Below are 56994 nucleotides of genomic sequence, written 5' to 3'. Positions count from 1 at the left end.
CGTAGTCGTGCCCCACCGTCTCGGCCGGCAGCTTGCCCTGCTTGCGGATCGGGACGAAACCCACGCCCAGTTGAAAAGCCAGCGCCGCGCCGACGATGAAGCCGCGCGCCTCGATGCCGGCCACGCGGTCGATGCTGGTGCCGGCGTAGCGGTTGACCAGTTCGCCGATGGTGACGCGAAAACCCACCGGGTCCTTCAGCAGCGTGGTGATGTCGCGAAACATCACGCCCTGCTTCGGGTAATGGGGAACGGTACGGATACGTGATTTGATTGGCATCTTGATACAGCCCCGCTAGGCAATTTTGTTGTGGGAGAGGTCGCCAGCCTGCCGACCGTAGTCCTTGAACTTTTCCAGCACTTCGCGCATCTGCTGCGCGGAGAGCAGATGCGGCTCGCCTACCTGCAAGGCACGCCAGTACTGCTCGCACAGCGTTTCCACTTCCACGGCCAGGGCGAAGGCGTCGTCCAGATCGCGCCCCAGGGCGATCATGCCGTGGTTGGCGAGCAGGCAGGCCTTGCGTCCGGTCAGCGCGGCCAGGGCATGCCGCGACAGCTCTTCAGTGCCGAACAGTGCATACGGCGCGCAACGGATGGTATCGCCGCCGGCCATGGCGATCATGTAATGGAACGGCGGGATCTCCCGGTGCAGGCAGGCCAGCGTCGTGGCGAAGGGCGAGTGGCAATGCACCACCGCATTGATTTCGCGCCGGCTGGCGAGGATGTCGCGGTGGAAATGCCATTCGCTGGAGGGTTTGCCGGGCGTACGGGGAGAGCCGTCGAAATCCAGCGCCACCATCTCCGCCGCCTGCATCTCGTCCACCGGCCGGCCCGACGGCGTGACCAGGAAATAATCGCCGCAGCGGCAGCCGACGTTTCCCGATGTCCCTTTGTTCAGGCCCGCCGCGACCATGGCCTGCGCCACGCTCAGCATCCGTTGGCGCAGGCGCTCCTCGGCGGCGTGGGGTTGGCTCATGAACGCAGCAGGCGGCCGGCGACGGCGTCCAGCTTGGCCAGCATCGCCGGGTCGCGGGCCTCGGGCGCGGTGATCAGGGCATGTTCCAGCGCCTTGCGGCACGGGCAATCCGCGCCATGGGCATCCGCCTGCACCCGTGGCGTGACGGCCCGCACCAGGTTGCCGGCCTTGTCCGCATTGCCATGCAGCACGGCGACGATCTGCTCCACCGTGACGTCGTCGTGATCCGGGTGCCAACAGTCGAAGTCTGTGATCATGGCGACGCTGGCGTAGCACAGCTCGGCTTCGCGGGCGAGCTTGGCTTCCGGCATATTGGTCATGCCGATCACGTCGCAGCCCCACTGGCGGTACAACCTCGATTCGGCCAGGCTGGAGAACTGCGGTCCCTCCATGGCCAGATAGGTGCCGCCGCGCACCGCCTCGATCCCGGCCTCGCCGACGGCCTGCTCCAGATGGTCTCCCAACCGCCCGCAGACGGGATGCGCCATGGAGACGTGCGCCACCAGTCCCTTGCCGAAAAAGGATTTCTCGCGGGCGAAGGTGCGGTCGATGAACTGGTCGACGATCACGAACATCCCCGGCTTCAGGTCTTCGCGCAGGGAGCCGACCGCGCTCACCGAAATGACGTCGGTGACGCCAAGGCGTTTCAGGGCGTCGATATTGGCGCGGTAATTGACCTCGGACGGCGGAATCCTGTGGCCGCGCCCGTGGCGGGGCAGGAAGGCCATGGCCTGGCCGTTCAGATCGCCCAGCATGATCTCGTCCGAGGGTTCGCCGAAGGGCGAATCCACCTTGACCCAGCGGATGTCGGAGAGGCCGGCGATCTCGGACACGCCGCTGCCGCCGATGACGCCAAGCACGGGAACTATCTTGTTCTTCATCGATTTTCCTTGGTTGCGCCGCTATTCCACCGTCACACTCTTGGCCAGATTCCGCGGCTTGTCCACATCGGTGCCCTTCACCAGGGCGGCATGGTAGGCCAGCAGTTGCAGAGGCACCACATGGAGCACGGGCGAGAGGACGCCGTAGTGCTCCGGCAGGCGCAGGATGTGGATGCCCTCTGACTCGGGCACTTCCGAATCCGCGTCGGCGAACACGTAGAGTTCGCCGCCACGGGCCTTCACTTCCTGGAGGTTGGACTTCAGCTTTTCCAGCAGGGCGTCGTTGGGCGCCACGGCGATGACCGGCATGTCCGCGTCCACCAGGGCCAGGGGACCGTGCTTGAGTTCACCGGCGGGGTAGGCCTCGGCGTGGATGTAGGAGATTTCCTTGAGTTTGAGGGCGCCTTCGAGGGCGATGGGATAGTGGTGGCCGCGGCCGAGAAAAAGGGCGTGGTGCTTGCCGGCGAAGCGCTGGGCCCAGCGCCCGATCTCGGGCTCCAAGGCCAGCACCTTCTGCACCGCCACCGGGAGATGGCGCAGCGCCGCCAGATGCCGCGCCTCTTCTTCCGCGCTCAGCCAGTCCTGCTGGCTGGCGAGGGTCAGGGCCAGCAGGGCCAGGGCCGCCAACTGGGTGGTGAAGGCCTTGGTCGAGGCGACGCCGATCTCGGGCCCGGCGCGGGTCAGGAACTTCAAGGCCGCCTCGCGGATCAGGGCCGATTCCGCCACGTTGCAGATCGCCAGGGTGCGGTTCATGCCCAGCTGGCGGGCATGCTTCAGTGCGGCCAGGGTGTCGGCGGTCTCGCCGGACTGGGAGATGGCCACCACCAGGGTGTCCGGATCGGGCACCGACTCCCGGTAGCGGTATTCGCTCGCCACCTCCACCGTGCAGGGCAGTTGCGCCAGCGACTCGATCCAGTAGCGCGCCACCTGGCCGGCATGGTGACTGGTGCCGCACGCCAGGATCAGCACGCGGCCGACGCCGTCGAGCAGTTCGGGCGCGGCGCTGCCGAACAGATTGGGCGACAGGCGCTGAGCGGCGCCGATCATCTCCAGCGTGTTGGCCAGGGCCTGGGGCTGCTCGAAGATTTCCTTCTGCATGTAGTGGCGGTACGGCCCCAGCTCCACGGCGTCCGCCGACAGCTGACTCTCCACCACGGCACGTACCGCCGGCGCGCCGTCCGGCCCCAGCACGCGCCAGGCGTCGCGCCCGATCTCGGCCACATCGCCGTCTTCCAGATAGACCATGGAGCGGGTCACCTGCAGCAGCGCCGACGCGTCGGACGCGGCATAGTTGCCGGCGGCGGAAATGCCCAGCAGCAGCGGAGCGCCATGACGGGCGACGACCACGCGCTGCTCGCCCTCGCGCAGCACGGCGATCGCATAGGCGCCGGCCAGGCGCATGGTGGCGCGGCGCACCGCCTGCAGCAGGTCCGGCTCGCTCTTCAGGGTGTGCTCGATCAGATGGGCGACCGCTTCGGTGTCGGTGTCGGAATGGAACACGTAGCCGAGCGCGGACAGTTCCTGCTTGATCTCGGCGAAGTTCTCGATGATGCCGTTATGCACCAGGGCCAGGCCGCCGGAGACATGAGGATGGGCGTTGCGCTCGGAGGGCACGCCGTGCGTGGCCCAGCGGGTATGCGCGATGCCCCGGGTGGCGTTGACGCCTTCGGCCTGGGCCGCCAGTTCGGCCACCCGGCCGACGCTGCGCAGACGCTGCAAACCGGGATTCAAGACCGCCAGGCCGGCCGAGTCATAGCCCCGGTATTCGAGCTTGCGCAGGCCTTCGACCAGGGTGGGAACCACATTGCCTGCGGCCACGGCCGCCACGATGCCGCACATCAGTTCAATCCTTCCGTTAACGTGAAAGTACGCAATACAACGCCCGGTCGAGCTTCGAGCGTAGCGAGCAGACTGCATCCCCCGCCCCGGGGCGGGGGCAGGGGGTGGGGGGCGTGTCAGGGTTTTGGCGTTCTTTCATGGTTTGGGGGTGAGCAATGCGCTCATGAACGCTTGATCGGCCGCTTCCAGGCGGCGATGGAAATCTGTTTCGGGCGCGAGACCGTCAGTTGTTCCGCCGGCGCGTCCCGCGTCAGCGTGGTACCGGCGCCGAGGGTGGCGCCCCGCCCGACGGTGACCGGCGCCACCAGTTGGGTGTCGGAACCGATGAAGGCATCGTCCTCGATCACCGTGCGGTGCTTGTTGGCGCCGTCGTAGTTGCAGGTGATGGTGCCGGCGCCGATATTCACCCGCTGGCCGACGGTGGCGTCGCCCAGGTAGGCCAGGTGGTTGGCCTTGGAATGATCGGCGATGGTGCTGTTCTTCACTTCGACGAAATTGCCGATGTGAACCTCCCGGCCCAGCGCCGCGCCGGGCCGCAGGCGGGCGTAGGGACCGATGGCGTTGTCCGCTCCGACCACGGCGTCTTCCAAGTGGCAGAAGGCCTGGATGCGGGTGCCGGCGCCCACCGTGGTGTTCTTCAGCACGCAGTGGGGGCCGACCGCCACGCCGTCGGCCAGTTCGACCCGGCCTTCGAACACGCAGCCGACGTCGATGCTGACGTCGCGCCCGCACAGCAGTTCGCCGCGCACGTCGATGCGCTCCGGATCGGCCAGGGTGACGCCGGCGTCCAGCAGCCGGACGGCCAGATTGCGCTGATGGATGCGCTCCAGCGCCGCCAGTTGCACCTTGTTGTTGACCCCGCGCACCTCCCATTCCGCGCCGGGCTGCGCGGTGCGCACGGGCATGCCCTCGGCCACGGCCAGTGCCACGATATCGGTCAGGTAGTACTCGCCCTGCGCGTTGCGGTTGCCCAGGCCCGGCAGCCAGCGCGCCAGCGCCGCCGTGGGCGCCACCAGAATGCCGGTATTGGTCTCGCGGATCGCGCGCTCGGCGTCGTCCGCGTCCTTTTCCTCGACGATGCGGCTGACCGCGCCATCCACCCGCACGATGCGGCCGTAGCCATGGGGATCGGCCAGCTCGATGGTCAATAGCGCCAGGGCATCGCTCCCCGCCGCCGCCAGCAACGCGCGCAGGGTTTCGGCGCGGATCAGCGGCACATCGCCATAGAGCACCAGGGTCGGGCAGGACGGGTCGAGTCGGGGCAGCGCCTGGAGGACGGCGTGACCGGTCCCCAGTTGCGGCGACTGCAGCGCCCAGCGCAGGTCCGGTGCCGCCATGGCGGCGGGCACGGCTTCGCCGCCATGGCCATGGACCACGCAGATCGAGGCTGCGCCCAGACTGCGCGCGGTATCCAGCACATGGGCCAGCATCGGGCGGCCGGCGATGGGATGGAGCACCTTGGGCAGGTCGGAGTACATGCGTTTGCCCTGGCCTGCGGCAAGCACCACGACGTTGAAGGAAGGGGGAGTGAGAGAGGACATGTTCGAGGCCGGAAAAGCAAAAGGCGCAGCGGGATTCTAGCCCTGCTGCGCCCTTTGATGCGGACGGAGTAAGCCGGATGCCGGCCTAGCGCGGCAGGGTGCTCGATCCCATGAGGAATTCGTCGACGGCACGCGCGGCCTGGCGGCCTTCGCGGATCGCCCACACGACCAGGGACTGACCGCGCCGCATGTCGCCGGCGGCGAACACCTTGCTCACGTTGGTGGCGTAGGCGTTGCGGCCCTCGGTATCGGCCTTGGCGTTGCCACGGGCATCCTTGTCGACGCCGAAGGCTTCCAGCACGCCGGCCACCGGGCTGACGAAACCCATGGCGAGGAACACCAGGTCGGCCTTGATCTCGAACTCGGAACCGGGCACCTCGCTCATCTTGCCGTCCTGCCAGGCCAGACGCACGGCCTTCACCGCGGTGAGCTTGCCGTTCTCGCCGACGAACGCCTTGGTGGCGATGGCCCAGTCGCGCTCCACACCTTCGTCGTGGGAGGACGAGGTGCGCAGCTTCAGCGGCCAGTAGGGCCAGGTCAGGGGGCCGTTTTCCAGCTCGGGCGGACGCGGCAGCAATTCGATCTGGGTCACGCTGGCGGCGCCGTGGCGGTTGGAGGTGCCGACGCAATCGGAGCCGGTGTCGCCGCCGCCGATCACCAGCACGTGCCTGCCCGCGGCACTGATCGGATTCTTCTTGCCGCGCATGTTGCCGGAATTGACCTCCTTGTTCTGGGGGATCAGGAACTCCAGGGCGAAATGCACGCCGGCCAGGTCGCGGCCGGGGATCGGCAGGTCGCGCGGATGCTCGGCGCCGCCGGTGAGCAGCACCGCGTCGAACTGCTTTTGCAGTTGTTCCGGCGTGACGGTCTTCCTGCTGTCGTCGCAGACGCCCTGCGGCATCTCGGCCCTGGTCACCAGGGTGTTGGTGACGAACTTGACGCCTTCGACCTCCATCTGGGCCATGCGCCAGTCGATCAGGCGCTTGTCCAGCTTAAAATCGGGAATGCCGTAGCGCATCAGGCCGCCGATCCGGCTGTTCTTTTCGAACACCGTGACCTCGTGGCCGGCGCGCGCCAGTTGCTGGGCGGCGGCCATCCCGGCGGGGCCGGAGCCGACGACGGCGACCTTCTTGCCGGTCTTCCGCGCCGCCGGCTGGGGCACCACCCAGCCGTTCTCGCCGGCCTTGTCGATGATCGCCCGCTCGATGGACTTGATGCCCACCGGGTTTTGCGGAATGTTCAGGGTGCAGGCCGCCTCGCAGGGCGCGGGGCAGATGCGGCTGGTGACCTCGGGGAAATTGTTGGTCGAATGCAGCACCGTAATGGCTTCGCGCCAGTTGCCGCGATAGACCAGATCGTTCCAGTCGGGAATGATGTTGTTGACCGGGCAGCCGTTGTTGCAGAAGGGAATGCCGCAGTCCATGCAGCGTGCACCCTGGATCTTGGCCTGCTCGTCATCGAGGTGGAGGACGAACTCGCGGTAGTGCCTCAGCCGCTGGTCGACCGGTTCGTAGGATTCGGACTGGCGTTGGAATTCGAGGAATCCTGTGGGCTTGCCCATTATGCGGCCTCCTTCTGTTGCTGTTCCGCCATTTCCTTCAGGGCGCGACGGTATTCATGGGGCATGACCTTGACGAACTTGGCGCGATACTGGGGCCAATGGGCGAGGATTTCCCTGGCCCGGGCGCTGCCGGTGTATTGCTCGTGCCTGGCGATCAGCGACTTCAGCAGTTCCTCGTCGGCGCGGCCCAGGTGGCGCACGTCGACGCGGCCGTGGGCTTCCAGTTCCCCGGTCTCGGAGGCGGCGATCTCTTCCGGCACCGGTTCCAGCGCGACCATCGACAGGTTGCAGCGCTGCTCGAAGCTGCCGTCCTCGTCCAGCACATAGGCCACGCCGCCGCTCATGCCGGCGGCGAAGTTGCGGCCGGTGCGGCCCAGCACCACGACGGTGCCGCCGGTCATGTATTCGCAGCCGTGATCGCCGGTGCCCTCCACCACCGCGGTGGCGCCGGAATTGCGGACGCAGAAGCGCTCGCCGGCGACGCCGCTGAAGAACACCTCGCCTTCGGTGGCGCCGTAGAGCACGGTGTTGCCGACGATGATGTTCTCGGCCGGATCGCCGCGGAAGCCCTTGGGCGGTTTGACGACGATGCGGCCGCCGGACAGGCCCTTGCCCACATAGTCGTTGCCTTCGCCGGTGAGCTCGAGGGTGATCCCCTTCGCCAGGAAGGCGCCGAAGCTCTGGCCGGCGGTGCCGGCGAGCTTGACGGTGAGGGTGCCATCGGCCAGGCCGGCGTGGCCATGGCGCTTGGCCACCTCATGGGACAGCAGGGTGCCGACCGTGCGGTTCTCGTTCTTCACCGTGGTTTCGATCGTCACCTTCTTGCCGCTCTCCAGGGCGGGCTTGGCCTTGGCGATCAGCGCATGGTCGAGGGCGCGGTCGATGCCGTGGTCCTGCACTTCGCGGTGGTAGCGCGCCACGGCGGCGGGTACCGGCGGCAGGTAGAAGATGCGCGAGAAGTCGAGCCCCTTGGCCTTCCAGTGGTCGACGCCGGCCCGCATGTCGAGCAGGTCGGCGCGGCCGATCAGGTCGTCGAACTTGCGGATGCCGAGCTGGGCCATCAGCTCGCGCACTTCGTCTGCGACGAAGAAGAAGTAATTGACGACGTGCTCGGGCTGGCCGGTGAAGCGCTTGCGCAATTCCGGGTCCTGCGTCGCAACGCCGACCGGACAGGTGTTGAGGTGGCACTTGCGCATCATGATGCAGCCTTCGACCACCAGCGGCGCGGTGGCGAAGCCGAACTCGTCCGCGCCCAGGAGGGCGCCGATCACCACGTCGCGGCCGGTCTTCATCTGGCCGTCGGCCTGGACCCGGATGCGGCCGCGCAGGCGGTTCAGCACCAGGGTCTGCTGGGTCTCGGCCAGGCCCAGTTCCCAGGGGGTGCCGGCATGCTTGACCGAGGACAGCGGCGACGCGCCGGTGCCGCCGTCGTGGCCGGCGATCACCACGTGATCGGCCTTGGCCTTGGCGACGCCGGCGGCGACGGTACCGACGCCGACTTCCGACACCAGCTTGACCGAGATACCGGCCGCCGGGTTGGCGTTCTTCAGGTCATGGATGAGTTGCGCCAGATCCTCGATCGAATAGATGTCGTGATGGGGCGGCGGCGAAATCAGGCCGACGCCGGGCACCGAGTGGCGCAGGAAGCCGATGTACTCGGACACCTTGTGCCCCGGCAGCTGGCCGCCCTCGCCGGGCTTGGCGCCCTGCGCCATCTTGATCTGGATCTGGTCGGCGTTGGCCAGGTACTCGGCGGTGACGCCGAAACGGCCGGAAGCCACCTGCTTGATCGCCGAGCGCAGGCTGTCGCCCTCGCGCAGGGGGATGTCACGCTCGATGCGGGAAGCGCCGATCACGCTGGCCACGGTCTCGCCGGCGCCGACCTTGCTGAAGCGCCGCGCATCCTCGCCGCCCTCGCCGGTGTTCGACTTGCCGCCGATCCGGTTCATGGCGATGGCCAGCGTGCTGTGGGCCTCGGTGGAGATCGACCCCAGGGACATCGCGCCGGTGGCGAAACGCTTGACGATCGCCCTGGCCGGCTCCACTTCGTCGAGCGGCACGGCGGGACCGACCGCCTTGAGCTCGAACAGGCCGCGCAGGGTCATGTGGCGCTTGCTCTGATCGTTGATGAGCTTGGCGTATTCCTTGTAGGTCTCGTACTTGCCGGAGCGCGTCGCGTGTTGCAGCTTGGCGATGGAATCCGGGGTCCACATGTGCTCCTCGCCGCGGACGCGGAAGGCATACTCGCCGCCGCAATCGAGGGCGTCGGCGTACAGGGGATCGTTGCCGAACGCCGTGCCGTGGGTGTTGATCGCTTCCAGCGCCACTTCCTTGAGGCCGATGCCCTCGACCCGCGTCGGCGTGCCGGTGAAGTAGCGGGCGACGAAATCGGAGGCCAGGCCGACCGCCTCGAAGATCTGCGCGCCGCAGTAGGACTGGTAGGTGGAGATGCCCATTTTCGACATCACCTTCATCAGACCCTTGCCGATGGCCTTGATGTAGCGTTTGTTGCAATCGGCGACCGCGGGCTTGCCCGCCAGCGTGGGGGCGATCGCCGCGATGCTCTCGAACGCCAGCCAGGGATGGATGGCTTCGGCGCCGTAGCCGGCCAGCAGCGCGAAGTGATGGTTCTCGCGCGCCGCGCCGGTCTCGACCACCAGGCCGAAGGAAGTGCGCACGCCGGCCTTCACCGTATGCTGATGGACGGCGGAACAGGCGAGCAGCGCGGGGATCGGCGCACGCTCGGCATCGACGCCGCGGTCGGACAGGATGATGACGTTGTAGCCCTCGCCCACGGCGCGCTCGACCCGTGCGCAGACCTGGTACAGGGAGCGGCTCAGGCCCACCGGCCCCTCGGCCACCGGGGTGGTGATGTCGACCACGATGGAGCGGAAGGTGCCCTGCGTCAGCTTGTCGATCTGCTTGAGCTTGGCCATGTCGGCCGGCGAGAGGATCGGCTGATGAACTTCCAGGCGCGGCGTCGGTTCGGCCTCATCCACGCCCAGTAGATTGGGGTTGGGGCTGACCAGCGAGACCAGGGACATGACGATCTCCTCGCGGATCGGATCGATCGGCGGGTTCGTCACCTGGGCGAAAAGCTGCTTGAAATAATTGAACAGGGGCTTGTTGCGATTCGACAGCACCGGCAGGGCGGAATCGTTGCCCATGGAGCCGGTGGCCTCTTCGCCGGCGCTGGCCATCGGTTCGAGCACGAACTTGATGTCCTCCTGGGAGTAGCCGAAGGCCTGCTGCAGCTTCATGAGCGGCACCGTCAGCTTTTCCCGCGCCCTGACTTCGGGCATCTCGTCCACGTAGTAGCGCGACTTTTCGATCCACTGCCGATAAGGCTTGGCGGAGGCGAGCGCATGCTTGATTTCGTCGTCGCCGATGATGCGGCCCTGCTCCAGGTCGATCAGCAGCATCCTGCCCGGCTGCAGACGCCATTTCTTGACGATGCGCTCCTGCGGGATCGGCAGCACGCCGCTTTCCGACGCCATGACGATCAGGTCGTCATCGGTGACCAGATAGCGGGCCGGCCGCAGGCCGTTGCGGTCCAGGGTGGCGCCGATCTGGCGGCCGTCGGTGAAGGCCACCGCGGCCGGGCCGTCCCAGGGCTCCATCAGCGCCATGTGGTATTCGTAGAAGGCGCGCCGTTCCTCGTCCATCAGGGGATTGCCGGCCCAGGCTTCGGGGATCAGCATCATCATGGCGTGGGCAAGGCTGTAGCCGCCCATCACCAGCAGTTCGAGCGCGTTGTCGAAACTGGCGGAGTCGGACTGGCCATCGTAGATCAGGGGCCAGATCTTCTCCAGATCCTCGCCCAGGACCGACGAGGAGATGGCGTGCTCGCGGGCGCGAATCCAGTTCACGTTGCCGCGCAGGGTGTTGATCTCGCCGTTGTGGGCGATCATCCGGAAGGGATGCGCCAGATCCCAGGTGGGAAAGGTGTTGGTGGAAAAGCGCTGATGCACCAGCGCCAGCGCGGTCACGACGCGCTCGTCGCTCAGGTCGCGGAAATACTCGCCGACCTGGTCGGCCAGCAGCATGCCCTTGTAGACCACCGTGCGGACCGACAGGGAGGGCACATAGAACATCTTGACGTCGGGCAGCTTGAGCGCCTGCACGCGGTGGCCGGCCTCCTTGCGGATGACGTAGAGCTTGCGCTCCAGCGCGGCGGCGTCGGCGACGCCGGCGCCACGGCCGATGAACACCTGGCGGATCACCGGCTCGATGTCCTTCGCGGCCTGCGCCAGGCCGGCGTTGTCGCACGGCACGTCGCGCCAGCCGAGCAGTTCCTGGCCCTCGTAGCGCACCGTGCGCTCGATCGCCGCCTCGCAGGCGCGGCGGCTCTCCGCGTTCTGCGGCAGGAAGACCATGCCGACGCCGTATTCACCCACGGGAGGCAGCGTTACGCCCTGGGCGGCCATTTCCTCGCGGAAGAAACCGTCCGGAATCTGCAGCAGAATACCGGCGCCGTCACCCAACAGCGGATCGTAGCCGGTCGCGCCACGATGCTCGAGGTTCTTGAGAATCTGCAAGCCCTGCTGGACGATGGCATGGCTTTTCTGATTCTTGATGTGGGCAACGAAGCCGACGCCACAGGCGTCGTGCTCATTCGCGGGGTCGTACAACCCCTGCCGGCTCGGCAGATCCATCTCGTCTGTCCTTGAAAGAAGCGCTGCTACAGGCGCAGCCGTCAAAAAAAGCTAGGGCGCAAGAGCATCTCCCCGGCTTTGGTTATATTTCGGTGGGCGAAAGAATATACCCTCGTTCGCCCCCGAACTCAAGACGCTGCAGTGCAGCAGAATGGGGTCATATTTCCCCCACGGCGAAGAGCCGCCGATGCTCCTTCATGGCATACCTGTCCGTCATTCCGGCGACGTAGTCGGCGATCGCCCGGGCCGGTCCATCTTCAGCCATTTTCTGGTATTGCGGAGGCAGCAAGCGCCGATCGTCCAGGAAAGCGCCAAACAGATCGACAATGATGCGACGTGCCTTGTTGGTCATCCGCAGCACCTGATAATGACGATACAGGGCATCCCGCAGGAAGGCCTTGAGCTGCCGGTTTTCCTCGGCCATGGCGGCGGAAAAACCGACCAGGGGCGGTGCCCGGTGCACGTCCGCCAGCGTGGAAATCCCCGCATCGGCAATGCGCTGCCGGGTTTCCGCCAGCAGGTCGGTCACCTGGGCGCCGATCATGCGCCGGATGGTCTCGTGGATCAGGCGCCGCCCCTGGATTTCGGGGAACGCCGCCCTTGCCGCCGCCACGTGGTGCGCAAATATCCGGATGCCGTCCAGCTGCTCCAGGGAGATCAGGCCGGAACGCAAGCCGTCGTCGAGATCGTGATTGTTGTAGGCGATCTCGTCGGCCAGATTGCAGATCTGGGCCTCGATCGACGGCCGCCGATCCTCGAGGAAGCGGGCGCCCAAATCGCCCAATCGGCGCGCCTTCGCCGGCGCGCAGTGTTTCAGGATGCCCTCGCGGGTCTCGAACATCAGGTTCAAGCCGTCAAAAGCGCCGTAACGTTCCTCCAGGCGATCGACGATGCGCAGCGACTGGAGGTTGTGTTCGAAGCCGCCGTGGTCCGCCATGCATTCGTTCAAGGCATCCTGTCCGGCGTGGCCGAAAGGCGTATGGCCCAGGTCATGGGACAGGGAGACGGCCTCCGCCAGATCGTCGTTCAGGGACAGGGCCCGCGCGATGGTGCGGGCGATCTGGGCCACCTCGATCGAATGGGTCAGGCGCGTGCGGAACAGGTCCCCTTCGTGATTGACGAACACCTGGGTCTTGTACTCCAGGCGGCGAAAGGCGGTCGAATGGACGATGCGGTCCCGATCGCGCTGGAATTCGCTGCGAAAGTCCGGTGCCGGCTCCCGATGCCGGCGCCCGCGGGAAACGCCGTCGGTCACCGCATAGGAGGCCAGATCAGGCATGACAGCAGGCGTCTATCGCGGCACGGATGTCCGCCGGCGGCGCATCCGCCCAGGTCACGGCCGTGCCGATCTCCCTCAGCAGCACCAGGCGCAGTCTGCCGGCCAGCACTTTCTTGTCGTGCCCCATCAAATCCACATAGCGTTCGGCGCCGAGCAAGGGGCCCGCGATGGGCAGCCCGGCCCGCTGCAGCAGGGTTTTCACTCGATCCAGCGCCGCGCCGTCCAGCCAGCCCAGCCGGTGCGACAGTTCCGCCGCCATCACGGTGCCGGCGGCCACGGCCTCGCCGTGCAGCCACTCGCCATAACCCATGCCGGTTTCGATCGCATGGCCGAAGGTATGCCCCAGGTTGAGCAGGGCACGCCCTCCGTCCCTGGCGGTTTCCCGCTCGTCGCCCGCCACCACTTCCGCCTTGTTGCGGCAGGAACGCTCGATGGCGAAGGCCAGGGCCTCGCCCTCCCGCGCCATCAGGCGGTCCATGTTTAGCTCCAGCCACTGGAAAAACGGCTCGTCCCGAATCAGGCCATACTTGATCACCTCGGCCAGCCCGGCGGAAAACTCCCGCGGCGGCAGGGTGGCCAGCGTGTCGGTATCGGCCAGGACCAGGCGCGGCTGCCAGAAGGCGCCGATCATGTTCTTGCCCAGCGGATGATTGATCCCCGTCTTGCCGCCGACCGAGGAATCCACTTGCGACAGCAAGGTCGTCGGCACCTGGATGAACGGGATGCCGCGCTGATAGGTCGCGGCGGCATAACCCGCCAGATCGCCGATCACGCCGCCGCCAAGCGCGATGATGGTGGTGCCGCGGTCGCACCGCTGCTCCAGCAAGGTGTCGTAGATTTTCCCCAGGGTCGTGGCGTTCTTGTGGGCTTCGCCATCCGGCAGGACGATCCGGGTCAGGGCGATCTCCCGAGCGGCCAGCGGAGCGGCAAGACGCTCGAGATAGAGCGGAGCGATCGTCTCGTTGGTGACGATCACCGCCCGTCGGCTGGACAGGTAATCGACGATGGGGGCGGCATCGTCGATCAGTCCGGCGCCGATCAGGATCGAATAGCTGCGCTCGCCGAGCGCTACTTCAAGTTGTCGCATGAGTTGCCAGTGCTTGTTGAATGCGGCGCACCACCTGGATGGCCTGGGTGGCTCCCACTTCGACGATCACGTGCGCCGTTTCCCGGTAGAGCGGATCGCGTTGGGAGTGCAGTGCCTGTAATTTTGCCAGACGATCCTCCACTTGCAACAGTGGACGGCCGCGGTCATGACGGGTGCGCTCGTAGAGCACTTCCGGAGAGGCGCAGAGATAGACGACCACTCCCCGTTCCCGCAAGCGCTGGCGATTTTCCGGCGCCAGGATCGCGCCGCCTCCCGTCGCCAGCACCAGCCCGGACTCGCGGCTGAGAGCGTCGATGACCTCGGACTCCCGCCGCCGAAAGCACGCCTCGCCTTCGATTTCAAAAATCGTGGGAATCGAGACGCCGGTCCGCGCTTCGATCTCGTGGTCGGTGTCGACAAACCTGGCCCGTAGTTTACGGGCCAGGATGCGACCGACCGTGGATTTGCCGGCCCCCATGAGGCCGACCAGGAATATGGACTTCCCCATCGACGCTTATTGCAGGGTCAGCTCTTCCGTGACGATACGGGGCGTGATGAAGATCAGCAGTTCACTCCTGTTGCGCTGCTTCAGGTTCTGCTTGAACAGATGGCCGACCACCGGAAGATCGCCCAGGAGGGGAACCTTGTCCTCGTTGTTGGTCGTGGCGTCCTCGAACACGCCGCCCAGCATCAAGGTGCCGCCATTCTCCACCACCACGTTGGTCTTGATCTCCCGCTTGTTGGTGGTGACGACCCCGCCCGCGTTGGCCGCCGGCTCGCCCTTGTTGACGTTGATCTTCATCGAAATCTTGCCGTCGGGGTTGATGCGGGGCGTCACTTCGAGCTTGGTTGCCGCGTCGATGCAGCTGGTGGTCGGACCGTTGATGCCGCCGCTCAACTGGAAGCAGATGTTCTGGCCGGCGATGATGCTGGCCAGGCGTCCGTCCTGGGTCAGCACTTTTGGACTGGCCACGCCTTTGAGAGCGTTGTCGGTCTCGCTGGCGGTGATTTCCAGATTCAGCAGACGGGTCTGGTTCTTGTTGAACAGGGAGAACATGAGATCACCGGCCTTCGCCCCCAGGTCCGGATCAAAACCGCCGCTCACGTGCACCTGCTGGCCGGGCCCATAGGCAGGCTTGAGGGTGCTGGGCAGCAAAGCACTGAGCGTGTTTTTCCCTCCTTCGGTATTCACAGCGCCGTTGTTGTTCAAGCGCAGGAAGTTCAGTCGGGCACCCAGGGTCCGACTGTAATCGTCCTTGACGCTGACGATCCGCGCTTCGATCATCACCTGGCGGACCGGACGGTCCAGCAGCGCCACCCGCTCCCGGATCCGCTCCAGTTGCGACTTGGTTTCCTCGACGAAGATGGTGTTGGTCACGCCATCATAGGAGATGGCACCGCGACTGGAGATCAGGGAACGGGTCGCGCCGCTGACGGCCGGTGCCTGGCCGCCACCGCCGATCTGGGGCGGCGGCGCATTCCCCGTACCGGGAGGCACCGCCCCACCCTGCGCAGCATTTCCTCCTTGAGCGCTGTCGCTCCCGCCCATCAGGGCCTGGACGATTTCAGCCGCCGGCCGATAGCGCACCCGAATCGACTCCTGTTCGATCCGCTCGACGCTTTCCAGCGCCGCAGCGCGCTCCCGCTCATCCTTGTCGTACTTGGCCAGATCGTCGGCCTTGCCCACGATCACCACGTCGCCGTAGCGGCGGAAGCCCAGGCCGTACATGCGGGAGATCACGTCGATGGCGACGCTGACCGGGGTGTTGTCCATCTTCAGGCTTTGAATCTCGCCGGTCACGCCCGGCATGATCACGAAATTGAACCCGGTGATGTCCTGGAACAGGCCGATCATCTGGCTCACCGGTACCGGTTGGGAGAAGTTGAAGCTCACCACCTTGCCCTGTACCTGGCGGGCAGCGGCCAGATTGTGCGGATCGACCTTGGAGCGGCTCACCTCCAGCACCACCGAGGTATCCACCTGGCGCACGTTGTAGTCCCACTCGCCCCGATTGGTCAGCACGATCTGACTGCCCTTGCCGGCGCGATTGGCAACCAGGGTCGCGACAGGCGTACCGAAGTCGCGCACATCCAGTTTTTTCTCCAGCCGCTCGGGCAGGTTTGCCGAGAGGAAGGTCAACACCAGGCTGGCGCCCCGCTGTTTCACGTCCAGCAAGGCGCCGGGTTCCGTCAGGTCAATTTTGATGATCGCCAGATCAGTACTCGCCGCCTGGAAATCCAGATTGCTGATCATCGGCTCCGCACTGCCCGCGGCCGCCGGGATATCGGTACCGCGCCGCAGAGAACTCGGTGCGACAGCTGCGGCGACCGTGGCGGCCGCCGACTCGTCGGGCAGGCTGATGTACAGTTGGCGGCCCTCGATCCGCTGTTCATAGCGGGCGGGCCGCGTCAGATTGAGCACCAGCCGCGTCCGCAAAACCGCCTGAACCACGTTGATGCTGCGCAGATTGCCGCTCCCCGTCTCCTGGCGCCCCACGCCCGAAGCATTGACGGTATCGGGAAAATCGAAGGCGATCCGCGAAGGATTGGATACGGTGAAGGACGAAGGCACGTTGGGCAATGGGTTGCGCAGGGTCACCTTGACCAGCGACTGTCCCGCCAATTGCGAATACTCCACCCGTTCGATGGCATTCCCCGCGCCCGACTCCGCCGCGATGGCCGAACCTGCCAGAAGAAGCAGAGCTGCAGTCCACAGACGGCGCAATAGATTGAATTTCATTTTTTGTCCCCTTGCGACGGCGCGGTCACATGATTGTCTCGCTCCACCCACATCCCATTTTCCATCACGGTTTCACGGACCAGCACCTCGGCCTCCACGTCATCCTTCGCCGGATGAATGGCCGTGACCCGCCCATTGCCCTGCCCGATGTAGTCGCCGACCCGCACCTGAAACACGGCGTTGCGGTCAGCCGCCATCACCGCGACCAGATCCTTGCCCACGCGCAGCGTTCCCAGCAAGCGGATGGTTTCGAGGGGCACGCGAACCAGCGGGTGCGCGTCAGGATTGATTCGCCGAGCATCTCCACCTTTTCCGCCGGCAAGGCCGGACAAACCGGAATCGGATACCAGTTTCCCGGGCGAGAACGGCGACACCGCATCTCCCGGCGAGTAGGACGGAACCGCCAGCGGCTTTATTTTGGGCAGTTCCGGAATCCTGGCCTTGAGATCCTTCGAGTTCTCCGCCATCCAGGCCCGGATATCCTCGGGCTCTCCCGCACTGCACCCGACCAAGGCCGCCGCGACGAGCGGCCAGGCCAACTGCCAACGCGATGACTTGGCGCCCGGCATCATTTCTTCTTCGCTCCGCCCGGTGTCTTCTGCTTTTTCTTCTGAGCCGCCATTTCCTCGACATCGAGATAGCGATATGTCATCGCCGTCGCATCCATGCCGATCACGTTGGACCTGGGGTCACGGGGTTTGAGCTTGACATTGTTCAGCGTGACGATGCGGGGAAGCCTCGCGATGTCAGCGGAGAAAAACGCCAGATCGTTGTAGCTGCCATTGAGCAGCAGACTGATCGGCATCTCCGCATAAAATTCTTTCCTGGCCTCGGCCCCCGGTTTGAACAATTCCACCTTCAACCCGCGCGTCAAGGCTGCCTGGCTGATGTCGATGATCATGGCGTCCATTTCGGCCTTGTTGGGCAGTTGTTTCAACAACTCACCGAACGAGCGGTCGATCTCGGCCAACTGTTTTTTATATTCCACCAGATTGACCGCCTGCTTCTTTTTGCTCAGCCAGTCTTCCTTGAGGCTCAGCTCCTTCTGCTGCACCGCACTGAGTTCCTCGAGTTGAGAACTCCAGCCGAGAAACCAGGCCAGGCCCAAGAGAACCAGAAAGAATCCGATCAGGATCAACACCTTCGGCGCCATGGGCCAAAGCCCGGGGTCCTTGGTATCAAGCGTCTTGAAGTCCTCGGCAAGCTGCCGAAAATCGATTGTCGGCAAAGCCACCTGGGGCAGGTTCGGCTTTTTCATCGCTTGCCCCCCTTTGCCTTCTTGCCGGCGTCATCCTTCTCAACGGCCGCGCGCTCGATCGCCATCTTCATCTGGAAACCGAATATCTGGCGCCCGTCCTTGGCCGTGATGGCGCGTATCTCCAGAGGCGTGACGCTCTGAAAGAGCGGTGATTCCTCAAGGTTCCGCATCAACGCCGAAACCCGCGCCTCGGAGGCGGACTCCCCCGTCAGATCGACATTCCCGCCCGACTGGGAATAGGTCAGCAACCGGACCCCATCGGGCACCCGCTTCAGCAACTCATCGAAAATGCTCGCGGTCTCGGCCCGGTTGCCCTGCAGGGATTCGATCACCTGCTTGCGCTTGAGCAGTGCGTCGGTCTGTTCCTTGAGAGAGGATATTTCCGCGATTTCCTTCTTCAGCCCCTCGATTTCCCGGACCAGAAAATCGTTCTTGGCCTGCTGACTGCCGATATAGCCATTGATGATCGAAAACCCGACGAACCAGACCACCGCCGCCAGCCCGGCAAGCAGGCCGAGCATGGCGTAGAACTGCTGCCTGCGTGCCTTGCGCTTTTCCTCCCGGTGGGGAAGCAGATTGATCCGTATCATTGATCGAATCTCCGCAACGCGAGGCCGCAAGCCACCATCAGGGCGGGCGCATCCGCATGCAGGCTCCGGGGCCTGACCTTGGACGAGATGGCCATTCCCTGGAAAGGATTCGCGATGAGGGTATTCACCAGGGTCTGCGCCTGAACCACGTCGCTCAGGCCTTCGATCACGGCGCATCCGCCGGCCAGGACGATGTGATCGACCTGGGTGTAGGGGGTGGAGGTGAAGAAAAACTGCATGGCCCGCGCCACTTCCTGCGCGAGATTCTCGGCAAACGGCGTGAGTATCTCCGCCTCATAATTTTCCGGCAGCGACCCGGTCCGTTTGGCGGCCTCCGCTTCTTCCACGCTCATGCCGTAAGCCCGCATGATGCCCTGGGTCAGCAGTCCGCCGCCGAACGCCTGCTCCCGCGAATAGACCGTCTGATCATTGCGCAGCATGGTGACATTCATGACGTTCGCCCCCACATCCACCAAGGCGATCACCTGGTCCTGCCCGCCGCCCGGCAACCGGGACTCGATCAACTCGAAGGCAGCCTGCGCGGCGTAGGACTCGACATCCATCACGACCGGCCTCAGGTCGGCGGCCTCGGCGCAAGCGACCCGATCCTCGACCATCTCCTTGCGCGACGCGGCAAGCAACACCTCGACCTCTTCCGGACCGGAAGGCGCCGGCCCGATGATTTGAAAATCCAGATTGACTTCTTCCAGGGCAAAGGGGATGTATTGATTGGCCTCCGACTCCACCTGGACTTCCATCTCCTGTTCCCGCAACCCCGCCGGCAGGATGATCTTCTTGGAAATCACCGCCGCCGAGGGCAGCGCCATGGCCACGTACCGAGTGTTCGAACCCAGCCGCTTGTATGCGCTACGGATGGTGTCCGCGACGACCTCGATGTTGACGATCTTGCCATCCACCACGGCTTCGCGCGGCAAGGGCTCGATCGCATAACGCTCGACCTGATACCCCCCCTTCTCCCTCTCGACCAGTTCCACCATCTTGACCGAGGACGAACTGACATCCAGACCAATCAGCGGCCGCTTGGCAGGATTGAAGATCGAGAGGTCGATTTTCAAGTATTTTCCCTTTTAAAGCAATAAGTTAAACGCAATACGAATAATTTACATGAAATCCTAACAACAACTATATCGACTGTAAAGCAAATTTTTTTAGTCGACTCAAGACTTTTGGCACACCTCAAGCACACGGAAACAGCCGGCCATGGGCGACAGGGCGGCCGGGGCGCGCCAGATATAATGAGCCGCTTCCCTCCCCCGGATTCGGATTCCTGCCTTGAACACCTCCCCCGCTCTCCGCTGGCTGCTCTACCCACTGCTGGCCTTGTTCGGCCTGATGATCATCGTGGCGGCCCTGATTGGGATCGTCGCCGTCCTGGCCCTGCCCCAGTTGCCCTCGCTGGACGTCCTGACCGACTACCAGCCCAAGATTCCGCTGCGCATCTACTCCGCCGACGGCTACCTGATCGGGGAATTCGGCGAGGAGCGCCGCAACGTGGTGCGTATCCAGGACGTGCCGGCGGTGATGAAACAGGCCATTCTGGCGGCGGAGGACGAACGCTTCTACCAGCATCCGGGCATCGACACCCTGGGCGTGATCCGGGCGGCCTACTCGAACTTCGCCAGCGGCGGCAAGCGCCAGGGGGCATCCACCATCACCATGCAGGTGGCGCGGAACTTCTTCCTGTCCAGCGAGAAGACCCTGACCCGGAAGATCTATGAAGCCCTGCTGGCATTCAAGATCGAGCACAGCCTGACGAAGGACGAGATCTTCCAGCTCTACGTCAACCAGATCTATCTGGGCCAGCGCGCCTATGGCTTCGCCGCCGCCGCCCAGATCTACTTCGGCAAGTCCCTGAAGGACATCAGCACCGCCGAGGCCGCCATGCTGGCGGGTCTGCCCAAGGCGCCGTCCGCCTACAACCCGGTCGCCAATCCCAAGCGCGCCCGGCTGCGCCAACTCTACGTGCTGCGCCGCATGCACGAATTGAAGTTCATCGACAATGCCGGCTTCAAGCAAGCCGAGGACGAAACCCTGCACGTCAAGCGCGACGTCAACGACTTCGGCACGCATGCCGCCTACGTGGCCGAAATGGCGCGGCAGATCGCCTTTGACCGCTATCGCGACGACGTGTACTCCCGCGGGTTCAAGATCGTCACCACCGTGGTCCGGGACGAGCAGGAAGCCGCCTATCTCTCCCTGCGCAAGACCGTCATGGAGTACGACCGCCGCCATGGCTATCGCGGCGCCGAATCCTATGCCGACATGCGCCAGGTCAAATCCGACCAGGACGAGGAACTGGAAGACCTGCTCTCGGACATCGACGACTCCGACCATCTGCAGGCGGCGATCATATTGGAAGCCACGCCGGCCAAAGTCCGGGCCTATGTGCGGGGCGGCGAGATCGCCACCCTCGCCGGCGACGCCCTCAAATTCGCCGCCCGGATGCTGGAAGACAAGGCGCCGGCCAACAAGCGCCTGCGCCGGGGCGCGGTGATCCGGGTGACCAAGGATGACAAGAACCAGTGGCAGATCACCCAGCTGCCCGACGTCGAGGCCGCCTTCGTCGCCGCCAGCCCCATCGACGGCGCCGTCCGCGCCCTGGTGGGCGGCTTCGATTTCAACCGCAACAAGTTCAACCACGTCACCCAGGCCTGGCGCCAGCCCGGTTCCAGTTTCAAGCCCTTCATCTACTCGGCGGCGCTTGAAAAAGGCTATACCCCGGCCTCGGTGATCGCGGATGAGCCCATCGTCATCCCGGCGTCGGAAACCGGCAGCCAGGCCTGGGAACCGAAGAACTACGACGGCAAGTACGAAGGGCCGATGACCTTGCGCACCGCCCTGACCAAATCCAAGAACATGGTGTCGATCCGGCTGCTGCGATCCATCGGCGCCCACTACGCGCAGGAATACGCCACCCGTTTCGGTTTCGACGCCGACAAGCACCCCCCCTACCTCACCATGGCGCTGGGCGCGGGTTCGGTGACGCCGTGGCAGCAACTGGCCGCCTACTCGGTTTTCGCCAACGGCGGCTACCGTGTCCAGCCCTTCGTGGTGAAGCAGATCCTCGACGGCAAGGACAAGGTCCTGGCCCAGTTCGAGCCCTCGGTGGCGGGCAACGAGGAGTTGCGGGCCATCGATCCCCGCAACGCCTACATCATGGACAGCATGATGCACGAGGTCACCCTGCGCGGCACCGCCGCCCGCGCCGCGGTCCAGTTGAAGCGGCGCGACATCGCCGGCAAGACCGGCACCACCAACGACTACGTGGACGCCTGGTTCTGCGGCTATCACCCCACCGTGGTGGGCATCGCCTGGATCGGTTTCGACCAGCCGCGGCGCATGGGCAGCGGCGAGACCGGCGGCAGCGCCGCGCTGCCGATGTGGATCGGCTACATGGCCAAGGCCCTGCAGAACGCACCCGAGAGCTACATGGAAGCGCCGGAGGGCCTCACCACCATCGCGACCACCGACGCCAGCGGCAATATCGTCGGAAGTGAACTGGCCTACAAGGAAAAACGCGTGGCCGAAACAGCGCCCACCGAGGAAAAACCGTCCGTCGTCCCCCAGCAGGCGCCGGCGCCGGTTCAGGAAGTGAAGCCGCGGCTGATCGAAAGGCCGGCGGCCGAGAGGAAAAACTAGGAAATCGCCAAGGCGACCGTCTCGCCGCTCTGCTCGGACAGGCAGCGACAGAGCGTCGCCACCAGTTCGCTGCCGTCGCGGGCGCTCACCCAGCGCCCGGCGACGGGCGCGAAATGGAAACCGCCGGACTTGGCCGCCACCCAGATTTCCCGCGCCGCGCCGTGACGATTGACGATCACCTTGCTGCCGTCGGCGCAGACGATCTCCAGCACGCCCCCGGCCTTGAGTTCATAGTCGAGATCGGCCCCGCAACCATCCAGGGCCTGTTCGATGGCGGCCAACGTTTGATCGGCTAGTGTGTTGAATTCGCTCTCATTCATCGCGTGATATGATCCGACGCCTTTTCTGGGTTAATCGATTCGATTCCATCATGCACCGGTTCCTGATCTGCCTGGTGGCGCTGCTGGCCCCGCTTCTGATCCTTGCGGCCTGCGGCACCAAGGGCCAGCTCTATCTGCCCAAGCCCGCCGCCTCCGCCACACCCGCCGCCGCGGCCAAACCCTCGCAACCGGCGCCGGATCATAACATCGCTCCTGGCCCCGCCCAAGAAAGCGTCCGATGACCACCGGTCCCCAGTTGATCCAGGGCGAACTGCGCCTGGAAGGCGTCCCGTTGCGGGAAATCGCCGCCCGTTTCGGCACGCCCTGCTACGTCTATTCCCGTGCCGCGCTCACCGCCGCCTATGAAGATTACCGCCAGGCCCTGGCGGGGCGCGACGCCCTGATCTGCTACGCGGTCAAGGCCAACGCCAATCTCGCGATCCTCAATCTCTTCGCCCGCCTCGGCGCCGGCTTCGACATCGTCTCCGGCGGGGAACTGCAGCGGGTGATCGCCGCCGGCGGCGATCCGGCCAAGGTCGTCTTCTCCGGCGTCGGCAAGCGCCGCGACGAAATGCGCGCCGCCCTGGAAGCCGGCATCCACTGCTTCAACGTCGAATCCGCCTCGGAGCTCGACCACCTGAATGCGGTGGCCGCCGACCTGGACAAGGTCGCCCCGGTGTCGTTGCGGGTCAACCCGAACGTCGATCCCAAGACCCACCCCTACATTTCCACCGGTCTCAAGACCGCCAAGTTCGGGGTCGCCTTCGAGGACGCCCTGGCGCTCTACCGCCGGGCGGCCAGCCTGCCCCACCTGCGGGTGCGCGGCATCGACTGCCACATCGGCTCCCAGTTGCTGGACCCGGCGCCGGCCGCCGAAGCCGCCGAGAAGATCCTCGGCCTGGTGGATACCCTGGCCGCCGCCGGCATCGCCATCGAACACATCGACCTGGGCGGCGGCAAGGGCATCCGCTATCAGGATGAAGCCGCGCTCTCCGCCGCCGAATACCTCGCGCCCACGCTACAGGCGCTGGCCGGCCGCAAGGAAAAGCTGCTGCTGGAACCGGGCCGCTCCCTGGTCGGCAACGCCGGTCTGCTGCTGACCCGGGTGGAAATCCTCAAACCCGGCAGCGAGAAGAGCTTCGCCGTGGTCGACGCGGCGATGAACGATCTGATGCGCCCGGCCCTCTACGACGCCTGGCACGACATCCGGCCGGTCATGCCCCGCGACGGCGCCCCCCGGCCCTACGAGATCGTCGGCCCGGTCTGCGAGTCCGGCGACTTCCTCGGCCACGAGCGCGCGCTGGCCCTGGCCGAAGGCGATCTGCTGGCGGTGCTGTCCGCCGGCGCCTACGGCATGGCCATGAGTTCCAACTACAACAGCCGGCCGCGCGCCGCCGAAGTCATGGTGGATGGAGAGCGGATGCATCTGATCCGTCAGCGCGAGGACGTCGCCCAGCTCTTCGCCCAGGAGTCGATGCTGCCTCGATAAGGCGGCCTGCCCCAACCCGCCCCGCGGGTTGGGGCGCCGATTCAGTGGTGGTGGTGCCCCGCCGCCGGCATGGCCGGATCGCGCACCTCGGCCTTGATCTCCAGCGTCTCCGGCTTGCCGCCGGCTTCCAGCTTCAGGGTCATGGGCACCGTCTCGCCCTTGACCAGCGGCCGCTTCAGATCCATCAGCATCACGTGATAGCTGCCCGGACCGAGCACCCGGGGCTTGCCGGCTTCCAGTTCCAGGCGGGGCAGCGGACGCATTTTCATCACCCCGCCCTCCAGGCGCATCTCATGGATCTCGGCAATGCCGGCCACCGGGCTGGCCACGCCGACCAGCGCCGCTCCCCCCTTGCTCACCAGGGTCATGAAGGCGCCGGTCGCCTGCTGGCCCTGGACCGTGGGCCGCGCCCAGGCCTCCTTCACCTCGACGTCGGCGGCCCATGCAGCGGATGCGGCAAACGAACAAGCGGCGGTCAGCAGAAAAAATGTCATGCGTTTCATCTCGATCTCCAGAGGCGGGAATGAATGAGGAAAATGAAGAAAGTCTACGAGGCCCGGCGCCAGCGGCCGTTGCGGCAGATTGTCGCAGATTTGCCCATGCCGCTCGGCTAGAATCGATCAACCGATTTTCCTCGACCACGATGGCCGCACCGCTTTCCTCCGACAACCTGCGCCGCCTGACCCTGCTGCGGGTCGCCGCCCTCGCCGCGGCACTGACCTTCACCGGCCTGGCGGTGCCCGTGCTGGGCATCCTGCCCTCGCTGCCGGTGCTGTTCGGCCTGTGCGGCCTGTGGGCGCTGTTCGCCCTGGGCGTCTGGCTGCGGCAGCGGCGCCATGCCGTCGGCGAGCGCGAAGCCTGCATTCACCTGAGCATCGACGGCCTCCTGCTGACGGCCTGGCTGGCCTTCAGCGGCGGTGTCGCCAACCCGCTGACCGCCCTCTATCTGCTGCCGGTGGCCGCCGCCGCCGCCCTCCTGCCGCCCACCTTCGCCTGGGCCATGGCCGGCCTTTCCAGCATTGCCTACGGCCTGCTGTGGCTGGTGGCGATGCCCATCACCGTGGAGGACGCGAACCGGGTGGCGGAACTGCACCTGCTGGGCATGGGCCTGACCTTCGTGCTCTCGGCGTTGCTGATCGTCGGCATCGTCGGCCGCATGGGCGCCGCCCTGCGCGAGCGCGACCGGCGCCTGGCGGCGGCGCGGGAACGGGCGCTGGTGGACGAGCGCATCGTGGCCCTGGGCAGCCTGGCCGCCGGCGCCGCCCATGCCCTGGGCACGCCGCTCAACACCATGACCCTGCTGGCCGAGGAGATCGCCGCCAACGCCCCGGCGGCCGGCACCCTGGGAGAGGATGCCCAGGATTTGCGGCTGCAGGTGGAGCGCTGCCGCGACATCGTCAGCGGCCTCCTGGAGGAGGCCAATGTTTCCAGCGCCCGCAACCGTCCGGAAACCCTGGAAGCCTGGATGACGCGATTGCTGCGTCATTTCCGCCATCGCCGGCCGGAGACCCTGCCGGTCCTGGACATCCCGCCCGAACTGGCGTGCCGCCGCGCCCTGCCCGAACCCACGCTCAGCCAGGCCCTCAACGACCTGCTCAACAACGCCACCGACGCCAGTGCCGACCAGGTGCGGCTGCGACTGGAGCTGCGCGGCGACGAGCTGATCTTCCGGATCCAGGACGGCGGCCCCGGCTTCAGCGCCGAGGCCCTGCGCCATGCCGGACGCACGCCATACAGCGGCAAGACCCATGGCATGGGGCTGGGCCTGTTCCTCACCCGTGCCACCGCCGAACGGCTGGGGGGCCGGCTGGAATTGCGCAACCTGAATCCGGGCGCGGAGGCCTGTCTGCGCCTGCCCTTGTCCACCCTGCTGACGCCGCCATGAATCCGAGACTCCTGCTGGTCGACGACGACCCGACCTTCACCCGCATCGCGGCCCGCGCCCTGGAACGACGCGGCTTCGAAGTCGTCGTCGCCAATGACGCGGCGACGGCCCTGGGCTTGGTGGGCCCGGCCCGGCCCGGCATCGACTATGCGGTGGTGGACCTGGTGATCGGCGCCGATTCCGGCCTGGCCCTGGTCCCCCAGCTCAAGACCGCCCTGCCCGACTTGCGCATCGTGGTGCTGACCGGCTACGCCAGCATCGCCACGGCGGTCGAGGCCATCAAGCTGGGCGCCGACAATTACCTGACCAAACCGGCGGAGGCGGAAGCGATCGTCGCCGCCCTCCACGGCTCCGCGCCCAATCCCGATCTCAACCCCAGCGCCGAGCCGCTCTCGGTGGCGCGGCTGGAATGGGAGCACATCCAGCGGGTATTGGCGGAACACGAAGGCAACATCTCGGCCACCGCGCGGGCGCTGAAAATGCACCGCCGCACCCTGCAGCGCAAGCTGTCGAAGCGGCCGGTGAAGGAATAACACTCGCCCCCCTTTGCCCCCCCTCCGGGGGGTTCGAGTCGGCTCGCTGCGCTCGAAGTTACGGAGAACTCCGTGGCGGCATGATGCCGTTTGCGCCTGGCGGCGCGTGCCGCTTTTCCTTGGGGCGGCCCGGCGGGAAAGCTGCTGTTGGAAAAGTTGCTGTTTCGGGCTGAAAAAAACGGGAGCCGCGGCTCCCGTTTTTCATCCGGCCAGCGACCTCCTCAGCGGCACATGAAGCCGCCGTCCACCGCCAGGGCCTGGCCGGTGACGAAGCTGGACTTGGGCGAGCACAGCCAGATCACCGCATCGGCGATTTCGGAGGCCTGGCCCATGCGGCCGATCGGACACATGGCATCCAGATGGGCCTTCATCGCGGGGTCCTTGGTCAGGGGCATGGTCATCGGCGTCTCGATCACCCCGGGGCAGACCGCGTTGATGCGCACGCCCTGCCTGGCATAGCGCAGCGCGCCGGAACGGGTCATGCCGATCACCGCATGCTTGCTGGCGCAGTATTCGAGGGTACCGGCGCCGGACAGGCCGGCGATGGAGGCGGTATTGACGATGGTGCCGCCGCCGTGGGCCAGCATGTGCTCGATCTGGTACTTGAGGCCGTAGGCCACGCCCATCAGGTTGATGTCGATGACGCGGCGGAAGTCGTCCATATTGATCTCGGGCTTGGAGGTGCTGATCCCGGCGTTGTTGAAGGCGCTGTCGAGGCGGCCGAACTTGGCCACGGTACCCGCCACCAGAGCCGCCACCTCGTTCTCCTGGGTGACGTTGCACAACATGAACTCCGCCGTGCCGCCGGCGGCACGGATCAGGCTCACGGTTTCCTCGCAGCCGGCGGCGTTCACGTCGGCCACCATCACCGATGCCCCCTCCTGGGCGAAAGCGATCGCCGCCGCCCGGCCGATGCCGCCGCCCGCGCCGGTCACCAGCGCGGCCTTGCCTTCGAACAATGAACTGGACACTGCGTTCTCCTCTTGAAATTGATATCGAATGGATTCTTGATCGATCTACCCTTGTTCCCGCCAGGCCAGGGCCAGGGCGGATTGGGCGGGTCGATCGATCTTAGCCGAAATCCAGCGGGCCACCGCGACCAGTTTGTTCATGTTTATGCCGGTCTCGATGCCCAGCCCGCGCATCAGATAGGCCAGATCCTCGGTGGCCACGTTCCCCGTCGCCCCCGGCGCGTAGGGGCAGCCGCCCAGGCCCGCCACCGAACTGTCGAAACGGAACACGCCCATCTCCAGGGAGGCATGGACGTTGGCCAGCGCCATGCCGTAGGTGTCGTGATAATGGCCGATCAAGCGCTCCACGGGCACATGGACGGCGGCGGCCTTGATCGCGGCGCGGATCTGGCGCGGCGTACCGACGCCGATGGTGTCGCCCAGACTGATCTGGTGGCAGCCCATCGCATGGAGTTCCCCCGCCAGCCGGCCGACCCGCGCCGGACTCACCTCGCCCTCGAACGGGCAGCCGGCGATGCAGGAAATGTAGCCCCGCACCGGCATCCCCGCCTCCGCGGCCGCGGCCAGCACCGGCGCGCAGCGCTCCAGCGCCTCGGCGATGGAGCAGTTGGTGTTCTTGCGCGAGAAACTCTCCGAGGCCGCGACGAACACCGCCACCTCGTCGGCGCCGGCGGCCCGTGCGGCCTCGAAGCCCTTCAGGTTGGGCACCAGGGCCGTGTAGCGCAGCCCCGGCCGGCGCGGCACGCCGGCCAGCACCTCGGCGCCGTCGGCCAGTTGCGGCACCCACCTGGGAGAAACGAAGGAAGTGGCCTCGATCGAGGTCAGCCCCGCCGCCGCCAGACGCTCGATCAGCTCGATCTTGAGCGCGGCCGGAATCGGTGTCTTTTCGTTCTGCAGGCCGTCACGCGGGCCCACTTCGTTGATGATCGCCTGCGTCGGATAAACCATGGTCAAGGCTCGTTGCTAGAATCGGGCCGATTTTACGCGGCTCGCCGCGCCCACCGCTGACCCGGGCCGTCCGCCCAATTTCCGGGAGATTTCATGCAAACCGAAGCCGTTCTGACCGTCGCGCACGAAGACGGGATCGCCACCTTCACCCTCAACAAGCCGAAAGCCATGAACGTGGTGGACTTCGACATCACCGAAGCCCTGCGCGACGCCTGCCGCAAGCTGCCCGCGCAGACGCGCGTGGTCGTGCTCAAGGCCAACGGCCCGGCCTTCTCGGGCGGCGGCAACATCCGCTCGATGCAGGAGAACATGGCCGACATCGTGCCTTTCCTGGATCGGCTGATCGATAGCTTCCACGGCGCGATCCAGGCCCTGCGCGGCCTGCCGGTGCCGCTGATCTGCGCCGTGCAGGGCGCCGCCGCCGGCGGCGGCCTGTCCCTGGCGCTGGCCGGCGACCTGGTGGTGGCCGGCGAATCGGCCAAGTTCGTGGTCGCCTACCCGAAGCTGGCGGTTTCCTGCGACGGCGGCCTCAGCTACGCCCTGCAGCGCCGCATCGGCCCGCTGCGGGCGCAGGAACTGATGCTCACCAACGCCGCCCTGGGCGCGCCCCAGGCCCTGAGCCTGGGCCTGGTCACCCAGGTGGTGGCCGACGATCAGGTGGCCGCGGCAGCCGAGACCCTGGCGAAGAAAGTCGCCGCGCTGCCGCCCCAGGCGATCCGCGAGATCAAGGGCCTGTTCAGCGACGAGGAAGCCCTGCACCGCCAGTTGAACCTGGAAAAGGCGGCCTTCCTGCGCTGCGCCGCCAAGGACGACTTCCGCCAGGCGGTGGAGGCTTTCCTCGCACGGTAGACAGGCTCGCCCCCCTTCGCCCCCCTCCGGGGGGTTCTCATTGGCTCGCTGCGCTCGGGTGTTTGGGGGAACGCTGTGGCGGCACCGATAGGTTGCGCCTGGCGCCGCGTGCCGCTTTTCCTTGGGGCGGCCCGGCGGAAAAGCTCTATTTTTACGTTAAGGAAACGTGGAACAAGTCCGTTCGCACTGAGCTTGTCGAAGTGCAAGCCGCGCCAACACTGGGTTTCGACAGGCTCAGCCCGAACGGATAGGGATTTAATCCGCGTTTCCCTGCCTTCAAGCAGCGACCTTGGCGCACTCCTGGTGGCACTCGGCGCAGGCTTGGGCGCAGTCGCGGCAGGCCTGGTGTTCCTTGTGCTTGTTGCACTCGGTCTCGCATTCCTTGCAGACGTCCATCGCCAGTTTGGCCAGGCGCGGCACGTGGGCCGATTTGTAGGTGGCCATCTGCCGCAGGGCGTTGCAGATCGCCAGCAATTGCTCCACCGATTTGGCGCAGGCCGCCAGGCTCTTGTCGCCCTGGGCCAGCAGGTCCAGGCAATGATCGATGCAGGCTTCGCCCAGCATCACGCAATGGGTGGCGGAGTGGGCCAGCGCACGGTAGTCCGCACCGGCGCCATGGTGATGGTGGTCATGGTGATGGTCGTGCATTTCCGGGGCCGAGGCCTGAGTAGCCGCCGTGGCAAGACCCGCGACGGCGGCGAGCGTCAGGGTGCCGCCGCCCTGGAGTAGTTGTCGACGATTCATGGGATTCCCTTGCAAATGATTGTTGGCCCGCCATTCTGCGGCAGAACGCTGAAAATGGCACACTCCGTCCGTCAAAGGCGACGGAAAGCGCCGTAGTAAAATTACCGCCACGACAATCAAAACATCATCCTGAGGAGACCGCCATGAACACACCGCCTTCCCCCTTCGATCCCCTGCAACTGGGGCCGATCACCCTGCGCAACCGCTTCATCAAGTCCGGCGCCAACGAGGGCATGGTGGTCGACGGCGCCCCCAGCAAGGCCCTGGTCAAGCATCACCGGGACCTGGCGGCCGGCGGCGTGGGCATGACCACCGCCGCCTACGGCGCGGTCTCCGAGATCGGACGCACCCTGCCCAACCAGGTGTGGATCCGGCCCGAGATCATCCCCGACCTGAAGGCGCTGGCCGACGCCGTCCATGCCGAGGGCGGCAGGATGTCCTATCAGCTCACCCACGGCGGCCTGTTCGTCACCGGCATCAAGGTCAAGGGCCGGCTGATGAGCGCGTGCAGCGGCTTCAACAAGGCGGGCGTGCTCTCCGGCAACTGGTGGAGCCGCGCCATGGACGAGGACGACATGGCCCAGGTGATCGAGGAATTCGCCACCGCCGCCCGAATCTGCCGCGAGGCCGGGCTGGACGCCGTGGAACTGCACATGGGCCACGGCTACCTGTTGAACCAGTTCCTATCCCCCTTCAACAACAAGCGCCGCGACCAGTACGGCGGCAGCGCCGAGAACCGCGCCCGCTTTCCGGCGGCGGTGCTGGCCGGCGTCAAGGCCGCGGTCGGCAAGGACATGGCGGTGCTGGCCAAGATCAACGTCTCCGACGGCGTGAAGGGCGGCGCCACGGTGGAGGACGCCATCGTCACCGCCCGCGTGCTGGAGCGGGCCGGCGCCGACATGCTGGTGCTCTCCGGCGGGCGCAACGTGGAGTCCGGCGCCTTCATGTTCGGCAGCAACCTCAACGTCGAGGAAATGGAGAAGGTGCTGGGCAAGAAGGCCAGCATGGCCTTCAAACTCGCCCAGTTCGGCGCCCCCAAGGTCACCTTCAAGGAAATGTATTTCCTCGACTACTCGCGCCAGATCCGCGCCGCGGTGAAGGTGCCGCTGGGCTACCTGGGCGGCGCCAAGTCCCTGGCCAACGCCGAGACCGCGATGCGGGACGGCTTCGAGGCGGTGGTGATGGCCCGCGCCCTGATCCACGACACCGGCCTGGTCAACAAGTTCAAGAGCGGGGAACTGACCCAGTCCGGCTGCACCAACTGCAACCGCTGCGTGCCCTACATCTACCACCCGGCCGGCACCTGGTGCGTGATGACCCCGCCCAACGACCCGGCCCTGAACCGGAGTCGAGCCGCCGCCTGAGCGGGTCGGCGGCGTTGGCTGCGCACTTTTGCCACGAGGCGGATTGATTCCCTGGAGGCAACAATAAAAGCAACCTCATCAGAGCACCATGATAGCGACCCAGACCCCATCTGGGTCGCGATTTTTTGCCCTAAAAATAGCTTTCAGATTGTAGCGTCTGAGTAACCAATCCACCGACAGGGTGTCATCGAGAAAATGCCGGCCGCCGTAGAATGCGCGGCCCCACCCTCCCGCCCCCGCGCCCAAATGCCGCTCCCATGCCTCCCATCGAGCCCGCGACCCTCACCTTCACCGAGCAGGGCGTCCCCTATTCGCCCGGCTACGACGACATCTACCACGCCAGCGCCGGCGGGCTGGAACAGGCGCGCCACGTGTTCCTCGCCGGCAACGACCTGCCGCGGCGCTGGCAGGAGCGGGAACGTTTCGTCATCCTGGAAACGGGCTTCGGCCAGGGGCTGAACTTCCTCGCCACCTGGGCGGCCTGGAAGGCGGACGGCCGGCGCTGCGGGCGGCTGCACTTCCTCTCCGTGGAAAAGCACCCCTTCCGGCGCGAGGATCTGGCGCGGCTGCACCGCAACTATCCCGAACTGGCGCCGCTGGCGGCGCAGTTGCGCGACCAGTGGCCGGAACTCACGGCGGGCTTCCACCGCCTCGAATTCGAGGGCGGCCGGGTGGTGCTGACCCTGGCCCTGGGCGACGCCCTGGAAGCCATCCCCCAGTTCGTCGCCGAGCCCGACGCCCTGTATCTGGACGGCTTTGCGCCGGCCAAGAACGCCGCTCTCTGGTCGCCCCGGCTGCTGGCGGAAATCGGCCTGCTCTGCCGCCCCGGCACGACGCTCGCCACCTGGGCGGTGGCCGGCGCGGTGCGCCAGGCATTGAACCAGGCCGGCTTCGCCCTGGAGAAGCGTCCCGGCTTCGCGCACAAGCGGGAAATGCTGGTGGGCCGCTACGGTTGCAATGATGCCGAGGAGACGCTGGCGGCGCCCGTTGCGGCACAGCGGGCGCCGCAACGGCAGGCCATCGTGGTCGGCGCCGGGCTTGCCGGCAGTCTTTGCGCCGAGGCGCTGACGCGGCGCGGCTGGACGGTGGATCTGTTCGAGCGCCACGGCGCGCCGGCCGAGGAAACCTCCGGCAACCGCACGGCGGTGATGCTGCCGATGCTGTCCCTCGACGACAACCGCGCCTCGCGTCTCAACCGCGCCTGCTACCTCCACGCCCTGAGGCAGGTGGCCCAGTGGCAAGCGGCCGGCGCGGCCATCGAGGGCGAGGCGTGCGGCGTGCTGCAAATCGCCCGCGACGCGGCCCATCGCCGCAAGCAGCAGGAAATCCTGGAGCGTTGCGGCTTTCCCGCGAGCTACGTGCGCTTCGTCGAACAGGACGAGGCGTCGCTGCTGGCCGGAATGCGGGTCAGCGACGGCGGCTGGTGGTTCGGCGGCGGCGCCTGGTGGAATCCGCCCAGCCTGTGCCGGGCGGCCCTGGAACTGGCCGGCCCGCGGCTGCGGCGCCATTTCGGCACGGCGGTGGCGGCCATCGAAGCGCTGGCCGATGGCGGCTGGCGCGTGCTGGACGCCACCGGCCGCACCCTGTCCAGCGCCCCCCACCTGGTACTGGCCAGCGCCCACGACCTGCTGCGCCTGCCGCAGAGCGCCCATCTGCCCCTGTTCCGCTTCCGCGGCCAGGTCAGCCACCTGCCGGCCCCGCCGCCGCAGGCCCTGCGCGCCGTGGTCTGCCGGGAAGGCTATGTCTCGCCGGCGCGGGACGGCCTGCTCTGCGTCGGCGCCAGCTTCCAGCGGAACGGGGAGGCGGCGCTGACCCGGGCCGACCAGGAAGCCAACCGGACCCGGCTGTCGAGCATGCTGCCCGACTACGTTCCCGCCGCGCCGCTGGAGGACTGGGGCGGCCGGGTCGGCTTCCGCCCGGTATCGCCGGACAAGCTGCCGATGCTGGGCCTGCTGCATCGGCCGGAGGCCCGCCCCCAGGGCCGGGATCTTTCCGCCGTGGAGCGCTGGCCCGGACTCCACGTCGCCAGCGGCTACGGCGCGCGCGGCCTGGTGTGGTCGGTGCTGATGGGGGAATTGCTGACCAGCCAGATCGAAGGCGAGCCGCTGCCGCTCGAAGCCCAGCTCGCCGCCACCGTGGACCCGGCCCGCTTTCTGTTGCGGCAGAAGTTCGAAACGGGCGGCGACGCAGGCTAAACCGTCGGGTGCCTTGCCCCCGCAGCCGCACCCTCGGCGGCTTCGCGCCGATAGTGCAGCAGGCGGCCCCGATAGGGGCTGCCGTCATCGAGGGGCGCATCCAGCAGGGTCTCCGTCAGGTCAAAACCCAGCGCCGCCATGGCCCGGTGGAAGGCCCGGCGGTTGCTGCGGTTCGGATCGACGATCAACACTTCGGCGCTGGGGGCCGCATGCAATTGCAGGAACGCCGCCAGTTGTTCCGGATGGCTGCGTTCGTAGAGTACATCGCTGCCGATGATCAGATCGAACTCCCCCATGGCCGGGGCCTGCCGCCCCCAATTGCCGATCCGGTATTGCAGGCCGGAGAGTCGATTGAGTCCCAGGTTGGCCAGCAGGAATGCTTCTGCCAAGGGGTGGCAGTCGCTGGCGGTGATGTTCCCGCCGCGGCGATGGATCACAAGGCTGGGCAACCCCAGGCCGCAACCGATTTCCAGCACCCGGTGCGAGCCGAACTCCCAGACCTGCATCAGGTCGGCAAGTTTTTGCGCCGAGGGCCAGACTTGGCCGAACAGGGACCAGCAGGCCGGGGAGATACCGGCCGCTTCGGCGATACCGAAGGGGTCGGCGTATTGCTGACGATCCAGCAGGGAGCGGATTTCCAAATCAGCCCCGCCGGCCACCGCCACCTGCTGGAACTTCACTTCATAACCAGGCATGGCGGATATCGCTGGATTGCGATCAGTGCCGACGCCGTGTCGGCGCGCCGGGTGTGCGGCCCTCGATATGACGGAATGTGATGCGCCCCTTGCTCAGGTCGTAGGGCGAAACCTCCAGGGAAACCTTGTCGCCGGCGAGGATGCGGATATGGTGCTTGCGCATCTTGCCCGCGGTGTAGGCCACCAGGCTGTGGCCATTTTCGAGCGTGACGCGGAAACGGGAATCCGGCAGCACCTCATCGACCACGCCATTCATCTCAATCAGTTCTTCCTTGGCCATCGGCCGGACTCCTCGGTAGAAAAAAACAAAAGCCCGGCGGATGCCGGGCTTGTCCGGAAGGAACGGCGGAAGGCGTGCCTCCGGACGCCGTTCCCCGGCATGGCGCGCGGCCATGCCGACCGGGCCGCTCAGTCAGCGGGACGAATGTTCGACGCCTGCTGGCCCTTGGGGCCGGTGGTGACGTCGAAAGTGACGCGCTGACCTTCGGCCAGGGTCTTGAAGCCCTGACCCTGGATCGCGGAGAAATGGGCGAAGAGATCGTCACCGCCATTTTCGGGGGTGATGAAACCAAAACCCTTGGAATCGTTGAACCACTTCACGGTACCTGTTGCCATGTCTTGAATATCCTAAAAAAACAAAAAACGGGGCTTGCCCCAGAAAGGAGGGCGAAGGTCAAGACGGCAGGATACTGAAGGGAGGAATACCGGAGAACTACTGCGGGTACTGAACCAGACAACAACGGCACTACTTGAAGATCGCGGGCGCCACTATGCACCGGATCGTCCGGCTTGGCAAATGAAATTTTCCGCGCCCGACTTTCCGCGCCCGATGGATGCCAGCGCCGATCACTCGCCCACCACGTCCGCGCCCTTGGGCGGCGTAAAGCGGAACTGGGCGGCGGCGACGGGCGGGTTGGGCTCGAAGCGGGAAAAGCGCAGCACCGTGGTCTGGCCGAAGTTGTCCTGGATTTCCATCGTCCGCGGCAACCTGTCCTTCAAGCCGATGCGCACTTTCTGGAAACTGGCGTCCTGGGCGCGGGGCGTGGCTTCGACGAACTCCAGGCCGGGTTCCTGGCCCTGTCCATTGGCGGCGCCTTCGCGCAGCTCGAAATTCCTTTCCAGCGACTCGCCCGCCAGGAGCGCGGCGGGACTCGCGCCCAGGGCCTGGCCGACTTTCTTGATCACGACCTGGTTCAGGTCCGGATCGAAACTCCAGAGCCGCTCGCCGTCGCTGACCAGGAGCTGGGGATAGGGCTTGTCGTAGGACCAGCGGAACTTGCCCGGCCGCTGGATCAGGAAACTGCCGGAGGACTGCTTGGGCTTCTTGCCGGCCTTGCCGATCACCGACTGGCTGAAAGCGCCCTGCGCCGCCCGCGTCTCGCGCAGGAAGGCGTGCAGCTGGTCGAGGCCGGAGGCGGCTGCCGCCAGTGGCAGGGCGCCGAAGAGGGACAAAAGCAAAAGCCGGATGCGCATGATGGGACGGATTATCGCGGAAAACGTCCCGCGTTCATTCCGCCTTCTCCGGCACCAGCACTTCGCGGCCGCCCGCCGCATTCATCGGCGAGACCAGCCCGGCATGCTCCATCGCCTCGATCAGGCGCGCGGCGCGGTTGTAGCCGATGCGCAGGTGGCGCTGCACCAGGGAGATCGACGGACGGCGGGTCTTCAGCACCACTTCCACGGCCTGGTCGTACATCGGGTCGGCCTCGGCGTCGCCGCTGGCCTCGCCGCCCGCGCCCTCGCCTTCCGTCGCCGGCGCGCTGAGGATGTCCTCGATGTAGTCCGGGGCGCCCACCTTGCGCAGGTGCTCGACCACCCGATGCACCTCGTCGTCGGCGACGAAGGCGCCATGGACCCGGGTCGGCAGGCCGGTGCCGGGCGCCAGGTAGAGCATGTCGCCCTGGCCCAGCAGCGCCTCGGCGCCCATCTGGTCGAGAATGGTGCGGGAGTCGATCTTGCTGCTGACCTGGAAGGCGATGCGGGTCGGGATGTTGGCCTTGATCAGGCCGGTGATCACATCCACGCTCGGGCGCTGGGTGGCCAGCACCAGATGGATGCCGGCGGCGCGGGCCTTCTGCGCCAGGCGGGCGATCAGTTCCTCGACCTTCTTGCCCACCACCATCATCAGGTCGGCCAGTTCGTCGATCACCACGACGATGTAGGGCAGCGTGGTCAGCGACGGCGCGCCGGCCTCCGGATCGCCGGGCAGGGCGAAGGGGTCGGGGATGCGCTCGCCGGCCTTCTCCGCATCGCGGATCTTGGCGTTGAAGCCGGCCAGGTTGCGCACCCCCAGGGTCGACATCAGCTTGTAGCGCCGCTCCATCTCGCCCACGCACCAGTGCAGCGCGTTGGCGGCCTTGTTCATGTCGGTGACCACCGGCGCCAGCAGATGGGGAATGCCCTCGTAGATCGAAAGCTCCAGCATCTTCGGGTCCACCATGATCATGCGCACGTCCTTGGGCTCGGACTTGTAGACCAGGGACAGGATCATCGCGTTGATCCCCACCGATTTGCCCGAGCCGGTGGTGCCGGCCACCAGCAGGTGGGGCATCTTGGCCAGGTCGACCACCACGGGCAGCCCGGAGATGTCCTTGCCCAGGGCCACCGCCAGCGGGGAGTGCAGGCCGTGGTAGGCCTTGGAGCCGACGATCTCCTTCAGGCGCACCGTCTGGCGCTTGGAATTGGGCAGTTCCAGCGCCATGCAGGACTTGCCCGGCACGGTTTCCACCACCCGCACGCTGACCAGCGACAGGGAGCGGGCCAGATCCTTGGCCAGATTGACGATCTGGCTGCCCTTGATACCGGTGGCGGGCTCGATTTCGTAACGGGTGACGACCGGACCCGGCAGGGCGGAGAGCACTTTCACCTCGACGCCGAAGTCGGCCAGCTTGCGCTCGATCAGGCGCGAGGTGAATTCCAGGGTGTCGGCGGCGGGCAGGTCGTCCGGATTGTGCGAGGGATCGTCCAGCAGATGCAGGGGCGGCAGCGCCTCGCCCGGCGCGTCGAAGAACATCGGCGCCTGGCGCTCCTTCTCGGCCCGGGCCGCGGCCTTGGGCGCCACCGGCACTTCCAGTTCGACGGCCTCGATCTTGACCGGCGCCGGCGGATTCTCCTCCGCCTTCTTGCGCTGCACCTCGACCACGGCCTCGCGCTTTTCGGCCACCACCCTGCCGTAGCGCCGGTCCTGCCAAGTTTGCAGCACGCGGCCGGCGCCGAACCAGCAGACTTCCAGCAACGTGCCGATGCGCTCGGCCAGACGCAGCCAGGACAGTCCGGTAAACACGCTGAAGCCGGCCGCCGCCAGGGCCAGCAGAATCAGGGTGCCGCCGTTGAACCCCAGGAAACGCTGGGCCTGGAGGGCGACCTCGTATCCCAGCAAGCCGCCGGGGCGGAAAGGCAGGGGCGTCGTCAGGCTCCAGTAGCGCATCGCCTCGATCCCGCAACTGGCCGCCATCAACAGGACGAAGCCGCTGGCCGCGATCAGCAACGGCCGCCGGTCCCCCACCGCCAGGCCCTCCAGACGCCGATAGCCCCAGGCCACCGTCAGCAGCAGGAAGACCACCCACCACCAGGCGGAAACGCCGAACAGGTAGAACAGCAGGTCGGACAGCCAGGCGCCCAGGCGTCCGCCGGGATTGGCGACCGGCCCCGCCGCCGCCGCGTGGGACCAGCCGGGATCGGTGCGCTCGAACCCCCAGAGCACCAGGCCGATGTACAAGCCGCCGGCCGCCAGCAGCAGCCAGCGCGCTTCATTGACGAGCCCGACCAGTTTCTCGGGCAGGGGCCGCGGTTCCGCCCGACGCAAGGTATTGGAGACAGCCATGGAAAAATCCAGCAAGGGGAACAGTGCCGATTATCCCGGCACGGACAGAAGGAACGTGCCGGGAATATGGCGGGGAAGGCGGCTTTATCCGGTCATTCGCTCGGCGCCGAGCGGCTGGCTGAGCTGCTCGCGCAGCAGGATCTGGCCGCCCACCTCCTCGTCGATCAGGCCGCGCTGCTGCAGGTCCTTCATGACCCGGCTCACCATCTCGCGGGACGCGCCGATCATCTTGGCGATATCCTGCTTGGTGATGCGCCGGACCACCCGCAGGCAGCCGTCCCGCTCCTCGGCCAGGTCGAGCAGCAGGCGCGCCACGCGGCCATAGACATCCATCAGCGCCAGGCTCTCGATCTTGCGGTCGGCCTGGCGCAGGCGATTGGCCAGCGCGCGCATGATGAACAGGGCAACGTCGAAATTGTCGCTCAGGCAATCATGGAAATCGGCCTTGGAGATCACCAGCAGATCGCTGGCCTGGATGGCCATCACGTTGGCGGAGCGCGGATGGTCGTCCACCACCCCCATTTCCCCGAAGATCTCGCCGCGCTCGAGGATGGTGAGAATCACCTCCCGCCCTTCCTCGTCGGAGACCGAAACCTTGAGGGCGCCATTGATCACGAAATACACGTTATCGGAGTGATCTCCTTCTTGCATCACCACGCTTCCACGCGGAATGTTGCTCAGGGAGGCGGCGCGGGCGATCGATTCCAGACGTTCCTCGTCGATGGATTCGAAAATCGGCAGGGAACGCAGGACAGTATGGGAAACACCGGACATGGTTCAATAGGTTCCATCAATGGGGCCACGAATATTTCGTGGCGACGGGCGCAAGTATAATTCCAATCCAATTCCCGACCTCCCCAGGAGAAACGCCGCCATGAGCGCCCCCGTCCGTCATATCCCCCTGCTGATCCTCGGCTCCGGCCCCGCCGGCTACACCGCCGCCGTCTATGCCGCCCGTGCCAACCTGAACCCGGTGCTGATCACCGGCCTGGCCCAGGGCGGACAACTGATGACCACCACCGAGGTGGACAACTGGCCCGCCGATGCCGACGGCGTCCAGGGCCCGGAACTGATGTCCCGCTTCGAGAAGCACGCGGCCCGCTTCAACACCGAGATGATCTTCGACCACATCCACACCGCCCGCCTGACCGAGAAGCCGATGCGCCTGGTCGGCGATGCCGGCGAATACACCTGCGACGCCCTGATCATCGCCACCGGCGCCTCGGCCCAGTACCTGGGCCTGCCCTCGGAAGACGCCTTCGCCGGCAAGGGCGTCTCCGCCTGCGCCACCTGCGACGGTTTCTTCTACAAGAACCAGCCGGTGGCGGTGGTGGGCGGCGGCAACACCGCCGTCGAGGAGGCCCTGTACCTGGCCAACATCGCCAGCCACGTCACCGTGGTGCATCGCCGCGACAAGTTCCGCGCCGAGAAGATCATCCAGGACAAGCTGTTCGAGAAGGAAAAGGCCGGCAAGGTCACCATCAAGTGGAACTCCACGCTGGACGAGGTGCTGGGCGACAAGAGCGGCGTCACCGGGATGCGCATCAAGAACGTACGGTCCGGGGCCAGCGAAGACATCGCGTTGCAGGGCGTGTTCATCGCCATCGGCCACAAGCCCAATACCGACATCTTCGCCGGCCAACTGGAAATGGACGGCGGCTACATCGTCACCAAGGGCGGCCGCGACGGCGACGCCACGGCCACCAGCATTCCCGGCGTGTTCGCCGCCGGCGACGTGCAGGACCATATTTACCGCCAGGCCATCACCTCCGCCGCCACCGGCTGCCAGGCGGCCCTGGACGCCGAACGCTATCTGGACAACCTGGGCTGATCCGGCCGCGGCGATGATGTGACGATGGAAGCGCGGGAATGAAACAGCGTTCTCGCGCATCCCCGTCCGGAACCGCCGCCCGGCGCCAGGCCGGGACGCCCGCCGCCGCCGAAGTCGAGTTGTTCCGCTCGGCCGTGGCGGACGCCGTGCCCCTGGTCTCCGACCGGGTGCACCATGAGCCGCCGCCCCCGCCGGCCATTCCCCGCCAGCGCCAGCGCGACGAGGCGGCGGCGCTGGTCGAAACCCTGCACGGCCCACCCCTGCTCGACCTCCACCTGGAAGGCGGCGACGAAGCCGCCTGGCTGCAGCCGGGCCTGCCCGCCGGCGTGCTGCGCGACCTGCGCCGCGGCCGCTGGGTGGTGCAGGGCCACCTCGACCTGCACGGCCACAACCGGGACGAGGCGCGCCTGGCGATCGCCGCCTTCCTCGAGGAGTCGCGGCGCTGCGGCCGGCGCTGCCTGCGCATCGTGCATGGCAAGGGCCTGGGCTCCCCGGGCCGGGAGCCGGTGCTGAAGAAGCTGACCCTGGGCTGGCTCGGCCAGCGCCGGGAGGTGCTGGCCTTTTGCCAGGCCCGTGCCGCGGAAGGCGGCGCCGGCGCGGTGATCGTGCTGCTCGCCGCGCCGTGAGCATGGCGCAGCGCTACGGCCCACGGCGCCGCGCGACCAAACCCTGCAATTCCGTCCTGACCGCCTCGACCACGGCCGTCCAGTCGCCCGCCGCCCTTTGCCGGAACAGGCGCAGCACTTCCGGATACCAGGGCGAGTCGTCGCGCGCGGCGAGCCAGCGCCAATCGGTCTTGTAGTCGGGCAGCAGCACCCAGCAGGGCCTGCCCAAGGCGCCCGCCAGGTGCGCGACGGCCGTATCCACCGCCACGACCAGGTCGAGATTCATCACGATCGCCGCGGTGTCGGCGAAGTCGCCAATGGACGGTCCCAGGTCGGTCAGCGGCAGCGCCGGGGATGGCTGCGCCGCCTCGGCCTCGGCGGCGCCTTTTTGCAGGCTGAAGTAGCGGACGCCCGCCACGTCGCCCAATGGCGCCAGGGTGTCAAGGGAAGGCAGCGAGCGGTCGGCGTCGTTCTCAAAGCGGGGATTGCCCTGCCAAACAAGACCAACCCGCAGGCCGCCCCGCAGCTTCCCGCCCGGAGCGCCGATGATGCCGGCCCAATGTTCGATCCGTTCGGGTTCGACGTCGAGATAGGGCAGGTCCGCGGGAATCGTGTCGAGCCGGGTGCTGAACAGGAACGGCAGGCTCAGCGGCGGCGCCCAGTAGTCCCAGCCCGAGGCGGGGAATGGCGCGTCGAAGGCGAAGGCGTCGTCCACGCCGCGCAGGCGGACAAAAAGGGACTTCAGGCCCGGATGGCACAGGACCGAGACCCGCGCCGCGCCGCGTGCCTTGGCCAGCGCGGCATAGCGGCAGAACTGGATCATGTCGCCGTGCCCGGCCTCGAAGCCGATCAACAGGGATTTCCCCCGCAGGGATTCGCCTTGCCAGCGAGGGAAATGCAAATGCTTTTCCAGCGGCGCATACCAGTCGCGCGCTTCGAGGTACGCCCACCCCTCCTCGTAGCGCCCCTGGCGCAGCAGCAGGTAGGCAAGATTGAAGCGGGCCTTGCGGTAGTCGGGCGCCAGCGCGATTGCGCAGCGATGGCATTGCTCGGCCTCGGTTTCCCGCTTCTGGCAGGCGAGCAGCACGCCCAGGTTCGACCAGGCGCCGGGCGAGTCGGGATCGAGCAGCAGCGCCTGCCGGAGGGCCGCTTCCGCCTCGGCGAAGCGTTTCTGCCCCATCAGCAGAGCGCCCAGGTTCAGATGCGATTGCATCTGCCGCGGGTCGAGTTCGATGGCCTGTCGATAATGGGTTTCCGCCGCCGTCCCGCATCCGTCCCGATCCAGCAGCAGGGCGAGATTGGCGTGAGCCTCGGCGAAATCGGGAGCAAGCAGCAGCGCACGCTCGAAGGCGGCCGTCGCCGCGGCCACATCGCCTTCCGCCATCAGGCGGACCCCTTCGTGGAAAAGGTCCTCGGCCGCGGCAGGCAGAGCATTCATTCTTGAAACCTCAGTCAGCCACAGAGGGCACAGAGATCACAGAGGAAAGGCAATGGGTTGCCAACGCTGGATCGCTCACCTGCGAGGTGATCCGGTCAATTGCGGCAAATCCGCACCCTCTCTGCGTCCTCTGTGATCTCCGTGGCTTGAAGTGCGGTTCAGGTTCATGCGCGCAGGCCAGCGATGTGGAAACGGCGGCGCACATCGCCCCTATCCTTGCGAAAGAGGCGCGAAGCCAGGCCGTTGCGGCCCGGCGAATCCGTTCAGATGGCCGATTCGTCGATTTCCCCGGTGCGGATGCGCACCACCTGCTCCACCGGCAGGACGAAGATCTTGCCGTCGCCGATCTTGCCGGTACGGGAGGCCTTGATGATGGCTTCGATGGCCGGCTCCACGTCCTGGTCGGCGACGACGATCTCCAGCTTGATCTTGGGCAGGAAATCCACGACGTACTCGGCGCCCCGATAAAGCTCGGTATGCCCCTTCTGCCGGCCGAAGCCCTTGACCTCGGTCACGGTCAGGCCGGTGACGCCCACTTCCGACAGCGCTTCGCGGACCTCGTCGAGCTTGAAGGGCTTGATGACGGCTTCGATCTTTTTCATGATTGATGTGCAGTGATTAGGGTCTGTTCACAGTATCGGATTTGTGTTTACATCCTGGAATTTGGACGTAAGCAATGGATCGGGACATGTTGAGCGATGCACAGTGGGCGCGGATTTCGGAGTTGTTGCCAGGGAAGCCCACGGACAAGGGAGGGCGTGCCGTGGATAACCGTTTATTTGTTGAGGCGGTGCTATACACCGCCCGGGTAGGCAACCCCTGGCGTGATTTGCCGCCGAAGTTTGGCAACTGGCACTCTGTGTATGTGCGCTTTGCACGATGGGAAGCCAATGGGGTTTGGTCGCGAGTGGCCGAGGCCCTCCGAGGAGAAGCAGACCTGGAAGAGCTCTTCATCGACTCGACAGTGGTACGTGCGCACCAGCACTCAGCGGGCGCATCAAAAAAAACGGTGGCGATCAGGCGATCGGTCGGTCGCGTGGCGGACTGACCACCAAGATCCATGCGTGCGTGGATGCCCTGGGTAATCCGCTGCGCCTGATCCTCACCGGTGGTCAGGTGGCCGACATTACGCAAGGCCCCGCACTGGTCGATGCCTTGGTTACCGACGCAGTGGTCGCCGACAAGGGATACGACAGCAACGCGTTTGTCGACACCATCGCCCGCATGGGCGCTGAGGCCGTCATTCCACCCCGCAGCAATCGCCCCACGCCGCGTGAGTTCGACCGAGAGCGCTACAAGGCGCGTAACCTGGTCGAGCGATTCTTCAATCGGCTCAAGCAATTTCGCCGACTCGCCACACGTTACGACAAGCTCGCCAACCGCTTCAATGCATTCTTGCATCTGGCATGCACCTATATCTGGCTACTGTGAACACGCTCTAGCGTGAAAGAACGCAAAAACGGAGTGTGTGGTGGCTTCGAGCGCAGCGAGCCAATGCCGTCACCTCCCCCGGAGAGGGGGAGGCCGGGAGGGGGAGGGCCTTCTTGCTCTTCGCGTATTTCATGCGCCGGGACGAAAAATTGGTTTCCATGAGCGTTAGTACTCGTCCTGGTAGCGGGATGTTATCGGATAACGCCAGTCCTTGCCGAAGCCGCGCCGGGTGATGCGGATCCCCACCGGGGACTGGCGGCGCTTGTACTCGTTGCGCTTGAGCATGGTCACCACCCGCCGCACGTCGGCCTCGTCCTGCCCCCCGGCGACGATCTCGCGCGGCGACAGGTCCTGCTCCATGTAAGCCTGGATGATCGCATCGAGCACTTCGTAGGCCGGCAGCGTGTCCTGGTCGGTCTGGTCGGGCCGCAGCTCCGCCGAGGGCGGCCGGGTGAGGATGTTTTCCGGGATCACCGGGGCGAGGCTGTTGCGGTAGTGGCACAGGCGATAGACGAAGGTCTTGAACACGTCCTTGATCACCGCGAAGCCGCCGGCCATGTCGCCATAGAGGGTGGCATAGCCCACCGCCATCTCGCTCTTGTTGCCGGTGGTGAGCACGATGGAGCCGGTCCGGTTGGACAGCGCCATCAGCACCATGCCGCGCACGCGGGCCTGGATGTTTTCCGGCGTGGTGTCGGCCCAGGCCGTCGGCGGCAAGCCGGCGAACAGCGGCGCCAGCATCTCGCCGTAGGTGTCCATCGCCGGCTGGATCGGCAATTCGTCGTAGCGCACGCCGAGCGCGCGCACCAGCGCCCGCGAGTCGTCCAGGCTCATCTGCGCGGTGTAGGGGGAGGGCATCATCACCGTCCGCACCTTGTCGGCGCCCAGGGCATCGACCGCGATGCACAGGGTCAGGGCCGAATCGACGCCGCCGGAGAGCCCCAGAATGGCGCCCGGAAAGCCGTTCTTGCCCAGGTAGTCGCGCACCCCCAGCACCAGTGCCTGATAGACCTCGGCCTCGGGCGACAGGGCGGCCGCCACCTCGCCGGCCAGAATATGGCCGTCCCGGTATTCGACGACCTCCAGCGCCTCGACGAAGGATGGCAGCTGGTGGGTCAGCCGTCCCTCGGCATCGAGCGCGAAAGACGCGCCATCGAACACCAGCTCGTCCTGCCCGCCGACCAGATTGGCATACACGGCGGGCATGCCGGTGGCGGCGATGCGGCTGCGCAGCACCTGATAGCGTTCGGCCTGCTTGCCCATGTGGAAAGGCGAGGCATTCAGGACCAGCAGCAGTTCCGCCCCCGCTGCCTTGGCATGCTCGACGGCGCCGGGCTCCCAGATGTCGGCGCAGATGTTGATGCCGCAGCGCACGCCGCCGATCTCCACCACGCAGGGGGTGTCGCCCTCGTCGAAGTAGCGCTCCTCGTCGAAGACCTCGTAATTGGGCAGGCGCCCTTTGCGGTAGGTCACCTCCACGCGTCCATCGCGCAGCAGGGAGGCGCAGTTGTAGCGCCGCCCCCCGGCGGCGGCGGGATGCCCCACCAGCAGCGGCAGCGGCGCGGCGGCCGCCAGATCGGCCAGTTGCCGCTCGCACGCCCGGTAGAAGTCCGGCCGCAGCAGCAGGTCCTCCGGCGGATAGCCGCACAGGGCCAGTTCCGGCGTCAGCAGCAGATCGGCGCCCCGTGCCTTGGCGCGCTGCGCGGCCTCGCCGATGCGGCGCGCGTTCCCGGCGAGATCGCCGACGACGCAGTTGATCTGGGCAATGGCGACTTTCAGCTTGGGCATGATCATCACAACTCGAACACAACGGTCGACGGGAAACGCGCTACGGCGGCGATTCGCCGGAGCCGCGGCGGCTCCCTCGTTTCCGGCAGCCGGCGCGGGAAGCCGCGCGCAGCCGGGCCGGCGTCAGAACGCCGGCTTGTCTCCGGCATCGTTGTAGCAGGCCACGCCGGCCAGGATTTCCCGCTTCGCTTCCTCGGCGCCGGCCCAGCCGCTCACCTTGACGAACTTGCCCGGCTCCAGATCCTTGTAGTGGGCGAAGAAATGGGAAATCTGGTCCAGCACCATCTGGGGCAGGTCGCGCGGGTCGGTGATATCCCGATACATGGTGGTCAGCTTGTCCACCGGTACCGCCAGCAGCTTGGCGTCGTCTCCCGCCTCGTCGATCATTTTCAGCAGCCCGACCGGGCGGCAGCGCACGACCACCCCGGGCGGCAGCGCGAACTGCGACAGCACCAGCACATCCACGGGATCGCCGTCGCCGGCGATGGTATGGGGGATGTAGCCGTAGTTGCAGGGATAGTGCATGGCCGTGGACATGAAGCGATCGACGAAAATCGCGCCGGACTCTTTGTCCACTTCGTACTTGATGGGGTCGGAGTGCATCGAAATTTCGATGATCACATTGAAATCGTTCGGCAAATCCTTGCCGGAGGGAACGCGGTCGAGACCCACTTGGCCTTCTCCTGGGGGAAAAGGCGGCGATTATAAATCAGGCCCCGCCGCGGATCAGGCGAAGGTATTGACGATTCGCCCCGTGACCTGGCCCTGGGTATTCGTCACCGCCTGGGCCTGCTCGCGCTGCGCCTGCCGCGCCTGCTGCGCGTCCTTGGCCTCCTGCGCCTTGGCGCGCTGGGTTTTTGCGGACTCGTCCGCGTTCTGCATGGCATCCTGCTGGCGCGGCTGCGGACGCGATGGCTGCGTGTTCTGGATATTGGCACTGCTGGCTGCGCCGACGGCATCGATGGGCATGACGGGCTCCCCAAAAAACACATTGTCTCTCGGATCATACGCTTGAGGCAGATCAAATTTCAATCAGAAACCACCAAGTCCGCCTTGATTTTTCCTATTATCCCGAAGCTTTTTTGGGCGCACACGGATGCTTCCCGTCCCCACATCTGCTTTTCTTGAACCAAGGGATGAATAAATAATGAAATACAACAACTTAGAGGAATACCTCGAGTACGTGAAAGACCGCAACCCTGGCCAGCCTGAATTTCACCAGGCCGTCGCCGAAGTGATGGAAAGCATCTGGCCCTACGTCATCGAGCACAAACGCTATGCCGAGCATAGCCTGCTCGATCGCCTGATGGAGCCCGAACGGGTCATCCAGTTCCGGGTGTCCTGGGTGGACGATCACGGCGAAGTCAAGGTCAACCGGGGTTACCGCATCCAGCACAGCTCGGCCATCGGCCCCTACAAGGGCGGCCTGCGCTTCCATCCCTCGGTCAATCTTTCCATCCTCAAGTTCCTGGCCTTCGAACAGACCTTCAAGAACGCCCTGACCACGCTGCCCATGGGGGGCGGCAAGGGTGGGTCCGATTTCGACCCCAAGGGCAAGAGCCCCGGCGAAGTCATGCGTTTCTGCCAGGCCTTCGTCAGCGAACTGTTCCGCCATGTGGGCGCGGACACGGATGTCCCGGCCGGCGACATCGGCGTCGGCGGACGCGAGGTGGGCTTCATGGCCGGTATGATGAAAAAGCTGTCGAACCGCTCGGACTGCGTATTCACCGGCAAGGGGCTGAGCTTCGGCGGATCGCTGATTCGTCCGGAGGCCACCGGCTACGGCACGGTCTACTTCGTCGAGGAAATGCTCAAGCAGAAAGGCCGGAGCCTGGACGGGCTGCGGGTCTCCGTCTCCGGCTCGGGCAATGTGGCCCAGTATGCGGTGGAAAAGGCCATGGCACTGGGAGCGAAAGTGGTGACGGTCTCCGATTCGAGCGGCACCGTGATCGACAACGAGGGATTCACGCCGGAGAAACTGGCCATCCTGATGGAGATCAAGAACCACTATTACGGCCGCGTCAACGAATACGCGGAAAAGGTCGGCGTGCATTTCGAAGCGGGCGCAACCCCATGGCACGTGCCGGTGGATGTCGCCCTGCCCTGCGCCACGCAGAACGAACTGAACGAAAACGACGCCGCTACGCTGGTGAAGAACGGCGTGATCTGCGTCGCCGAGGGCGCCAACATGCCCAGCACCAACGAGGCGGCCAAGCTGTTCGAGAACCGGGGCGTGCTCTATGCGCCGGGCAAGGCCAGCAATGCCGGCGGAGTCGCCACGTCGGGACTGGAAATGACCCAGAACGCGATGCGAATGACCTGGACGACGGAAGAAGTCGACCGCCGCCTGCACGGCATCATGAGCAACATCCACAGCGCCTGTCTGGAACATGGCCGCCGCGCCGACGGCAGTATCAGCTACATCGACGGCGCCAACATCGCCGGCTTCGTCAAGGTTGCCGATGCGATGCTGGCCCAGGGCGTGATCTGAGCGGGTGCCTCCTCCGGCGCGGCGCGGCAAGCGCCAGTCCGCGCCGGCGCCAGGGCATTGCGTTGCTTTACAATCCGCCAGAAGGTGCGCACCGGCAGCGGCACCCATCACCCCGAGGAGGAAGCGGCATGATCAAAAGCATCGCCATGATGAAGCGCAAGCCCGGCATCAGCCATGAGGAGTTCGTCCGCTATTACGAGGAAGTGCACGCTCCCCTCGGTCTCAAGCATTTTCCCTTCGCCCGCTACGTGCGCAACTTCGTCAAACCGATCCCCGGCCAGGAAGAACCGCCCTTCGACGTGATCACGGAATTCTGGTTCGCCAACGAGGACGATCATCGGAAGGCGCTGGAATTCAACGCCACTCCCGCAGCGAAAATTTTCCGCGAGGACGAGGATCGTTTCATGGATTCCAGCAAGACCGTGGGTTACCTGGTGGACGAGCGGGAGTCGAAAATCCTCCGCTGAACCGGGGCGGCGCATGCCGCCGGCCGGGTAAACTGGGCGATTCCGAACTCACGAATTCACGCGCAACCCGGCGCCGCCGGACTCGCTTGTTTCCTGTCCATGAGCGACCTGTTCTCCTCCGCTGTACCGCCCCACGCGCCGCTGGCCGAACTGCTGCGGCCGCGGACGCTGGAACAGGTGATCGGCCAGCAGCATCTGCTGGGGCCGGGCAAACCGCTGCGCCTGGCCTTCGATTCGGGCACGCCGCACTCGATGATCCTCTGGGGGCCGCCGGGGGTGGGCAAGACCACCCTGGCGCGGCTGATGGCCGATGCCTTCGACGCCGAGTTCATCGCGCTCTCCGCCGTGTTCTCCGGCGTCAAGGACATCCGCGAAGCGATGCAGCGCGCCGAACTGGTGCAGGCGCAGAGCGGGCGGCGCACCATCCTGTTCGTCGATGAAGTGCATCGCTTCAACAAGGCCCAACAGGATGCCTTCCTGCCCTATGTGGAATCGGGCACCGTCACCTTCATCGGCGCCACCACCGAGAACCCCTCGTTCGAAGTGAACTCGGCCCTGCTCTCGCGGGCGGCGGTGTATGTGCTGAAAAGCCTGTCGGCGGAGGAACTGGCGGAACTGTTCGAGCGGGCGCGGCAGCAGGCCTTTGCCGACCTGAGTTTCGACGAGGAGGCGCGCACCCGCCTGATCGGCCACGCCGACGGCGACGCCCGGCGCCTGCTCAACGTGCTGGAAACCCTGCGCACCGCAGCCCATGCGGCCGGCGTGACGACAGTCGACGCCGCCTTCCTGGAAGCCACCCTGGCACGCGACCTGCGCCGCTTCGACAAGGGCGGCGACGCCTTCTACGATCAGATATCGGCGCTGCACAAATCGGTGCGCGGCTCCGACCCGGACGCCGCCCTCTACTGGCTGCTGCGCATGCTGGACGGCGGCGCCGATCCGCTCTACCTGGGCCGGCGCATGATCCGCATGGCCACCGAGGACATCGGCCTGGCCGACCCGCGCGCCCTGCGCCTGGCGCTGGACGCGGTGGAGACCTACGAGCGCCTGGGCAGCCCGGAAGGCGAACTGGCCCTGGCCGAGGCCATCCTCTACCTGGCCGTGGCGCCCAAATCGAACGCCGCCTACGTCGCCTATAATGCCGCCCGCGCCTTCGTCGCCAAGGATCAGTCGCGACCGGTTCCCGAGCATCTGCGCAACGCCCCGACCCGCCTGATGAAGGACCTGGGCTTCGGCCGCGAATACCGCTACGCCCACGACGAGCCGGAGGCCTACGCCGCGGGCGAGCACTACTTCCCCGAAGGCATCGCCGCGCCGGGCTGGTACCGGCCCACGCCGCGCGGCCTGGAACAGAAGATCGCCGACAAGCTGGCCCATCTGCGGGACTTGGACCGGGCGGCAAGAAAAACGAAATAGCAAAAATCCTAGGACCCATCCCTCATGCTCGACATCCAACTCCTCCGCAGCAATCTCGCTCTTGTCGCCGAACGCCTCGCCAGTCGGGGCGTGACCCTCGACACCGCCGCCTTCGAGGCCCTGGAGGCCGAGCGCAAGCAGGTGCAGACCCATACCCAGGATTTGCAGGCCAGGCGCAACAGTTTGTCCAAGCAGGTCGGCATGCTGAAGGGCAAGGGCGAAGACGCGACCAAAGTGCTGGCCGAGGTGGCCGGCATCGGCGACGAGCTGAAGGCCAACGAGGACAAGCTGGCCGCCCTGCAGGAGCGCTACCAGGCCTTCGTCACCGGCATTCCCAACCTGCCCCACGAGAGCGTGCCGGCGGGCAAGGACGAAACGGGCAACGTCGAGGTATTGCGCTGGGGCACACCGCGCCGCTTCGATTTCGAGGTCAAGGACCACGTCGATGTCGGCGCCGTCCTCGGCCTGGACTTCGAGACCGCCACCAAGATCGCCGGCTCCCGCTTCACCCTGATGAAGGGCGGCATCGCCCGCCTGCACCGGGCGCTGGCGCAGTTCATGCTCGACGTGCATACGACGGAGCACGGCTACACCGAAGTCTATGTGCCCTACCTGGTGAATCCCGACAGCATGTACGGCACCGGCCAGTTGCCCAAGTTCGAGGAAGACCTGTTCCAGGTACCGCGCCACGACGGCGGCAAGCTCTACCTGATCCCCACCGCCGAAGTGCCGGTGACCAACATCGTCCGCGACGAGATCCTCGCCGCCGAGCAACTGCCCTTGAAGTTCGTCTGCCACACGCCCTGCTTCCGCTCCGAGGCGGGCAGCTACGGCCGCGATACGCGGGGCATGATCCGCCAGCACCAGTTCGACAAGGTGGAGCTGGTGCAGCTGGTGCATCCGGAAAAATCCTGGGAAGCGCTGGAAACCCTGACCGGCCACGCCGAGGCGATCCTGCGGAAGCTGGAATTGCCCTACCGCAAGGTGGCGCTGTGCACCGGCGACATGGGCTTCTCGGCGGCCAAGACCTACGATCTGGAAGTCTGGCTGCCGGCCCAGAACACCTACCGGGAGATTTCCTCCTGCTCCAACTTCGAAGCCTTCCAGGCGCGGCGCATGCAGGCCCGCTTCCGTAATGAGAAGAACAAGCCGGAACTGCTGCACACCCTCAATGGCTCCGGCCTGGCCGTCGGCCGCACCCTGGTGGCGATTCTGGAGAATTATCAGCAGGCGGACGGTTCCGTGACCATTCCCGCCGCGCTGCGGCCCTACATGGGCGGGCTGGACAAACTCACCGGCTGAACCGGCCGAACTTCAGTGGCCGAACTTCAGGCCCGGCTGCCAGGGCGCCTCGAAGCGGCTGAGGATGCTGTAGAAGGTACGGATGTTTTCCACCATGATCACCGCCTCGCCGCCCCGCGCCCGGCCGGCCTTGAGCCGGGCGTAGTACTCGGGGCGCGACATCAGGGGCAGCACCTTCTTCATGTCGAACCAGGAATCCGGGTCGCGCTTCATGCCCGACGCCAGACTGCGCCCTCCGCGCAAGTGTCCCATGCCCAGATTGTAGGCCGCCAGGGCCAGCCAGGTCCGGTCCGGGTTGACGATATGGGATGGCAGATCGCCGATCAGGTTGGCCAGATACTTGGCTCCGGCGCGGATGCTCTGCCGTGCGTCCAGGCGGTTGGAAACGCCCAGCAGGTCGGCCGTATCCTCGGTCAGCATCATCATCCCGCGCACCCCGGTCGGCGAAGTGGCCAGCGGATCCCATTTCGACTCCTGATAAGCGAGTGCCGCCAGCAGGCGCCAATCCAGACCGGTGATTTCCTGGGCGTCCTGGAAATAGCGCCGATAATGCGGCAGCAGCGTCTGGGCATCCTGAATCAGTTGAGCGATGTCTTCCGCCTTGATCCGTTCGATATGACCGAAATAGCGGTCCTTCAGCCGGGCGATGGTCTTGTTCTGCTTGGACTCGACGATGAAGTCCTCCGCCCGCCGCCACAGCGACTTCCATTGCGGCGCGAAGGCCCAGCCGTAGTACAGCTTGCCAGGCAGCGTCATTGCCAGATCCAGCTCCGGCATGAATTGCAGAGCCATCCGGTAGGTCAATAGATTGGTGGCCGCAAAATCGACCCGATGCTCCACCACGTCGCGCAGCAGATCGAAATCGCTGATCGCGGTCCGGGCCTGGACCGTGAAGCGAGCCGGATCCCCGGCCAGGCGGTGCAGCGCTTCCAGTTGCGGGGAGGCCTGCATCGCTTCCACGGTACGGCCGTCCAACTCCGCCGGGAATGACTCCAGTCCCATGTCATCGGTATGACCGACCACCACCTGGCTGGTCTCCAGCAGCGGCGACGTGTAGTGGAGTCCGTTTCCGTCGCTGATCCAGGTCGGCGCGCCAAAATGCACCCGTCCTTCCATCACCAGCCGGTTCAGTTCCCCCTCGTCGACGGCCTCCACGAAACGAGCCGAAACGCCCAGGCGCTCGGCGAAGGCCCGCACCATATCGCGCTCGAAACTCGACTCCTGCGCCTGCCCGCCCCACTCGCCCGACAGCTCCTTGCGGATCGCCACCACGAGCTCTCCCGACTGCTCCGGAGCGGGCAGGCGTTGACAGGCTGACAGGAGAAGCAGGAGGGTACAGGTACTGAACAGGAAAGCGAGAGGACGAACCATGTGGTCTCCTCCGGACATGAGGGAAGCGCATTGTGCCAGAACTATCGCAAACCACAGGTAGCCCTTCAACGCTTGCCAGTGATAGAATGCGCGCCCACGGAGAGGTGGCAGAGTGGTCGAATGTACCTGACTCGAAATCAGGCGTGGGTGCAAGCCCACCGTGGGTTCGAATCCCACCCTCTCCGCCATAAGAACAAAAAAGCCATTGATTCTCAATGGCTTTTTTAATTTAAATCCAGGCCGGTATGCTACCTATTCTTGGCTGTAATTAAATGGCTTTGGACAAGCCTGGACTACCAGCTTCAAACTGGTTGCCGCAATTACGGTTCCGGGAAAGCTCAATTCTCTTGCCTTACCCTGGCGGAAACGCTATCGGGCGCCAATGAGGACCAACCTACGGCTGATGATGAATCGGGTTTTAAGGAAGTACAAGTATTCGTCGTATGAGCAGGAGAGCGCGATGGGATTGGTAACTACGGCAAGCGGAGACTTTGGGGTAGGTAACCATGGCGACTGGTTGTCGGCCTAAGCGGTCGCTCGCCTGACTGCCTATGCCGGTCAGCAATGTAGGGTTCCCTTATGCTTCATCGTAGTAATGGTTTGCCCTCCTAAGGGGTTCAAGGTCGATCTGCACAATCAACCTCTTACCATGACCACTCCTCTGCTTCCTACTGCAGTCGCTTTTGCACACAAATCAGCACACTACCCATCCTCTCCCGCAGTTTCAGCACAAAGGCCAAGGCCGATGCTCGCGCCTGGGCGACCCGGAAGCCGAGCGTGGCGTTTTTATCGACCGTACCGAGGCCAAGAAAAATACCCTGAGTGACCTTCTGCGACGCTACCTCACCGAGGTTTTCACACAGATAAATGGACCACAACAGCGAACGGTGCTATCTCTCGCGAAAACTTTCGTCCTTGTACTGAATCAAGGGGCTTAAAAAGTATTCGATCACGCGCCGCTTGCTGGTCTTGATTTCCACCGATACTGCCATCCCCGGGGCCAGATTGACCTGCCGCCCATCCACCCGCATCGTCGCCCGATCCAGCTTGACCCGGGTCGAGTAGATCAATCCCTTCTTCTCATCGTTGATCGCGTCCTGAGACACATGGATTACCTTGCCATGCACCGTGCCGTACTTGGTGTAGGGGAAGGTCTCGATCTTGATTTCCGCCTCCTGGTCGGGGAAGACAAAACCCACATCCTTGTTCTCCAGGAAAGCCTCGACCTCCACCGAGTCATCCCGAGGCACCACCACCATTAATTGTTGGGCTTCGGTCACCACCCCACCCACGGTATGGACAGCCAGTTGCTGGACCGTGCCATCCACCGGTGCGGTCAGTTGCATCAGGTTTTTCCGGTTCTCGGCTTTCACTTGCTCCTGGGCCAGTTCCGTAGCTTTCTGCTCCCCCTCGTTCAGGCTGTCCAAAGCAATCCGCCGGGCTTCCGCAATCAACGCCAACCGCTCGCTCTGCCCGGTCCTCAGGGCTGCCTTGAGTTCCTCGACCCGGCTGTGCTGGGTGGCCAGATCCGCCTCCAGCTCGATCCGGCTCTGTTCCTTCTCCAGATAGCCATGCTTGGAGACGAAGTTCTTCTCCACCAGATTCCGGTAATCGTCGGCGCGCTGGCGGGCGATGGGTGCGGTCTGCTCCAGCTTGCGCACCACTTCCTGGGTGGAGCGGAGCTCTGCTTCACGACGGGAAATATCCGCCTCCAGGCGAGCCACCTTTGACTGAAACTCGCCGAACTGGCCCTCCAGATGCCGCTGCTCTTGTACCAATCGATCCTTGGGGACGCCCGGTGCCGCGAGCTGAGACACGCGTCCTGATCCAATGGCCGCCAGCATCGCCTTGGCTCGGGCAGCTTGTAGCCGGGCCTCCGCCAAATCACTGGAAACCCGGTCGTGATCGGCTCTCTGGCTAGTCCCATCCAACTCAATCAACACATCGCCCGCCTTGACCGCCTGCCCATCGGTGACATGGATGGCCTTGACGGTGGAGGTATCGAAGGACTGGATCACCTTGCTTCGGTCATTGGGAACGATCTTGCCGTGGCCGGTGGCCACCACATCGATGTGGCCAAAGATCGTCCAAAGCAATGCAATGAGGGCAAAGCCGATCAGGATCCACATGGTCACCCGGGGTGCCGGAGAAACGGGGGTTTCCTGGAGTTCAAGGGCGGCCGGAAGGAATTGGGCCTCATGAGACAGGCGAACGGGGGAGTCCAGCTTCTGCCGGTCCTTCCAGACATGGCTGAAGATTTCTCCATAGCGGCGGAGAAGATCCCAGAGGGCCTGCAATTTAAGGGTGAGTGTCGCCATGGTCATGCGTACTGCAGGCGATACAGCCGGGAGTAGTGGCCGGCCTCATGGGCCAGGAGTTCACTGTGAGTGCCCTGTTCCACGATCTGCCCTCGATCCATGACCAGGATGCGGCTGGCGTCCCGCACCGCCGAAAGTCGGTGGGCAATGATCAGCACCGTCCGCCCTCGGCAGATCGCCTTCATGTTCTGTTGGATGATCCGCTCCGATTCATAGTCCAGGGCGCTGGTGGCTTCATCGAAAATCAGGATGCGGGGATTGCCGATCAAAGCCCGTGCGATGGCGATCCGTTGCCGTTGGCCGCCGGAGAGGGTGGAACCATGCTCCCCGACCAGGGTGTCGTAGCCCTCGGTCAATTCCAGAATAAATTCGTGGGCGCCGGCAAGCTTGGCGGCCTGGATCACCGCTTCGATGGGCAAGCCCGGGTCGGTGAGGGCGATGTTCTCTCGGATGGAGCGGTTGAACAGCATGTTCTCCTGGAGCACGACCCCGATCTGTCGGCGCAGGCTGGAAGTATCGGTCATGGCCAGGTCCACCCCGTCCACCAAGACCCGGCCCCGCTCGGGCAGATAGAGGCGTTGGACCAGCTTGGTGAGGGTACTTTTGCCGGAACCGGATCGGCCGACGATGCCGATGACCTCCCCCGGTTCCACCACGAGACTGATCCCCCGCAGGACTTCGGGGGCGTCGGGGCGATAGCGGAAACCCACCTGATCGAACTCCACCCGACCCACCAGGGCTGGCAAAGTGCTTCGGTTGGCATTGCCCACTTCGGTCCGGTTGTTGAGGATGTCGCCCAGGCGCTGGACCGAGATGCCGGTTTGCTGGAAGTCGGTCCAAAGCTGGGCCAGCCGAATGACGGGCTGTGCCACCCGGCCGGCGAGCATGTTGAAGGCGATCAACTGGCCCACGGTCAGGTCGCCACTGATCACCAGACGGGCTCCCAGCCACATGGTGATGATGGTGACCAGCTTGCCGATCAGGTTCACGCCCTCATGGGCCAGGGTGCCCAAGGTGTTGGTCTTGAAGCTGGCGGCCACATAGGCGGCCAGTTGGTTGTCCCAACGGCGGGTCATCTGGGGTTCGACGGCCATGGCTTTCAGGGTGTCGATGCCATTGACCGCCTCCACCAGGAAGGCCTGATTCTCGGCGTTGCGCTTGAACTTCTCGTGGAGACGTGCCCGGAGCAGGGGCGTAACGAAGATCGACAGCAGCGCGTAGCAAGGCAGGGACAAGACCACCACCAAGGTCAGCCAGCCGCTGTACCAGAGCATGACGCCGATGAAGACCACCGAAAAGAAAAGATCCAGAACGATCGTGATGGCGTTACCGGTGAGGAAGGAGCGGATGTTCTCCAGTTCCCGGACCCGGGCGACCGTATCCCCGACGCGGCGGGCCTGGAAGTAGGCCAGGGGCAGGTTGAGCAGGTGACGAAAGAGCCGGGCACCAAGCTCCACGTCGATCCGGCTGGTCGTGTGGGCGAAGACGTAGGAGCGCAGGCCGGAGAGAACCACCTCGAAGATAGAGACGACCAGCAGGCCAACGGCGATGACGTCAAGGGTGGTGAAGCCGCGATGCACCAGGACCTTGTCCATGACGACCTGGAAAAACAAGGGGGTCACGAGGGCAAAGAGCTGGAGGACGAAGGAAACCAGGAGCACTTCGCTCAATAGGTGGCGGTACTTGACAACGGCGGGGATGAACCAGGTGAAGTCGAACCTGGAGAGTTCGCCAGCCATGGAAGCCCGCGAGGCAAAGAGGATGAGTTGGCCGCTCCAGCGTGCAACAAAACCCTCAACACTCAGAACCTCTGGGCGGGGCGCGCCGGGAATCTGGATCAGCACTTGTTCAACATCGGCCCGGGCAAGGATGAGGTAGTTGCCTTCCAGATCCACCGCCAAGGCAGGAAGCGGCGTGCGAACCAGACGATCAGGCGCAACATGAACCAGCCGGGCCTTGAGGCCGAGTTTCTTGGCGGCAAGAAGAATACGGGAGGTATCCAGCGACTTACCGTCATCCTTGAATTCATGAGACAGTTGATCCGGGTCGGCGGCAATGCCGTGAAAATGGGCCAGCATGACCAGGCCGAGGAGCCCGGTGTCTACGGATGGGGGAACGCTAGCGGAAGCGGCATCTTCCGGCGTGGGAATTGCGGTGAGGGAAGGGGATTCCATGGGATAGAGATCTCCCCACCATTGGATGGGGAGATATTGGATCGCTTGGGATTACTGCCAGTTGGCAGCGAGGGTGGGTGCCAGGGTGTCGCGGTAGTTCTGCGGCAGGGTGGTCTGACCTGCAGCCGGGGGACTGAAGGCAGCCATGGCTTGGACGAGGTTCTCTACTTGGGTATCGAGCAGGAACTTGCCATCGTTGGTCTGGAATTTCTCGATATGGTAGGCAGAACCTGAATACCAATTCAGGATCGTCATCTTGTCCGAACTGCCAATGACACTGACTTCCAGATCGTTGCCGACATGACGGAACCAGATTTGATCAATGGCAATATCCGACGCGAACTTTGCCAAATCGGTGTTGCCGACAGTCGCATCGTTCTCTGAAACAATATCCGCGCCATAGCCTCGACCAAACAGGTAGATATCATTTCCGATACCACCAACCAGCGTGTCGGAACCCGCCCCGCCGTCCAGGGTGTCAT

Annotated in this window: 49 protein-coding genes, 1 tRNA gene and 1 pseudogene (2 of these 51 cut by a window edge); 16 read left to right on the top strand and 35 right to left on the bottom strand. The window is 65.4% G+C overall.

Annotated features, from left to right (window positions below):
• From B9N43_RS00810 to B9N43_RS00740, 15 genes are all read right to left on the bottom strand, one after another.
• Window positions 1–277 carry the 5' portion of an adenine phosphoribosyltransferase gene (locus B9N43_RS00810; RefSeq protein WP_145840451.1) on the bottom strand. The gene continues 251 nt to the left of window position 1, outside the view, so only the first 277 of its 528 coding nucleotides appear in the window; the start codon lies at window positions 275–277; the stop codon falls past the left edge of the window.
• 15 nt (window positions 278–292) lie between these two features.
• Window positions 293–973, bottom strand: a complete 681-nt coding sequence (locus B9N43_RS00805) for a class II aldolase/adducin family protein (RefSeq protein WP_145840450.1) — start codon at window positions 971–973, stop codon at window positions 293–295.
• Window positions 970–1854 carry an S-methyl-5'-thioadenosine phosphorylase gene (locus B9N43_RS00800; RefSeq protein ID WP_145840449.1) on the bottom strand — a complete coding sequence of 295 codons (885 nt, stop codon included), beginning with the start codon at window positions 1852–1854 and terminating at the stop codon, window positions 970–972. The genes B9N43_RS00805 and B9N43_RS00800 overlap by 4 nt, the downstream gene beginning before the upstream one ends.
• A gap of 21 nt (window positions 1855–1875) precedes the next feature.
• Window positions 1876–3693: a glutamine--fructose-6-phosphate transaminase (isomerizing) gene (gene glmS / locus B9N43_RS00795; protein ID WP_145840448.1), complete on the bottom strand. Its 1818-nt coding sequence runs from the start codon at window positions 3691–3693 to the stop codon at window positions 1876–1878.
• A 161-nt stretch (window positions 3694–3854) separates the two neighbouring features.
• Window positions 3855–5234 carry a bifunctional UDP-N-acetylglucosamine diphosphorylase/glucosamine-1-phosphate N-acetyltransferase GlmU gene (glmU, locus tag B9N43_RS00790; protein WP_145840447.1) on the bottom strand — a complete coding sequence of 460 codons (1380 nt, stop codon included), beginning with the start codon at window positions 5232–5234 and terminating at the stop codon, window positions 3855–3857.
• Window positions 5235–5319: 85 nt separating this feature from the next.
• Window positions 5320–6795, bottom strand: a complete 1476-nt coding sequence (locus B9N43_RS00785) for a glutamate synthase subunit beta (RefSeq protein WP_145840446.1) — start codon at window positions 6793–6795, stop codon at window positions 5320–5322.
• Window positions 6795–11450: a glutamate synthase large subunit gene (gene gltB, locus B9N43_RS00780; RefSeq protein WP_145840445.1), complete on the bottom strand. Its 4656-nt coding sequence runs from the start codon at window positions 11448–11450 to the stop codon at window positions 6795–6797. The genes B9N43_RS00785 and gltB overlap by 1 nt, the downstream gene beginning before the upstream one ends.
• 157 nt (window positions 11451–11607) lie before the next feature.
• Window positions 11608–12729 (bottom strand): deoxyguanosinetriphosphate triphosphohydrolase, encoded by a 1122-nt coding sequence (locus tag B9N43_RS00775; RefSeq protein WP_145840444.1) that lies wholly within the window; start codon window positions 12727–12729, stop codon window positions 11608–11610.
• Complete coding sequence (gene aroB / locus B9N43_RS00770; RefSeq protein ID WP_145840443.1) at window positions 12722–13816, bottom strand: 3-dehydroquinate synthase; 1095 nt, start codon at window positions 13814–13816, stop codon at window positions 12722–12724. Before aroB ends, B9N43_RS00775 begins: the two co-directional genes overlap by 8 nt.
• The gene (locus B9N43_RS00765; RefSeq protein WP_145840442.1) at window positions 13803–14324 is read right to left on the bottom strand and encodes a shikimate kinase; all 522 of its coding nucleotides are present in this window, start codon (window positions 14322–14324) and stop codon (window positions 13803–13805) included. The genes aroB and B9N43_RS00765 overlap by 14 nt, the downstream gene beginning before the upstream one ends.
• Window positions 14325–14330: 6 nt before the next feature.
• Complete coding sequence (gene pilQ / locus B9N43_RS00760) at window positions 14331–16556, bottom strand: type IV pilus secretin family protein (RefSeq protein WP_145840441.1); 2226 nt, start codon at window positions 16554–16556, stop codon at window positions 14331–14333.
• Window positions 16553–17128 (bottom strand): pilus assembly protein PilP, encoded by a 576-nt coding sequence (locus tag B9N43_RS00755; RefSeq protein ID WP_145840440.1) that lies wholly within the window; start codon window positions 17126–17128, stop codon window positions 16553–16555. Before B9N43_RS00755 ends, pilQ begins: the two co-directional genes overlap by 4 nt.
• Window positions 17125–17814 carry a type 4a pilus biogenesis protein PilO gene (locus B9N43_RS00750; protein WP_145840439.1) on the bottom strand — a complete coding sequence of 230 codons (690 nt, stop codon included), beginning with the start codon at window positions 17812–17814 and terminating at the stop codon, window positions 17125–17127. Before B9N43_RS00750 ends, B9N43_RS00755 begins: the two co-directional genes overlap by 4 nt.
• On the bottom strand, window positions 17811–18404 hold the full coding sequence (locus B9N43_RS00745) for a PilN domain-containing protein (protein WP_145840438.1): 594 nt from the start codon (window positions 18402–18404) through the stop codon (window positions 17811–17813). The genes B9N43_RS00750 and B9N43_RS00745 overlap by 4 nt, the downstream gene beginning before the upstream one ends.
• A complete protein-coding gene (locus B9N43_RS00740; protein WP_409994729.1) occupies window positions 18401–19474 on the bottom strand; it encodes a pilus assembly protein PilM in 1074 nt (357 codons plus the stop codon). Before B9N43_RS00740 ends, B9N43_RS00745 begins: the two co-directional genes overlap by 4 nt.
• A gap of 283 nt (window positions 19475–19757) precedes the next feature.
• Here B9N43_RS00740 and B9N43_RS00735 point away from each other — a divergent pair, with 283 nt between their 5' ends.
• On the top strand, window positions 19758–22064 hold the full coding sequence (locus B9N43_RS00735; RefSeq protein WP_145843383.1) for a penicillin-binding protein 1A: 2307 nt from the start codon (window positions 19758–19760) through the stop codon (window positions 22062–22064).
• Here the strand turns inward: B9N43_RS00735 and cyaY are convergent.
• Entirely contained in the window at window positions 22061–22384 is a 324-nt protein-coding gene (gene cyaY, locus B9N43_RS00730) for an iron donor protein CyaY (protein ID WP_145840437.1), read from the bottom strand. The two genes, B9N43_RS00735 and cyaY, sit on opposite strands and share 4 nt — an antisense overlap.
• A gap of 50 nt (window positions 22385–22434) precedes the next feature.
• On the opposite strand from cyaY, the gene lptM reads away from it, so the two are divergent.
• Complete coding sequence (lptM, locus tag B9N43_RS00725) at window positions 22435–22626, top strand: LPS translocon maturation chaperone LptM (protein ID WP_145840436.1); 192 nt, start codon at window positions 22435–22437, stop codon at window positions 22624–22626.
• Entirely contained in the window at window positions 22623–23873 is a 1251-nt protein-coding gene (gene lysA, locus B9N43_RS00720) for a diaminopimelate decarboxylase (protein WP_145840435.1), read from the top strand. Before lptM ends, lysA begins: the two co-directional genes overlap by 4 nt.
• A 41-nt stretch (window positions 23874–23914) precedes the next feature.
• Here the strand turns inward: lysA and B9N43_RS00715 are convergent, their stop codons facing one another.
• The gene (locus B9N43_RS00715) at window positions 23915–24376 is read right to left on the bottom strand and encodes a copper chaperone PCu(A)C (protein ID WP_145840434.1); all 462 of its coding nucleotides are present in this window, start codon (window positions 24374–24376) and stop codon (window positions 23915–23917) included.
• A 140-nt stretch (window positions 24377–24516) separates the two neighbouring features.
• Between B9N43_RS00715 and B9N43_RS00710 the strand changes: the two genes are divergently transcribed.
• Window positions 24517–25758 carry a sensor histidine kinase gene (locus B9N43_RS00710; RefSeq protein WP_145840433.1) on the top strand — a complete coding sequence of 414 codons (1242 nt, stop codon included), beginning with the start codon at window positions 24517–24519 and terminating at the stop codon, window positions 25756–25758.
• Complete coding sequence (locus B9N43_RS00705) at window positions 25755–26291, top strand: response regulator transcription factor (protein WP_145840432.1); 537 nt, start codon at window positions 25755–25757, stop codon at window positions 26289–26291. The genes B9N43_RS00710 and B9N43_RS00705 overlap by 4 nt, the downstream gene beginning before the upstream one ends.
• Before the next feature lie 221 nt (window positions 26292–26512).
• Here B9N43_RS00705 and B9N43_RS00700 read toward each other — a convergent pair whose 3' ends face one another.
• Together B9N43_RS00700 and B9N43_RS00695 are read right to left on the bottom strand one after the other, a co-directional pair.
• Window positions 26513–27262, bottom strand: coding sequence for a glucose 1-dehydrogenase (locus tag B9N43_RS00700; RefSeq protein ID WP_145840431.1), 750 nt, complete (start codon window positions 27260–27262; stop codon window positions 26513–26515).
• Window positions 27263–27307: 45 nt separating this feature from the next.
• Window positions 27308–28210: a hydroxymethylglutaryl-CoA lyase gene (locus B9N43_RS00695; RefSeq protein ID WP_145840430.1), complete on the bottom strand. Its 903-nt coding sequence runs from the start codon at window positions 28208–28210 to the stop codon at window positions 27308–27310.
• Between the two features lie 93 nt (window positions 28211–28303).
• On the opposite strand from B9N43_RS00695, the gene B9N43_RS00690 reads away from it, so the two are divergent.
• Window positions 28304–29059 (top strand): enoyl-CoA hydratase/isomerase family protein, encoded by a 756-nt coding sequence (locus tag B9N43_RS00690; protein ID WP_145840429.1) that lies wholly within the window; start codon window positions 28304–28306, stop codon window positions 29057–29059.
• 276 nt (window positions 29060–29335) lie between these two features.
• Here B9N43_RS00690 and B9N43_RS00685 read toward each other — a convergent pair whose 3' ends face one another.
• Entirely contained in the window at window positions 29336–29803 is a 468-nt protein-coding gene (locus tag B9N43_RS00685) for a four-helix bundle copper-binding protein (RefSeq protein WP_145840428.1), read from the bottom strand.
• Window positions 29804–29946: 143 nt separating this feature from the next.
• On the opposite strand from B9N43_RS00685, the gene B9N43_RS00680 reads away from it, so the two are divergent.
• Window positions 29947–31167 carry an NADH:flavin oxidoreductase gene (locus B9N43_RS00680; protein ID WP_145840427.1) on the top strand — a complete coding sequence of 407 codons (1221 nt, stop codon included), beginning with the start codon at window positions 29947–29949 and terminating at the stop codon, window positions 31165–31167.
• 257 nt (window positions 31168–31424) lie between these two features.
• A complete protein-coding gene (gene mnmC / locus B9N43_RS00675; protein ID WP_145840426.1) occupies window positions 31425–33362 on the top strand; it encodes a bifunctional tRNA (5-methylaminomethyl-2-thiouridine)(34)-methyltransferase MnmD/FAD-dependent 5-carboxymethylaminomethyl-2-thiouridine(34) oxidoreductase MnmC in 1938 nt (645 codons plus the stop codon).
• On the opposite strand, the gene B9N43_RS00670 is transcribed toward mnmC, so the two are convergent.
• The 6 genes from B9N43_RS00670 to B9N43_RS00645 all read right to left on the bottom strand — a co-directional run bounded on the left by B9N43_RS00670 (window position 33359) and on the right by B9N43_RS00645 (window position 38654).
• Window positions 33359–34057: a class I SAM-dependent methyltransferase gene (locus B9N43_RS00670; RefSeq protein WP_145840425.1), complete on the bottom strand. Its 699-nt coding sequence runs from the start codon at window positions 34055–34057 to the stop codon at window positions 33359–33361. The genes mnmC and B9N43_RS00670 overlap by 4 nt on opposite strands.
• A gap of 22 nt (window positions 34058–34079) precedes the next feature.
• Complete coding sequence (infA, locus tag B9N43_RS00665; protein ID WP_145840424.1) at window positions 34080–34337, bottom strand: translation initiation factor IF-1; 258 nt, start codon at window positions 34335–34337, stop codon at window positions 34080–34082.
• A gap of 128 nt (window positions 34338–34465) precedes the next feature.
• Window positions 34466–34672, bottom strand: a complete 207-nt coding sequence (locus tag B9N43_RS00660) for a cold-shock protein (RefSeq protein WP_145840423.1) — start codon at window positions 34670–34672, stop codon at window positions 34466–34468.
• A gap of 231 nt (window positions 34673–34903) precedes the next feature.
• Entirely contained in the window at window positions 34904–35530 is a 627-nt protein-coding gene (gene lolA, locus B9N43_RS00655) for an outer membrane lipoprotein chaperone LolA (protein WP_145840422.1), read from the bottom strand.
• A 34-nt stretch (window positions 35531–35564) separates the two neighbouring features.
• Window positions 35565–37880 (bottom strand): DNA translocase FtsK, encoded by a 2316-nt coding sequence (locus tag B9N43_RS00650; protein ID WP_145840421.1) that lies wholly within the window; start codon window positions 37878–37880, stop codon window positions 35565–35567.
• An 84-nt stretch (window positions 37881–37964) separates the two neighbouring features.
• The gene (locus B9N43_RS00645) at window positions 37965–38654 is read right to left on the bottom strand and encodes a Crp/Fnr family transcriptional regulator (protein ID WP_145840420.1); all 690 of its coding nucleotides are present in this window, start codon (window positions 38652–38654) and stop codon (window positions 37965–37967) included.
• 100 nt (window positions 38655–38754) lie between these two features.
• On the opposite strand from B9N43_RS00645, the gene trxB reads away from it, so the two are divergent.
• Together trxB and B9N43_RS00635 are read left to right on the top strand one after the other, a co-directional pair.
• Window positions 38755–39711 (top strand): thioredoxin-disulfide reductase, encoded by a 957-nt coding sequence (trxB, locus tag B9N43_RS00640; RefSeq protein WP_145840419.1) that lies wholly within the window; start codon window positions 38755–38757, stop codon window positions 39709–39711.
• Between the two features lie 38 nt (window positions 39712–39749).
• Window positions 39750–40337, top strand: coding sequence for a Smr/MutS family protein (locus B9N43_RS00635; protein WP_145840418.1), 588 nt, complete (start codon window positions 39750–39752; stop codon window positions 40335–40337).
• A 13-nt stretch (window positions 40338–40350) separates the two neighbouring features.
• On the opposite strand, the gene B9N43_RS00630 is transcribed toward B9N43_RS00635, so the two are convergent.
• Window positions 40351–41754, bottom strand: a complete 1404-nt coding sequence (locus B9N43_RS00630; RefSeq protein WP_145840417.1) for a tetratricopeptide repeat protein — start codon at window positions 41752–41754, stop codon at window positions 40351–40353.
• Between the two features lie 263 nt (window positions 41755–42017).
• On the bottom strand, window positions 42018–42356 hold the full coding sequence (locus B9N43_RS00625; RefSeq protein WP_145840416.1) for a P-II family nitrogen regulator: 339 nt from the start codon (window positions 42354–42356) through the stop codon (window positions 42018–42020).
• Window positions 42357–42430: 74 nt separating this feature from the next.
• Between B9N43_RS00625 and B9N43_RS00620 the strand changes: the two are divergent.
• Window positions 42431–43185 (top strand): annotated as a pseudogene (locus B9N43_RS00620) (IS5 family transposase).
• Between the two features lie 165 nt (window positions 43186–43350).
• On the opposite strand, the gene B9N43_RS00615 reads toward B9N43_RS00620, so the two are convergent.
• From B9N43_RS00615 to B9N43_RS00605, 3 genes are all read right to left on the bottom strand, one after another.
• The gene (locus B9N43_RS00615) at window positions 43351–44973 is read right to left on the bottom strand and encodes an NAD+ synthase (protein ID WP_145840414.1); all 1623 of its coding nucleotides are present in this window, start codon (window positions 44971–44973) and stop codon (window positions 43351–43353) included.
• 123 nt (window positions 44974–45096) lie between these two features.
• Window positions 45097–45645, bottom strand: a complete 549-nt coding sequence (ppa, locus tag B9N43_RS00610; protein ID WP_145840413.1) for an inorganic diphosphatase — start codon at window positions 45643–45645, stop codon at window positions 45097–45099.
• A 54-nt stretch (window positions 45646–45699) separates the two neighbouring features.
• Window positions 45700–45942, bottom strand: coding sequence for a hypothetical protein (locus tag B9N43_RS00605; protein WP_145840412.1), 243 nt, complete (start codon window positions 45940–45942; stop codon window positions 45700–45702).
• A gap of 178 nt (window positions 45943–46120) precedes the next feature.
• Between B9N43_RS00605 and gdhA the strand changes: the two genes are divergently transcribed.
• The 4 genes from gdhA (at window position 46121) to serS (ending at window position 50649) form a co-directional block, all read left to right on the top strand.
• Window positions 46121–47464 carry an NADP-specific glutamate dehydrogenase gene (gdhA, locus tag B9N43_RS00600; protein ID WP_145840411.1) on the top strand — a complete coding sequence of 448 codons (1344 nt, stop codon included), beginning with the start codon at window positions 46121–46123 and terminating at the stop codon, window positions 47462–47464.
• A 128-nt stretch (window positions 47465–47592) separates the two neighbouring features.
• Entirely contained in the window at window positions 47593–47931 is a 339-nt protein-coding gene (locus B9N43_RS00595) for an EthD domain-containing protein (RefSeq protein WP_145840410.1), read from the top strand.
• A gap of 99 nt (window positions 47932–48030) precedes the next feature.
• Window positions 48031–49347, top strand: coding sequence for a replication-associated recombination protein A (locus tag B9N43_RS00590; protein ID WP_145840409.1), 1317 nt, complete (start codon window positions 48031–48033; stop codon window positions 49345–49347).
• A gap of 24 nt (window positions 49348–49371) precedes the next feature.
• Window positions 49372–50649, top strand: a complete 1278-nt coding sequence (gene serS, locus B9N43_RS00585) for a serine--tRNA ligase (protein ID WP_145840408.1) — start codon at window positions 49372–49374, stop codon at window positions 50647–50649.
• Window positions 50650–50661: 12 nt separating this feature from the next.
• Here serS and mltF read toward each other — a convergent pair whose 3' ends face one another.
• The gene (mltF, locus tag B9N43_RS00580; protein ID WP_186453905.1) at window positions 50662–52020 is read right to left on the bottom strand and encodes a membrane-bound lytic murein transglycosylase MltF; all 1359 of its coding nucleotides are present in this window, start codon (window positions 52018–52020) and stop codon (window positions 50662–50664) included.
• A gap of 98 nt (window positions 52021–52118) precedes the next feature.
• On the opposite strand from mltF, the gene B9N43_RS00575 reads away from it, so the two are divergent.
• Window positions 52119–52208 (top strand) — tRNA-Ser (locus B9N43_RS00575).
• Window positions 52209–52910: 702 nt separating this feature from the next.
• Here B9N43_RS00575 and B9N43_RS00565 read toward each other — a convergent pair.
• The 3 genes in view from B9N43_RS00565 to B9N43_RS17460 are tightly spaced (at most 51 nt apart) and all read right to left on the bottom strand, a layout consistent with a single transcriptional unit that may run on beyond the window.
• Window positions 52911–54338, bottom strand: coding sequence for an HlyD family type I secretion periplasmic adaptor subunit (locus tag B9N43_RS00565; RefSeq protein WP_222428770.1), 1428 nt, complete (start codon window positions 54336–54338; stop codon window positions 52911–52913).
• Window positions 54339–54340: 2 nt separating this feature from the next.
• Window positions 54341–56512, bottom strand: coding sequence for a type I secretion system permease/ATPase (locus B9N43_RS00560; protein WP_145840405.1), 2172 nt, complete (start codon window positions 56510–56512; stop codon window positions 54341–54343).
• 51 nt (window positions 56513–56563) lie between these two features.
• A protein-coding gene (locus B9N43_RS17460; RefSeq protein ID WP_145840404.1) for a calcium-binding protein crosses the window boundary here: on the bottom strand, window positions 56564–56994 show its final stretch. The gene runs 10492 nt beyond the window's last position; the window shows 431 of its 10923 coding nt (coding positions 10493–10923); its start codon lies beyond the right edge, outside the window — the gene reads right to left on this strand; the stop codon is at window positions 56564–56566.

It is taken from the genome of Denitratisoma sp. DHT3, from assembly GCF_007833355.1.
Classification (GTDB): domain Bacteria; phylum Pseudomonadota; class Gammaproteobacteria; order Burkholderiales; family Rhodocyclaceae; genus Denitratisoma.
This window is presented reverse-complemented; position numbering and strand designations above follow the sequence as displayed.

Coding starts and splice junctions, on each gene's coding strand:
- B9N43_RS00785 (WP_145840446.1), bottom strand. CDS start 6,795: ATGGGCAAGCCCACAGGATTCCTCGAATTCCAACGCCAGTCCGAATCC.
- B9N43_RS00680 (WP_145840427.1), top strand. CDS start 29,947: ATGAACACACCGCCTTCCCCCTTCGATCCCCTGCAACTGGGGCCGATC.
- B9N43_RS00750 (WP_145840439.1), bottom strand. CDS start 17,814: ATGAAAAAGCCGAACCTGCCCCAGGTGGCTTTGCCGACAATCGATTTT.
- B9N43_RS00755 (WP_145840440.1), bottom strand. CDS start 17,128: ATGATGCCGGGCGCCAAGTCATCGCGTTGGCAGTTGGCCTGGCCGCTC.
- infA (WP_145840424.1), bottom strand. CDS start 34,337: ATGGCCAAGGAAGAACTGATTGAGATGAATGGCGTGGTCGATGAGGTG.
- lolA (WP_145840422.1), bottom strand. CDS start 35,530: ATGCGCATCCGGCTTTTGCTTTTGTCCCTCTTCGGCGCCCTGCCACTG.
- B9N43_RS00735 (WP_145843383.1), top strand. CDS start 19,758: ATGATCATCGTGGCGGCCCTGATTGGGATCGTCGCCGTCCTGGCCCTG.
- B9N43_RS00710 (WP_145840433.1), top strand. CDS start 24,517: ATGGCCGCACCGCTTTCCTCCGACAACCTGCGCCGCCTGACCCTGCTG.
- pilQ (WP_145840441.1), bottom strand. CDS start 16,556: ATGAAATTCAATCTATTGCGCCGTCTGTGGACTGCAGCTCTGCTTCTT.
- B9N43_RS00670 (WP_145840425.1), bottom strand. CDS start 34,057: ATGCCTGGTTATGAAGTGAAGTTCCAGCAGGTGGCGGTGGCCGGCGGG.
- B9N43_RS00560 (WP_145840405.1), bottom strand. CDS start 56,512: ATGGAATCCCCTTCCCTCACCGCAATTCCCACGCCGGAAGATGCCGCT.
- gltB (WP_145840445.1), bottom strand. CDS start 11,450: ATGGATCTGCCGAGCCGGCAGGGGTTGTACGACCCCGCGAATGAGCAC.
- B9N43_RS00595 (WP_145840410.1), top strand. CDS start 47,593: ATGATCAAAAGCATCGCCATGATGAAGCGCAAGCCCGGCATCAGCCAT.
- aroB (WP_145840443.1), bottom strand. CDS start 13,816: ATGCGACAACTTGAAGTAGCGCTCGGCGAGCGCAGCTATTCGATCCTG.
- gdhA (WP_145840411.1), top strand. CDS start 46,121: ATGAAATACAACAACTTAGAGGAATACCTCGAGTACGTGAAAGACCGC.
- B9N43_RS00625 (WP_145840416.1), bottom strand. CDS start 42,356: ATGAAAAAGATCGAAGCCGTCATCAAGCCCTTCAAGCTCGACGAGGTC.
- glmS (WP_145840448.1), bottom strand. CDS start 3,693: ATGTGCGGCATCGTGGCGGCCGTGGCCGCAGGCAATGTGGTTCCCACC.
- B9N43_RS00650 (WP_145840421.1), bottom strand. CDS start 37,880: ATGGCTGTCTCCAATACCTTGCGTCGGGCGGAACCGCGGCCCCTGCCC.
- trxB (WP_145840419.1), top strand. CDS start 38,755: ATGAGCGCCCCCGTCCGTCATATCCCCCTGCTGATCCTCGGCTCCGGC.
- mnmC (WP_145840426.1), top strand. CDS start 31,425: ATGCCTCCCATCGAGCCCGCGACCCTCACCTTCACCGAGCAGGGCGTC.
- B9N43_RS00635 (WP_145840418.1), top strand. CDS start 39,750: ATGAAACAGCGTTCTCGCGCATCCCCGTCCGGAACCGCCGCCCGGCGC.
- B9N43_RS00705 (WP_145840432.1), top strand. CDS start 25,755: ATGAATCCGAGACTCCTGCTGGTCGACGACGACCCGACCTTCACCCGC.
- B9N43_RS00685 (WP_145840428.1), bottom strand. CDS start 29,803: ATGAATCGTCGACAACTACTCCAGGGCGGCGGCACCCTGACGCTCGCC.
- B9N43_RS00765 (WP_145840442.1), bottom strand. CDS start 14,324: ATGGGGAAGTCCATATTCCTGGTCGGCCTCATGGGGGCCGGCAAATCC.
- B9N43_RS00695 (WP_145840430.1), bottom strand. CDS start 28,210: ATGGTTTATCCGACGCAGGCGATCATCAACGAAGTGGGCCCGCGTGAC.
- B9N43_RS00590 (WP_145840409.1), top strand. CDS start 48,031: ATGAGCGACCTGTTCTCCTCCGCTGTACCGCCCCACGCGCCGCTGGCC.
- B9N43_RS00805 (WP_145840450.1), bottom strand. CDS start 973: ATGAGCCAACCCCACGCCGCCGAGGAGCGCCTGCGCCAACGGATGCTG.
- B9N43_RS00615 (WP_145840414.1), bottom strand. CDS start 44,973: ATGCCCAAGCTGAAAGTCGCCATTGCCCAGATCAACTGCGTCGTCGGC.
- B9N43_RS00745 (WP_145840438.1), bottom strand. CDS start 18,404: ATGATACGGATCAATCTGCTTCCCCACCGGGAGGAAAAGCGCAAGGCA.
- serS (WP_145840408.1), top strand. CDS start 49,372: ATGCTCGACATCCAACTCCTCCGCAGCAATCTCGCTCTTGTCGCCGAA.
- B9N43_RS00800 (WP_145840449.1), bottom strand. CDS start 1,854: ATGAAGAACAAGATAGTTCCCGTGCTTGGCGTCATCGGCGGCAGCGGC.
- B9N43_RS00645 (WP_145840420.1), bottom strand. CDS start 38,654: ATGTCCGGTGTTTCCCATACTGTCCTGCGTTCCCTGCCGATTTTCGAA.
- lptM (WP_145840436.1), top strand. CDS start 22,435: ATGCACCGGTTCCTGATCTGCCTGGTGGCGCTGCTGGCCCCGCTTCTG.
- B9N43_RS00565 (WP_222428770.1), bottom strand. CDS start 54,338: ATGGCGACACTCACCCTTAAATTGCAGGCCCTCTGGGATCTTCTCCGC.
- B9N43_RS00660 (WP_145840423.1), bottom strand. CDS start 34,672: ATGGCAACAGGTACCGTGAAGTGGTTCAACGATTCCAAGGGTTTTGGT.
- mltF (WP_186453905.1), bottom strand. CDS start 52,020: ATGGTTCGTCCTCTCGCTTTCCTGTTCAGTACCTGTACCCTCCTGCTT.
- B9N43_RS00690 (WP_145840429.1), top strand. CDS start 28,304: ATGCAAACCGAAGCCGTTCTGACCGTCGCGCACGAAGACGGGATCGCC.
- glmU (WP_145840447.1), bottom strand. CDS start 5,234: ATGTCCTCTCTCACTCCCCCTTCCTTCAACGTCGTGGTGCTTGCCGCA.
- B9N43_RS00775 (WP_145840444.1), bottom strand. CDS start 12,729: ATGCCTGATCTGGCCTCCTATGCGGTGACCGACGGCGTTTCCCGCGGG.
- lysA (WP_145840435.1), top strand. CDS start 22,623: ATGACCACCGGTCCCCAGTTGATCCAGGGCGAACTGCGCCTGGAAGGC.
- B9N43_RS00715 (WP_145840434.1), bottom strand. CDS start 24,376: ATGAAACGCATGACATTTTTTCTGCTGACCGCCGCTTGTTCGTTTGCC.
- cyaY (WP_145840437.1), bottom strand. CDS start 22,384: ATGAATGAGAGCGAATTCAACACACTAGCCGATCAAACGTTGGCCGCC.
- B9N43_RS00605 (WP_145840412.1), bottom strand. CDS start 45,942: ATGCCCATCGATGCCGTCGGCGCAGCCAGCAGTGCCAATATCCAGAAC.
- B9N43_RS00630 (WP_145840417.1), bottom strand. CDS start 41,754: ATGAATGCTCTGCCTGCCGCGGCCGAGGACCTTTTCCACGAAGGGGTC.